A 57350-nucleotide genomic window follows, 5' to 3' on the forward strand; every position below is an offset into this window, starting at 1 on the left:
GGCGCACTAAAACAATGGCCGGACCTGCATGCAGGCCGGCCATTTTTCGTTGAGGTGCGATTGTCCTATGCTGTCGCCCCCCGGTATACAGGTCGGCCTGCTCCGCGCCGATGCATGCCAGTTGGCGCAAGGCCCGCCTCATTTGACTGCCAGGGAGCGGTCTATCGGCTGACATCCCCACCAAAGCCGGGGTGCGTTGGCGCCGGCGCGAAAAAAAATGTTGTTAGATACGTGAGCCGGCCTTGCTTTTTGTAGGACAAGCGGCCGCCGGCCGCTGTCTTATTGTTGCAATAAGATAACTCAGCAATGACGTTTTCCCTCCTAAAAGAGACAGTCAAGGCTAGTTCAGAGATCCAGCCGTCATAAATTGCAAAATTTGCAATGAGTGTGGCAGCGAAATGTTGTCTGGGCAAGATCCTCGTAAGAACAATCCTACTCCAAAGCGCGGCATATTCTGGCAATCATACCTCCCGCACGGTTGAGTTACCGGTCTTGTTGTATTTTTTCTATGTATGTTAGGATAATCCCACGTTGTAAGAAAAATAATTGAATCTCAACTTAGGAGTTAATCCCATGACAATTCGTCACCTCGTTATTGCTGCGCTGATGGTCAGCGCAGGTGCTGCCCAAGCTGATACGATTTCGTCGAGCACTTCCGCGCCACCGACTTTCCTGTCCGGCTGGACAGCCGGCAACGGGGTTGATGTCCTCGGCTCCGGCGTGCTCGAAGGCGGCCTGAAGCTGATCGGCGGCGTTGCCCACTCGGCCGGCGCCTCGTCGGCAGCTTCCCTGGCAGACATCCTGGACGGTAAGGCTTCGGCCTCGATCGCCCAAGACAATGGCCAAACCACCATGTTCTTCAAGCGCGGCATCGAAGGCGACTACCTGCTGGGCTCGAACATGGCCATCATGGCAGCTGCCATGGGTACCGGCGTTTCGCTGGTCGGTTCGGCTGACGGCGCAGTCGTCCAGGAGGCAATTGTCTCGCGCGGTGCAACCGCGGGCGGCGGCGCAGCCAGCGGTCCTAGCGGCTCGACCGGCTCGGGCTCGAACGGCGCGAACAACGGCGGCAATGGTGCTTCGGGTAACAACGGCGGCACCGTCACCGTTCCAGGTAACGGCGTCGGCATCGGTAACGGTAACGGCAACGGCGTGAACGTGATTCCAGGCACGGATGCAGTCGACGTGCCGGAACCGGCAAGCCTGGCGCTGATGCTGGCAGGTATGCTGGGTGTCGGCGCAGCCCGCCGCCGCAACCGTTAATTGTTCTCCCGCAGGGCGGCGCTGCCCGCCCTGCATAAGCGCCATGTTTCCGCTTGGCGCTCCGCTTGATTGCGGTACAATCCTTGTGAACGGTCGTGCTTTTCCGGGCGCCCCAATAACAAGGAGACTACATGGACCTGCATTACTCGGACGAGGACCTGGCCTTTCGCGACCAGGTCCGCGCCTTCCTCGATTCCCATCTTCCTAAAGACCTGCAAGCCAAGGTGCTCAAGCACCTGCGCCTGAACAAGGACGACTTCGTCCGCTGGCACAAGATCCTCGCAGCACAGGGTTGGGTTGCACCCGGCTGGCCGGCCGAATTCGGCGGCCCGGGCTGGACCCCGCTCCAGCGCCATATCTTCGAGGAAGAGTGTGCCCGCGCCGGTACGCCGCGCATCATGCCCTTCGGGATCGACATGGTCGCCCCGGTGATCATGGCCTTCGGCTCCCAGCACCAGAAAGAGTATTTCCTTCCGCGCATCCTGTCCTGCGAAGACTGGTGGTGCCAGGGCTATTCCGAGCCCGGCGCCGGCTCGGACCTGGCCTCACTCAAGACCACCGCCACCCGCCATTCGGATGCGGAGGGCGACTACTACCTCGTTAACGGCCAGAAGACCTGGACCACGCTGGCCCAGCACGCCGACATGATCTTCTGCCTGGTGCGCACCGACAGCTCGGTGCGCAAGCAGGAGGGGATTTCCTTCCTGCTGGTCGACATGCATGCGCCCGGCGTGACCGTGCGCCCGATCATCATGCTCGACGAAGACCACGAAGTGAACGAAGTCTTCTTCGACAATGTGCGCGTGCCTGCCGCCAACCTGGTGGGCCAGGAAAACCGCGGCTGGACCTACGCCAAATACCTGCTCGGCCACGAGCGCACCGGCATCGCCGCGGTCGGGCGCAGCAAGCGCGAGCTGGCTTTCCTCAAGCGCCTGGCCCGGCGCGAGCAGAAGAACGGGCTTCCGCTGCTGGAAGATCCGCTGTTCGCGGCCAAGGTCGGCGCGCTCGAGATCGAGCTGATGGCGCTGGAAATGACCGTGCTGCGGGTGCTTGCGCAAGCGCACAAGGCGCCGGGGCCGGAAGCCTCGGTGCTCAAGGTGCGCGGCACCGACATCCAGCAGATGCTGACGGAATTGATGCTGGAAGCGGCCGGCCCGATGGCGCTGCCTTTCGACGCGGCCTATCTCGACGGCGAGCACGAACACAGTATCGCCGGCGACGACGATGCCGCGCCGCTCGCGCCGTATTACTTCAACTACCGCAAGACCTCGATCTACGGGGGCTCGAACGAAATCCAGCGCGGCATCATCACCCAGATGATCCTGGGACTGTGAGGAGAACCAGATGAACTTCAATCTCAAGGAAGAACAGGTCCAGTTCGCCGACGCGCTCAAGCGCTGGATCGGCCGCGACTACAGCTTCGAGCAGCGCCGCGCCATCATCGCCTCGCCCGAGGGCGTCTCCAGCCAGGCCTGGGCCACCCTGGTGGAACTGGGCATGACGGCGCTGCCGGTGCCGGAACAGCACGGCGGCTTCAGCGGCGGGGCGGCCGACATGTTCGTCGTGATGCGCGAACTCGGCCGCGGCCTGGTGGTGGAACCCTATTTCGCCACCGTGCTGGGAGCACGGTTCCTGGCCCTGGGCGGCGCGCACGGATCCCTGCTGGAAAGGGTCGCCGGCGGCGAGCTGAAACTGGCCTGCGCGCTGGGCGAGCGCCAGTCGCGCCACGAGCTGCGCGACATCCTTACCCGTGCGGAACAGGCCGGCGATGGCTGGCGCCTGAGCGGCGAAAAAAAGGCGGTGATCCATGGCTCAGAAGCCGGGGTCGCGATCGTGTCGGCGCGCAGCAGCGGCGCCCAGCGCGACGAGGCGGGCATCACGCTGTTCGCGGTGCCGCTCGATGTGCCGGGCGTGCAGGTCGCCGGCTACCGCATGCTCGACGGCCTGCGCGGTGCCGACCTGCGCTTCGACGGCGTGACGCTGCCTTGCTCCGCCGTCATCGGCCAGGCGGGGGAGGGCTGGGAGATCCTGGAGCAGGCCGCCGACTACGGCGCCGGCCTGCTGTGCTTCGAGGCGCTGGGTGCGATGGAAGCGCTGTTCGACGCGACGCTCGACTACCTGAAGACGCGCCAGCAGTTCGGCGTGCCGATCGGGAAATTCCAGGCCTTGCAGCACCGCATGGCCGACATGTATATCCACCTGGAGCAGGCGCGCTCGATGGCCTTGCTGGCGGCCGTCAAGCTCGACGGGACCGACGCGGCCGAGCGCCGGCGGACAGTGGCAGCGGCCAAGTACCGGATCGGCGAGGCGGCGCGCTTCATCGGCCAGCAGGCGGTGCAGCTGCACGGCGGCATGGGTGTGACCGACGAGCTGGCGGCGTCCCATTACTTCAAGCGCCTGAGCACCATCGACCTGACCCTGGGCGACCGCGACCATCACCTGGCGCGCTTCATCGCCGAGCCGGGCTTCCAGGAGGCCGCGTGAGCCAGGCAGGCCCGCAGCGCTACTTCGAGGACTTCTACGTCGGCCAGGAGATCGACCTCGGCACGCGCAGCGTGAGCGAAGAGGAAATCATCGCCTTCGCGCGCGATTTCGATCCCCAGCCTTTCCACGTCGATCCGGACGCGGCGGGGGAATCGATCCATGGCGGCGTGATCGCCAGCGGCTGGCATACCTGCAGCCTGATGATGCGGCTGGTGGTCGACGGCATGATGGGCTCGGCCGCGAGCATGGGCTCGCCGGGCCTGGACGGCGTGCGCTGGCGCCGGCCGCTACGCGGCGGCGACACCCTGCGCGTGCGCTATGTGACGACCAGGGTCAAGGCCTCCGCCTCGAAGCCGGACCGCGGCGTGGTCTGGTCGACCTGGACCGCCACCAACCAGCACGGCGAACAAATCTGCACCATCGACGGCATGGGCCTGTTCAGGCGCCGTCCGGTAGCCGGCGCCTAGCGGCATGGGGCTTTAGCCCCCGGGCGCCGCGTACTTGGCCAGCTCCAGCTTGGCCACCGCATTGCGGTGCACTTCGTCCGGGCCGTCGGCCAGGCGCAGCGTGCGGTTTCCGGCCCACTGCCAGGCCAGCGGGAAGTCGTCCGAGACGCCGGCCGCGCCGTGGGCCTGGATCGCCCAGTCCAGCACGTCCTGGGCGACGGTGGGCGCCAGCACCTTGATCATGGCGATCTCGGCGGCCGCCTGCTTATTGCCGACGGTGTCCATCATGTAGGCGGCCTTGAGCGTCAGCAGGCGCGCGGTGTCGATGCGGATGCGCGACTCGGCGATGCGCTCGCGCCACACGCCTTGCTCGGAAATCTTGCGCCCGAAGGCCACGCGCGCGTCCAGCCGGCGGCACATCAGTTCCAGGGCGCGCTCGGCCACCCCGATGGCGCGCATGCAGTGGTGGATGCGACCCGGGCCCAGGCGGCCCTGGGCGATCTCGAAGCCGCGCCCTTCGCCCAGCAGCATGTTGGCGGCAGGGACCCGGACGTTCTCGAACAGGATCTCGCAGTGGCCGTGCGGGGCGTCGTCGTAGCCGAACACCGGCAGCGGGCGCACGATGGTGATGCCGGGCGTGTCCGCTGGCACCACGATCATCGACTGCTGCCGGTGGCGGGGAGCCTGCGGGTCGGTCTTGCCCATCACGATGAAGACCTTGCAGCGCGGATCGCCCGCGCCGGAGATCCACCATTTGTGGCCGTTGATCACATAATCGGTGCCGTCGCGCTCGATGCGGGTGGCGATATTGGTCGCATCCGACGAGGCGACCTCCGGCTCGGTCATGGCGAAGGCCGAGCGCAGTTCGCCGCGCAGCAGGGGCTCGAACCAGCGCGTCTTGATGTCTTCGGAGGCGTAGCGTTCCAGGGTTTCCATGTTGCCGGTGTCCGGGGCCGAGCAGTTGAACACTTCCGGCGCCCAGGGCACCCGGCCCATGATCTCGCACAGCGGGGCATAGTCGAGGTTGGACAGGCCTTCGGGCGCCCGGCTCGACTTCGGCAGGAACAGATTCCACAGGCCGGCGTCGCGCGCCAGCGGTTTCAGGCGCTCGATCAGGTCGAGCGGCAGCCAGCGCGTGCCCTTCTCGCGGGCGTTGGCCGCGATCTCGTCGAGGAAGGCGCGCTCGTTCGGGTAGATGTGCTCGTCCATAAAGGCGAGCAGGCGCGCCTGCAGTTCCTGGCAGCGGGCGGAATAGGCAAAATCCATGTGCGTTTCCTTGTGATCGAAAGTGGGCTCAGGCGCGGCTGCGCGAGGCGAACTGCCAGGCCATCTCGGCCATCGGCCGCGCCGCCTTGCCGTTCTCCAGGGCCTGGGCGCTGGAGGCGGTGCCGTCCACATAGCGCTTCATGATGCCCTGCATGATGCCGGCCAGGCGGAACATGTTGTAGGCCAGGTAGAAGTCGAAGTCCTCGGCGCGGATCGTCTTGCCGGTGCGCTGGCAATAGCGGGCGACATAGTCTTCCAGCGATGGGATGCCCAGTCCGGCCAGGTCCAGGCCCGCGATGCCGCGGAACTTGCCCGGGGGGATATGCCAGCTCATGCAGTGATAGGAGAAATCCGCCAGCGGGTGGCCCAGGGTCGACAGTTCCCAGTCGAGCACGCCGATGATGCGCGGCTCCGTCGGGTGGAAGATCAGGTTGTCCAGCCGGTAGTCGCCATGCACGATGCTGGTGTCCTCGCCCGGCGGGATGTGCTGCGGCAGCCATTCGGTCAAGCGGTCCATGGCCTCGATGGTTTCCGTGGCGGAGGCCTGGTACTGCCTGGTCCAGCGCTCGATCTGGCGCGCAAAATAGTTACCGGGCTTGCCATAGTCGGCCAGGCCGATGGCGGCGTAGTCGATCGTGTGGAGCAGGGCGATCACGCGGTTCTGCTCGTCATAGATGGCGGCGCGCTCGCTCGGACTCATGCCGGGCAGGGACTGGTCCCACAGCACCCGGCCCTCGACGAATTCCATCACGAAGAAAGCGCGGCCGATGATGGATTCGTCCAGGCACAGGGCCAGCTGGCGCGGCGCCGGGAAGCCCGCGCCGTGCAGCGCCCCCATCACGCGGAACTCGCGGTCGATGGCGTGGGCCGAGGGCAGCAGCTTGGCCGCCGGTCCCGGCTTGGTGCGCAGCACATACTGCTTGCCGCCCGCCGACAATTTAAAGGTGGGATTCGACTGGCCGCCCTTGAACTGCTCGACCTTCACGGGCCCGCCGGGGTAACCCTCGACCTGGGCGCGCAAGAAGAAGTCCAGCGCATCGACATCGAATTTCTGGCGTTCGGATACTGGCTTGGTGCCCATCATTTCCTCGAACATCGCGTCTCCGTTGTTGTGGTTGTCCTTCATTCTAGCCCGGCTGGCCGAGAATGTGTACGGGCGTGCTATTTCAGGCGAGGGCTCAGCGGCCCTTGCGGTATTGCTCGAACAATTGTTCCATCGTGGTGGTGCGCGCGCCCGGCTGCAGCGGACCGGGGGGCACGTAGTTCACGAAGCGTACGACCCAGTCGCGCGCGTCCTCGCCCACGTCCAGCGCATTGATGCAGCCGGCCGCCTGCGACAGGCCGCCGAGGAACATGCGCTGCCCGGTGAGGGCCAGCGACAGGATCGCGCAATTCACGCCGCCATGCAGGACCAGCAGCACCGTGTCCCAGTCGGCATGAAGGCGCAGGCGGTCGATCGCCGGATGCACCCGGTCCATCATCTCGCCGACCGATTCGCCGCCGAGGAAGCGCTGGTCCTGGTCCACCACGCCTTCGAAGGCCCCGGTAAAGGCGCGCCGCAGTTCGTCGGTCGGAATGGTCGACAGGCGCCCGCCGCGGATTTCGTGCAGCTCGGGCCAGACCTCGGGTTCGATGTCCTGCTTCGATGCGGCCAGCACCCGCCGCGCCGTCTCATTGGTGCGGGGCAGGTTCGAGGTGATCACCCGGTCGAAGCGCACGCCCGCGTCGAAGAAGGCGTGGCCGGCGGCATCGGCCTGGGCCTGGCCGGTGTCGTTCAGGGCCACGCTCTCGGGCAGGTAGGGTTTGCCGCTGTCGTCGAAATAGGTCACGCTGCCGTGCCGCATCAGGTAGATGCGGCGGCGCCGGGCGCGCTCGCTCGGTTGGGTCATGGAGTCTCCTGTGATGGCCGGCGGCTGGCCGGAAGCCCGCCGTCCTTGTCAGCTTGTCCAGCGATCTTACACGCCATGCCAATTTGACGAGGCAAAACGGCGACACTTTCCAGGCGGAGAACTAATTCCAGCAGTCAATTTATTCTGGTTCTGGCATAAAATGTTCGTTGCAAGATATAAAAAAAGGGATGTTCATGGCAAGGCCGGAAAAAATTCGCCTGGGCGAAGTGCTGATCCAGCAAAAGCTGCTGTCGGAAGAACAGCTGATGCAGGCGCTGGCGGACCAGAAGCGCACCGGGCGCAAACTCGGCCGCGTATTCGTCGAAAGCGGTTTCGTCACCGAAGAGCAGATCTCCGGCGCGCTCGCACGCCAGCTCAACATTCCCTATATCCACCTCAAGTTCTACAACATCAACGCCGAGCTGGTGCGCCTGCTGCCGGAGACGGCCGCGCGGCGCTTCCGCGCGCTGGTGCTGGAAGACCGCCGCGAGACCATGCTGGTGGGCGTGTCCGACCCGACCGATCTGTTCGCCTATGACGAGATCGCGCGCCTGCTGAAGAAAGGCGTCGAGCTGGCCGTGGTCAACGAGACCGAGGTGCTGGCTGCGATCGACCGCATCTACCGCCGCACCGGCGAGATCACCGACTTCGCGCGCGAGGTCGAGGCCGACCTGGGCGACACCTCGATCGACTTCGGCGCGCTGGCCGCCAATCCGGGCCTGGAAGAAGCGCCGATCGTCAAGCTGCTGCAGTCGGTGTTCGACGATGCGGCCCAGGTGCGCGCGTCCGACATCCACATCGAGCCGCAGGACGGACGCCTGCAGATCCGCTTCCGCATCGACGGCGTGCTGCACCTGCAGACCGAAGCCGACATCAAGGTCGCGACGCCCCTGGCGCTGCGCCTGAAGCTCATGGCCGACCTGGACATCTCGGAAAAGCGCCTGCCGCAGGACGGCCGTTTCGCGGTCAAGGTACGCAACCAGCGCATCGACGTGCGTATCTCGACCATGCCCACCCAGTACGGCGAATCGGTGGTCATGCGTCTGCTGAACCAGGGCGGCACCACCTTGCGCCTGGACGCGATCGGCATGCCGCCGCGGATCGTCGAGCGGTTCCGCGCGCTGGTGCAGCGCCCGAACGGCCTGGTGCTGGTTACCGGGCCGACGGGTAGCGGCAAGACCACGACGCTCTATAGCGCGCTGTCCGAACTGAACTCGGTCGAGAAAAAGCTGATCACGGTCGAGGACCCGGTCGAGTACCGCCTGGCCGGCATCAACCAGGTGCAGGTCAACGACAAGATCGAACTCTCGTTCGCGCGCGTGCTGCGTTCGGCGCTGCGCCAGGATCCGGACATCGTGCTGGTGGGCGAGATGCGCGACCAGGAAACCGCCCAGATCGGCCTGCGCGCCGCGATGACCGGTCACCTGGTGCTCTCGACGCTGCACACCAACGATGCCGCTTCCACGCCGCTGCGCCTGATGGACATGGGCGTGCCGCGCTACATGGTGGGCGGCTCGCTCCAGGCCGTGCTGGCCCAGCGCCTGGTGCGCGTGATCTGCGAAAGCTGCACCATGCCTTACCAGCCCAACCCGGGCGAGCTCACCTGGCTGCAGCCGGAACTGGGCCAGCATGCCGCCGCCACCCAGTTCTTCCACGGGAAGGGCTGCTCGCACTGCAACGGCACGGGTTTCCGCGGCCGTACCGGCGTGTACGAGCTGCTCGAGATGACGCGCGCCGTGACCGATGCCGCCAACCACCCGGACCCGGCCCACTTCCTGAAGGTCGCGCATGCGGCGATGGAAGGCGAGACCCTGCGCCGCCATGGCGTGCAGCTGGCCGTGCAGGGGCGCACCACGATCGCCGAAGCCATGCGCATCAGTAACCAGCTCGACGACTGATGGCCTTCTTCGCCTACAAGGCCCGCAATGCGCGCGGCGAACTGCTGCAGGGTGTGCTCGAAGGCGCCGACAGCGGCGCGATCGCCGACCAGCTGTTCGGCAGCGGCGCCACGCCCATCGAGATCAACCCCAGCCGCAAGGGGCCGGCCTCGAAGGATGGCGGCGCCGGCCTGTGGGCGCGCCTGACCGACAAGAAGGTCACGTCGATGGACGTGCAGCTGTTCAGCCGCCAGATCTACACCCTGCTCAAGTCCGGCGTGCCGATCATGCGCGGGCTGGCGGGCCTGCAGGAATCGGCGATCAACAAGTCCTTCGGCCGCGTCATCAAGGACTTGCGCGAATCGCTCGATGCAGGTCGCGAGCTGTCCTCGTCGATGGCGCGCCACCCGAACGTGTTCAACAGCTTCTACCTGTCGATGGTGCGGGTGGGCGAGATGACCGGCCGCCTGGAAGACGTGTTCCTGCGCCTGTTCGACCACCTGGAATTCGACCGCGACATGCGCGAGCGCGTGAAAACCGCGCTGCGCTACCCGAGCTTCGTGATCATTGCCATGATCATCGCCATGGTCATCGTGAACATGTTCGTGATTCCGAGCTTCACCTCGGTGTTCAAGCAGTTCGGGGCCGAGCTGCCCCTGATGACCCGGATCCTGATCGGCACTTCGGACTTCACAGTGCGCTACTGGCCGCTGATGGCCGGCGTCGGCGCCGGCGCGGTGGTGGGCTTCGTGCGTTGGTCGCGCACGGTTCGCGGCCGGCTGGCCTGGGACCGCTACAAGCTGCGCCTGCCGATCGCGGGCAAGATCATCCACAAGGCCACGATGGCGCGCTTTGCCCGCAGCTTCGCGCTGTCGCTGCGCAGCGGCGTGCCGATCGTGCAGGCGCTGACCGTGGTGTCGCAGACCTCCGACAATGCCTACCTGAGTTCGCGTATCGAGCAGATGCGCGACGGCGTCGAGCGTGGCGAAAGCATCCTGCGCACGGCCACCGCCGCCAGCGTGTTCACCCCGATCGTGCTGCAGATGATCGCGGTGGGCGAGGAATCCGGTTCGCTCGACGACCTGATGGACGAGATCGCGCTGATGTACGAGCGCGAGGTCGACTACGAACTGAAAACCCTGTCGAGCCAGATCGAGCCGATCCTGATCACCTTCCTGGGCGTGATGGTGCTGGTGCTGGCGCTGGGCATCTTCCTGCCGATCTGGGACCTGGGCAAGGCTGCCCTGCAACCGAAATGATGCGCACGGCAGCCAGGCGAAAGGGAGCAGGGCTCGGGCGCGGCGTGAGCCGCCTCGAATGCCTGGCGCTGGCCGCGCTGTCGCTGTTGTTGGCGGGCTGGATGCTCGCACGGATGCTCGAATACCACGCGCTGCTGGAACGCACCGCCGCCATGCAGGTAGTGTCGGCAACGCGCACGGCGATGGCGGTGCGGGTGGCGCGCATGGCGGGCAGGGGGCCGGAAGCGCTGGAGGCGCTGGCCCAGGAAAATCCGGTGAGCTGGCTGGCGCATCCGCCCAGGAATTACCAGGGTGAGTACTACCGGCCGGCCGCTGGCACCATCAAGCCCGGTCACTGGTATTTCGACCGTTCTGATAAGAGTTTCAACTTTTTGCAAACTAACGACACTTTTTCTCCAAGGACATCAAAATTGCTTAAGTTCAAGGTAGAATTGTTGCGTGAGCTCGCTCCGGACGGCAAGAATGGACGGAATGTAGCGATTCTCGGACTGGTGCTCAGGTCAGTAGTCGACCGGGTGGCATCCAAACACCACTAAAAAACGCGGGTCGTCCGCACCATTTCTTTAAACGGAGAGCGCTTCATGAACAAGAATTTCCAGGCCGGTAAGCAAGGCGGTTTCACCCTGATCGAACTGATCGTCGTCATCGTCATCCTCGGCATCCTGGCCGCGACCGCGCTGCCGAAGTTTGCCGACCTGGGCGGCGATGCCCGCCTGGCCAGCATGAAGGCAGCCAAGGGCGCAGTGGCTTCGACCTCGGCCATGGTGCATGCCAAGGCGCTGATCAACAACAATGACAATGCTGTCAGCCTCGAAGGCACCAGCGTCAGCGTTCTCAACCGTTATCCAAACGCGAACGACAACTTTGCGACCGCAGCCGGCCTGAGCTCGACCGACTACAATTTCTCGACCGCCAATGGCGTGATGACCGTGACCGTCAAGGGCGCTGTCACTCCTGCGACTTGCGGCTTCACCTACACCAACGCTGCGGCCAATGCGGCACCGGTGATCGCCGACATCGCTTCGCTCGACTGCAAGTAATCCCCGGGCCAGCCCCGCTGGACCACCCGCCACCCTGGACGACATGAGGAACCGATGAAACATCGTTTCGCGCCTGTTAGCCAGGGTGGTTTCACGTTGATCGAACTGGTCGTCGTGATCGTCATCCTCGGCGTGCTGGCAGCCATCGCGCTGCCGAAATACGCCAGCATGGGCGGCGACGCCCGCGCAGCGAGCCTCAAGGCGGCCAGGGGCGCGATCGTCGCCGCCGCGGCCATGGCCCACGCCCAGGCCCTGCTCGACAGCAGCGCCGCCACGGTCACCATGGAAGGCGTGCAGGTCGCGCTGACCAATGGCTATCCGGCCGCGGGCACCGACCTTGAGGCGCGCACCTTCGCCGAACTGGCGGGCTTGAGCCCCGACGACTACGACTTCGAAACCTTCAAGGACGAGCTGATCGTCCGTCCCAAGGGCGTGAGCGCCGCCAACGAGATGCGTTGTTTTGTCAGCTACCAGCCGCCTGCCTCGGCCAACCGCGGTCCGTCGATCACCGAAGGCACGCTGGAAGGCACCCGCAATTTCAGCTGCGGCTGATTTCCTTCCGACTCCTCGCATTGCACCGTGCCTGCCTCGGCGCAGGTCTTTTCGACGGCTGCGCGCCTGCTTCCCCGCCACGCAACCATGGCGTGACCAGAGTGGCGAATTCACAATAGCTGTCGCTTGTTCATCCCTTGGCGGTTCGGATGACATGTCTTGACAACGAAAACGTCCCCGCAGAGCGAAAAACCCGTTTCTTTTACGCCCTTGTACCGCTTTTTTTGATCGGTTGCGGCGCGTCTTGAATATAATCAAGACTTGGATCAATTCATTTCTTCGCCGACAGGACAGTTGCCGCTTGATGCGTTTTTTTAAGAAAGCCAGAAAGAAGGAAGGGTGGTTGGCCATTGCTGTCCAGCGTGACGGCGTGGCCGCGGCCAGCATCAAGCGCGGCGACGGCAAGCCCTTCGTACGCTTTGCACACTTTCTTCCCGGCGAGGCCGATGCGGTGCTGGAAAAGGCTGGCCGCGAAGGGCATGCCGACGCCTACCGCTGCGCGACCTTGCTGGGCGGCGGCGAATACCAGGTCCTGAGCGTCGAGTCGCCCAACGTGCCGAAGGAAGAAATGCGCACGGCCGTCCGCTGGCGCCTGAAGGACATGCTCGACTTCCCGGTGGCCGAGGCCACGGTGGACGTGCTCGACATCCCCGTCGACCAGGGCGGCGCCGCCCGCGCCCAGCAATCGATCTTTGCCATTGCCGCGCGCAACAGCGTGATCGCTCCGCGCCAGAAGCTGTTCCTGGACGCGAAGATCGACCTGGCCGTGATCGACATCCCTGAAATGGCACAGCGCAATATCTCGGCCTTGCTGGAGCCCGAAGGGCGCGGCGTGGCCATGCTCTCGTTCGGCGCCGACGGCGGGCTGCTGACGGTGTCCTTCCGCGGCGAGCTCTACCTGTCGCGCCGCTTCGACGTGACGCTCGACCTGCTGCTCGAGACGGACCACGACCGCAAGCACGCCAGCTTCGACCGCATCACGCTCGAGCTGCAGCGTTCGCTCGACAACTTCGAGCGCCAGTTCTCCTTCATTAGCGTTTCCAAGCTGCTGCTGGCGCCGTCGGCCGTGACCGGCCTCGACGAATACCTGTCGAGCAACATGTACATGCCGGTCGAGACGCTCGACCTGGCAACCGTCTTCGATTTCAGCCGCACCCCCGAGCTGGCCGACGCCGCGCAGCAGGCGCGCTTCTTCCTGGCCCTGGGCGCGGCCCTGCGGGTCGAGGTGGCGGCATGAGCCAGCAGATCAACCTGTTCAACCCGGCCTTCCTGCCGCAGAAGAAGGTCCTGAGCGCGCCGATGATGGGCGCGGCGCTGCTGGTGCTGGTGGCCGGCATCGCGGGCCTGAACGTGGTGCTGCGCGCCCAGACCGCGCGCATGCAGGCCGAGGCCGACGCAGGGGCCACCGAGCTGGCGCGCAAGCAGGCGCGCCTGGCGTCGGTGAATGCCGAATTTGCGCCGCGCAAGAAGACCGCCGAGATCGACGCCGAGATCCAGCAGGCCGACGCCCAGCTGGCCGGCCTGCGCCATGTCTCGGGCGTGCTCCAGCGCGGCGAGCTCGGTTCCACCGCGGGCTTCGCCGGCTATTTTCAGGCCTTTGCGCGCCAGAGCGTGCCCGGCCTGTGGCTGACGGGCGTCACCATCGCCGGCCAGGACATCGGCATCCAGGGTCGCACGCTCGACCCGGCCCTGGTGCCCGGCTATATCAGCCGGCTGACCCAGGAGCCGCTCCTGCAGGGCAAGTCGTTTGCCAGCCTGCAGATTGGCCAGGCCGAGCAGCTCACCACCACCGATGCGCAGGGCAAGCAGAGCAGGGCGCCGGCGCCTTACGTCGAATTCAGCCTGCAATCGGTGCCGGCGAGCACGGAGGCGCCGCGTCCATGAAACAGCGCCTGATCCAGCTGGCCGCGCGCGTGGACGCGCTCACCCTGCGCGAACGCGCCCTGGTCTTCGGCGCGGCGGTGGTGCTGGTCGCCTTTGTCGGCTACCAGCTGGTGCTCTCGCCGATCTACCGCACCCAGGAAGCCTTGCTGGAGCAGATCCTCCAGCAGCGCAACAACATGATGGGCATCGACAGCGAGATCGTGGCCAAGGTCGAGGCCTACCAGGTCGACCCGGACGCCCAGGCCCGCAGCCGCCTCGAGAACCTGAAACAGGAAACCGCGCGCATGGGCGAGTCGCTGCTGGGGATGCAGGACGGCCTGGTGCCGCCGGAGCGCATGGCGCCGCTGGTCGACGCGATCCTGCGATCCAATGGCCGCCTGCAGCTGGTGGCGCTGCGCACGCTGCCGGTCGAAACGATTTCCGCCGGCGCCACGCCGGCCGCGGCGCCTGCCACCGCTCCTGCCGGCACGGGCGCCACGGCCGCGGCGCCTGCGCCGGTCGAGGCCGCTGCCGGCGCGCCAGCCGACCTGCTGTTCCGCCATGGCGTCGAAGTGACGGTGCGCGGCAATTATCTCGACATGATCAACTACATGAGCGCACTCGAAGCCATGCCGACCCGGCTGTTCTGGGGCAAGGCGCAGCTCGACGTGGAGCAATACCCGGCCTCCCGCCTCACGCTCACGCTGTATACCCTGAGTCTCGACCGGAATTGGATGAAGCTGTGAAGACATCGACCGCACTGACCCTGGCCGCATTCGTGCTGGCTTCCCCTTACGCGGCGGCGCAGGCCGGCGCCCAGCTGACCGACCCAACCCGGCCGCCGGCCACGCTCGGCCTGCGCGCCGGCGCGGACGGCGCCAACGATGGCCTGCCGCGCCTGCAGTCGGTCCTGATTTCGCCGCGCCAGGGCGGCCGCCACGTCGCCGTGATCGACGGCGAGACCGTGCGCCTGGGCGAGCGCTTCAAGGGCGCGCGCGTGGCCCGCATGACGCAGACCGAAGTGGAGCTGGTGCGCGGTAGCGAACGCCAGGTGCTGCAGCTGCATCCGGCCGCCACGCTGGCCGGCGCGCCCGCCGCCAAACTGGCCAATTGACGGAGGCCTAGATGCGCACCTTCCTGATTCCCGGCGCCGTCCTTGGCGCGCTGTTGCTGGCCGGTTGCCAGAGCGCGCCGAAGCAGGACGCCTATGACGCGATCGGCCGCGAAATGGCGCGCGCCAACAGCCAGCCTTCGGCCACGCCGGCGGTGGACGACGCCGTCGCCAATGCACTGCTGCCGCCGGCCGCGGCGCTGGCCGGCAGCCTGCCGAAGGCGCGTCCGGCGCTGGAAGAGCGCTTCAACGTCTCGTTCAACAACGTGCCCGCGCAGCAGTTCTTCCGCTCGATCGTGGCCGGCACCCGCTACAACATGCTGGTGCACCCGGACGTGGGCGGCAGCATCAGCGCCAACCTGAAGGACGTCACCCTGCTCGAGACGCTCGAGGCGGTCAAGGAGATGTACGGCTACGACTACAAGATCGACGGCACCCGGATCACCATCCGCCCGCTCACCATGCAGACCCGGATGTTCCACGTGAACTACCTGGTGGCGCAACGCCGCGGCACCTCGAACCTGCGCGTGACCTCGACCTCGGTGGCGAGCGCCGGCACCAGCAACAACGGCGGCAACGGCCAGGGCAACCAGGGCAACCAGGGCAACAACAACGGCAACCAGGGCAACAACAACGGCAACAACGGCAACCCGAACGGCAGCGCCGGCGTGCTGATGGAAAGCACCGACGTCAACACGACTTCGGTCAACGATTTCTGGGCCGACCTGAAGGCGGCGGTCTTGGCCATCGTCGGCTCGAACGAGGGCGGGCGCAGCGTGGTGATCAGCCCGCAGTCGGGCGTGCTGGTGATCCGCGCCATGCCCGACGAGCTGCGCAGCGTCGACATGTACCTGAAGGCGACCCAGCTCTCGGTGGACCGACAGGTGATCCTGGAAGCCAAGATCCTCGAAGTGGAACTCAACGACAGCTTCCAGAGCGGCATCAACTGGGCGTCCTTCGCTTCGTTCCGCGGTTCGCACGCCAACCGCGTGTCCGCCGGCATGATCTCGCCGGGCGCCAACCTGGCGCCGCTGCCGTTCGACGGCGGCCAGCCGGCCCTGATCAACAACGGCGCAGGCCTGGCCGCCAGCACGGGCTTTTCGCTGTCGCAGGCGGCCAATGCGGCCGGCTCGCTGTTCGGCTTCGCTTTCCAGACCAATAATTTCGCGGCCTTGATCTCCTTCCTGGAGTCGCAGGGCACCGTGCACGTGCTCTCCAGCCCGCGCGTGGCGGCGATGAACAACCAGAAGGCCGTGCTCAAGATCGGCACCGACGAGTTCTACGTCACCGGCGTGACCACCACCACCAACTCCACCGCCTCGGGCAACACGACCACGCCGAGCATCACGCTGCAGCCTTTCTTCTCGGGCGTGGTGCTGGACGTGACCCCGCAGATCGACGACAAGGGCAACATCCTGCTGCACGTGCACCCGTCGGTGAGCCAGGTCACCACCGTCAACAAGGGCGTCAACCTCGGCACCGGCGGCACGTTGAACCTGCCGCTGGCGGCATCGTCCACCAGCGAGCTCGACAGCATCGTGCGGGGGCAGAACGGCCGCGTGGTCGCCATCGGCGGCCTGATGCGCCAGGCCTCGACCGGCGACACCGACCAGCTGCCGGGCGCCGGCCGGGTACCGGTGCTGGGCGCGCTGTTCCGCAACAAGAGCCGTGTCAACCAGAAGCGCGAACTGGTCGTGCTGATCAAGCCGACCATCGTCGAAGGCGCCAACGACTGGAGCCAGGATCTGCTCGACACCAGCCGCCGCATCGACAGCCTGGACCCGTCCAGCCAGGACATCACCCGTCCGGCCCAGCCGGGTCGCAAGTAATGTACGCGGCACACTTCGGCCTGCGCGAGCTGCCGTTCGGGATCACCCCGGACACCAGCTTCTTCTTCGGCAGTCCGCGCTCGCAGGAAGCGCTCAACACGCTGCTGGTCGCGGCGCGCAGCGGCGAAGGCTTCATCAAGATCACCGGCGAAGTCGGCACCGGCAAGACCCTCCTGTGCCGCAAGTTCATGGCCACCTTGGGCGACGGTTTCGTCACCGCCTATATCCCGAATCCCTACCTAGAGCCGCGCACCCTGATGCTGGCGCTGGCCGACGAGCTCGAGATCGTGCTTGGGCGCGACGTCGACCAGCACCAGCTGCTCAAGGCCATCAACGAGCGCCTGCTGGCCCTGGCCGGGCACGGCCTGCAGGTGGTGCTGTGCCTGGACGAAGCGCAGGCCATTCCAGTGGAGAGCCTGGAGGCATTGCGGCTCCTGACCAACCTCGAGACCGAAAAGCGCAAGCTGCTGCAGATCGTGCTGTTCGGCCAGCCGGAACTGAACCGCAAGCTCGAACTGGACCAGATCCGCCAGCTGGCCCAGCGCATCACCTTCCACTACCATCTCGGCCCGCTCTCGCGCGACGACCTGGATTACTATGTGGCGCACCGGCTGCGCGTGGCGGGGTTCACGGGCGCGCGCATGTTTTCCCCGGGCGCGATCCGCCGCCTGTACACCTATAGCCGCGGCGTGCCGCGCCTGGTGAACATCCTGGCGCACAAGTCGCTGATGCTGGCCTACGGGCAGGGCAGGCAGCAGGTGGGCGCCGGCCACGTGATGACGGCGGCGATCGACACCGTGGGCGCCAGGCGCCGCTACTGGCCCTGGCTGGCCGCGAGCGGCGTGCTGGCCGGCGCCGCGGCCGGCATTGCATGGGCATTCGTACGATGAGCTTGATTAACAAGATGCTGCAGGACCTCGACGCGCGCGGCGGCCATCCCGGTCCGCTTGCCGCGTCGCCCGAGATCAAGACCGTGCTCGCACCCGAGCGCGGTGTTCCATGGGTGCGCGTGGCGCTGATCGGCGGCCTGGTGGCGGGGCTCGGGATGTCGGCGTATGTGGCGTGGCGCCTGCAGCAGGGCGGGGCGGTGCAGCCTGCCGCGAAGGCGGCGCTCGCACCGGTGGTGTTGCCGGTCGCTGCGCCTGCGCCTGCGCCCGTGGCGGCCGCACCGGTGGTGGAACAGGCCGAGCCGCCTGCACCGGCAGAACCCGAGCCGGTCGTGCAGGCGCCCGCGCCAGCGCCGGAGCCGAAGCAGACGCCCAAGGCGGAACCGGCACCGGTGAAGAAGGAAGCGCCGCCGCGCGAAAAGGCAGTAGCGAAGGCGCCCGTGAACACCGAGGCGCCGCAAGCGCCCGCTGCCCGGCCCGCCGGACCGGCCAAGGCCATCGCCGGCCGCGTCGAGACGACGGCGCAGCGCGCCGAGAATGGCTACCGCCGCGCGCTGGCCAGCCTGGACGAGGGCAGGGTGAGCGAAGCGATCGGCCACCTGCAGTCGGCCCTGCGCGCCGACCCGCGCCACGACGCCTCGCGCCAGACCCTGGTCAGCCTGCTGATCGAAGCCAAGCGGCCGGAGGAGGCCATGCGCCAGCTCGGCGCCGCGCTCGCGCTCGATCCGGCCCAGCCGGCCATGGCGATGCTGATGGCGCGGCTGCAGATGGAGCGCGGCAGCCCCGGCATCGATACCCTGCTGCGCACCTTGCCGCATGCGGCGGGCAATGGCGAATACCATGCCTTCCTGGCCGGCGCGCTGCAGCGCGAAGGCCGCCACCGCGAGGCGGCCGAGCATTACCAGGCGGCGCTGCGCACGGCGCCGCAGAATGGTGTGTGGTGGATGGGGCTGGGGATTTCGCTGCAGGCCGAGAAGCGCAATGCGGAGGCGGGCGAGGCGTATGCGAAGGCGCGCGCGAGCGCAACGCTGTCGCCCGAACTGCAGGCCTTCGTCGAGCGCAAGCTCAAGACCCTGGCGCGTTGACGTTCATTCGCTCGTGACCGCCTGGGCAGGAAACCTGCCCACCCTACGGGATCAAGGCGACGACGGCTTCAGAGCCGGGCGAGGCTTTCCAGCGCCCGGTGCAGCGTCTCATCCTTCTTCGCAAAACAGAAACGCACGATCCCCGATTCGGTCGGCTGGCTGTAGAACGCCGACACGGGAATGGCCGCCACTTTCGCTTCCACTGTCAGCCAGGTGGCGAAGTCCGCTTCCGGCAGGTTCGATATGGCGCCGTAGCGCACGCACTGGAAGTACGTCCCGTCCGAGGGCAGCAATTCGAAGCGCGATCCGGCCAGCCCTGCGCGGAACAGGTCGCGCTTTTGCTGGTAGAAGGCGGGCAGCGCCAGGTAGGGCTGGGGATCGGCCATATAGGCCGCGATCCCGTGCTGCATCGGCGTATTCACCGTGAACACGTTGTATTGGTGGACCTTGCGAAATTCCTTCATGAGGGGAGCCGGCGCCGCCACATAGCCGACCTTCCAGCCGGTGACGTGGTAGGTCTTGCCGAAGCTCGAGATCACGAAGGCCCGTTCGGCCAGCCCTGGGTAGCGCGCAACCGATTCGTGGCGCTCGCCATCGAACACCATGTGCTCGTAGACCTCGTCGGACAGCACCAGGATGTCGGTGCCGGCCACGATGCCGGCCAGCGCCTCGAGGTCGGCGGCGCGCAGGATCGCGCCGGTGGGATTGTGCGGCGAGTTGACGACGACCATGCGCGTGCGCGGCGAGACCGCGGCGGCCACCGCATCCCAGGGCACGCTGTAGCCGTCTTCGCCTAGCCGCATCGCCACCGGTTTCGCCACGCCGCCGGCCAGCGCGATCGCCGGCAGGTAGCAGTCGTAGGCCGGCTCGATCACGATCACTTCGTCGCCCGGGTGCACGCTGCACAGGATCGCGCTCTGGATCGCCTGCGAGGCGCCGCTGGTGACGGTGATCTCGGCGGCGTGGTCGTAGCGGCGCCCGTACAGGGCCTCGACCTTGGCGGCGATCGCCTCGCGCAGGGCCGGCACCCCGGCCATGGGCGGATACTGGTTATGGCCCGCGCGCATGGCCTCGTTCACGTGGTCGACCAGCTTCGGATCGCAGCCGAAATCGGGGAAGCCCTGTCCCAGGTTGACGGCCTTGTGCTCGAGAGCGAGTTGGGACATCCGGGTGAAGACGGTGGTGCCGACCTGGGGCAGGCGGGTGCGCAGTACGGGTGTGGTCATGGCATGAAGAATAAAAAACGATAGGGCTATTCTAGCGCGGCGGCGTGTTGCTCACTGAGCCTGGCCTTGAGCCAGGCCTCGGGCAGCATGATGCGAAACATGCCTTCGCGCGTGGTGCGCCGGTTCAGCTTGAGCAAGGCCTTGTCCTTGGTGATCAGGACGGCGGCGCCGGCGTCGCGCGCCAGTTCCAGGAATTTCTGGTCGTCGTGGTCGGTGCAGACCGGCAGGCGCACGTGTTTCGCGTCCGGCGCCACCACGTGCAGCAGGGAATCGAAGCGGCTTGCCGCCTCGGCGCGCGAAGCTTCGTCCAGCGGCAGGTGCGGATAGCGCAGCACCGCCAGGTATTCGTCGCGGCAGTCGGCGCGCGTCACGGCCAGGATCTCGCCCGATTCCAGCGCGCCGAGCAGCTCGGCCCAGCGCGGATCGCGGAACACGAACAGGTCGAGGCAGACATTGGTGTCGATGACGATGGCTTGGCGTGGAACGGGTATCATGGCGGAAATATTTTCTTGAATTAACTTAAGCAAAGCTGTCTGAAACGATGCTGATTGTCCTGTCGCCCGCCAAATCCCTCGATCTCGAATCCCCCAGCACCACCAGGAAACACACGACACCGGAATTCATCCCGCAGGCCCACGAGCTGATCGAGGTGCTGCGCGCCTATTCACCTGGCCAGGTCGCCGAGCTGATGGACCTGTCCGACAACCTGGCGATACTCAACGTCTCGCGCTATGCCCACTGGGACGCGGACCATGCGACCGCGCGCCAGGCGATCATGTCCTTCGACGGGGACGTGTATGGCGGCCTGGACGCCCGTACGCTGGGCAGCAAGGAACTCGACTACGCCCAGCGCCATGTGCGTATCCTGTCGGGCCTGTATGGCCTGCTGCGCCCGCTGGACCGCATGCATCCTTACCGGCTCGAGATGGGCACGCGCCTGCCGAATGCCCGCGGCAGCAACCTGTACGCGTTCTGGGGCGACAGTGTGACCGCCGCGCTGAACCGGCAGGCCGTGGACACCAGGGCAAAGGCGCTGGTCAACCTGGCCTCGGAAGAATACTTCAAGTCGGTCAAGCCCAGGCTGCTCGAGGTACCCGTCATCACGCCGGTATTCGAGGACTGGAAGAACGGCAAGTACAAGATCATCTCGTTCTTCGCCAAGCGCGCACGCGGCCTGATGGCGCGCTATGCGGCCCAGCACGGAATCAAGAAGCCAGAACAGCTCAAGGACTTCGACCTCGATGGCTATGCCTTCGACGCCGCCGTTTCAAGCGAACGCAGCTGGGTGTTCCGCCGCCGCGCCGAATGAAAAGCGGCGCGGCCGGTTCGAGACCGGCCGCGCAGGCGGGTACATAGCTTAGAGCGCGTCTTTCGGCGAGGGCTTCGGGCCGGACTTGGCCCAGAACTTCCACCATGGCGCGTCGCCCGTCGCGTTCGGGTTCAGGAAGCGGCTGTTCGGGTAGTTGGCCACGAACACGCGCTGGGCGTCGTCGCGCAGCACCGGCATGCCGAGCTTGTCGTAGGCGCGGATCATGATGAACATGGCTTCCTCGCGCGCCGGCGCGTCGCTGTAGTCCTTGACCGCAGCCTGGGCGCGGTTGAGGGAGGCCAGGAAGGCGCCGCGGCGGTAGTAGTAATTCGCCACGTGCACTTCGTACTGGGCCATCGCGTTGACCAGGTAGTTCATGCGCGAGATCGCGTCCGGCGCATATTTACTGTTCGGGAATTTATCGACCAGCACCTTGAAGGCGGCGAAGGCTTCGCGCGTGGCCTTCGGGTCGCGCTCGGTCGGATCCTGCGAATAGATGAAGCTCAGGAAGCCCAGCTGGTCGTTGAAATTGATCAGGCCGCGCAGGTAGTACATGTAGTCCACCTGCGGGTGGTTCGGGTGGAGCTTGATGAAGCGCTCGACCGCGGCCAGGGCCTCGGCCTGGTCCTGGGCCTTGTAATGGGCGTAGGCGATTTCCATCTGCGCCTGCGCGGCATAGGTGCCGAACGGATAGTTCGATTCAAGGCGCTCGAACAGCTTGATTGCCGCTTCATAGTGGCCGCCATTCATCTCATCGCGCGCCTCAGCGTATAATTTCTCCGCTGACCAGTTTTTGGTGTCATCGGAGCGTTCCGGCAGCATACTGCACGCGGACAGGCCGACAAAGGCGCAAGCGGCAACCAACACAGACAATTTTTTTTGCATAGCTCTTTGCAAGAAATGTTTTACCTAGATTCAACGAACGGCTGATTATAGCCGATGGGACTCACGTGATATTAACTCCTGCGCCGAATTCGGCGGAAATGCCTTTTGACCCCGATCTCGAGACCAATCTCGACGATGACCTGGAGGGCGGCTTCGAGCTCGCTTCCCCAGGCATCGACGCGTCGCCGATCACCCTGCACCTCACGCCCGAGGTCTGCGGACAGCGCCTCGACAAGGTGATTGCCGGCCTGGTGCCGCAATTCTCGCGCGCGCGCCTGCAGCTCTGGTTCGAGGCCGGCTTCGTCAAGGTCGACGGCAAGACCGCGCGCGGCAAGGACACCGCCTACGGCGACGAGACCGTCGTCATCGAACCGCAGGCCGCGCCCGAAGACACGGCTTTCACGCCGGAAGCCATGGAGCTGGACATCGTCTACGAAGACGATGACATCCTGGTGGTGAACAAGCCGGCCGGCCTGGTCGTGCACCCGGGCGCGGGCAACTGGTCGGGCACGCTGCTCAACGGCCTGCTGCACCACGCGCCGCAACTGGTGGGCGTGCCGCGCGCCGGCATCGTGCACCGCCTCGACAAGGACACCAGCGGCCTGATGGTGGTGGGCAAGACGCTGGCTGCGCAGACCGACCTGGTGCGCCAGCTGCAGGCGCGCACCGTCAAGCGCGAATACTTCGCGCTGGTCTGGGGCACGCCGCGCCTGCGCGGCACCATCGACGCCGGCATGGGCCGCCACCCGAAGGACCGCGTCAAGATGGCGGTCTCGTCCAGCCCCTTCTCCAAGCCGGCGATCACGCACTACAAGCTGGTCTCGACCGGCACCCTGGACCGCCGTCCGGTATCGCTGGTGCGCTGTAACCTGGAGACCGGCCGCACCCACCAGATCCGCGTGCACATGCAGCACCTGGGCTTCGCGCTGATCGGCGACTCGGTCTACGGCAAGCAGCACCTGACCCCTGTCTTCCACCGCCAGGCGCTGCAGGCACGCCGCCTCGGCCTGGTGCACCCGGCTACCGGCGAGCCATGCGAGTGGACCGTGCCGCTGGCCGCCGATTTCGCCGAACTGATCGCGCGCGCCGGCATGCCGGAGCCGGGCGACGCCAACGCCGAAGACTGATGCAGCACGCCGATCTCGTCTGGCCGGACTGGCCCGACCTGCCGGCCTCGGTGGGTGCGCTGGCGACCGGCCGTCGTGGCGGGGTCAGTACCGGGCCCTACGATGACGGCAAGGGCGGCGGAGGCCTGAACCTGGGCCTGCACTGCGGCGACGATCCCGACGCCGTGCGCGTCAACCGCGAGCGCCTGCAGGCTTTCCTGCCGGGGCGTCCTGCCTGGATCGCGCAGGTGCATGGCGCCGACGTGGTCGACGCGGCGACCGTCGGGCCGGACCAGCCGGTGCGCACGGGCGACGCCAGCATCGCGTCGCGCGCCGGCCTGGTGTGCGCCGTGATGACGGCCGATTGCCTGCCGGTGCTGTTCGCCGATCTGGAGGGCAAGGTGGTGGGCGCGGCCCATGCCGGCTGGCGCGGATTGGCGGCCGGGGTGCTGGGCGAAACGGTGCGCGCCATGCGGCTTGCCGGCGCCGGCGAGATCACTGCCTGGCTCGGACCGGCGATCGGCCCGACCGCCTTCGAGGTGGGTGAAGATGTGCTCGAGGCTTTCATGACGGCGTTGCCGGGCGAGGCGACGCGCGCGGCGTTTGCGCCAAAATTTGACCAACCGTCAAAATATCTGGCCGACATGGGTGCGCTGGCGCACCTGATGCTGGCGCGCGATGGAATCACGCGCATCCACGGGGGCGGCCTGTGCACGGCCACGGCGCCAGAACGTTTCTATTCCTACCGGCGCGACCACGTCACCGGCCGCCAGGCCAGTTTGATCTGGATCAAATAATCCAAGCTGGTCTCGGCGACAATATTCAGTCGCCACCGCCGCCATCGCCGCCGCCGTCATCCCCACCGTGATCGTCAGCGTGCGGCCTGCCCCCCGCTTTTGCCGGCATCGGGGCAGGCAGTCCTCCGTCTCCCGCGCCCGCCTGGACGGCGGCTTCGCGCCCGGCCCGGGCCGCGCGCCGCGCACGCCGCCGTTTCGACCCGGTGAGATAAAAAAGGATGGATAATGGCAGCACGCAATAGCAGAGGAAGGTCATGAGACCGTGCACGATACTCGGTTCGGTTGCAGCCATGAGCGCGACGACGTATATCCAGGCAACGGCTACGATCCACATGATGTTCCCTTGAATTCAAGAATGTAATCGCTGATTCTACCAACGGATGCCTACATGAACATGCCTGACCCGCAAGCTTTCGCCGCCACCTGGATGTCCCAGTTCGCCGACCCGACGCTCTGGCAGGGCTGGATGACCGCGCCACAGGCGATGCCGCCCGTGGCGCCGCCGATGGGCGCCAATCCCTTGGCCGCCATCCTGAAAGATGCCGGCGCCGGCATCCCGCCGGCCAGGCTGGAAAGCCTGCGCGACGACTACCTCAAGAAAGCCGGCCAGCTGTGGCAGGACTTCGTGGTCGGCAAGAAGCCCGAGCTGCACGACAAGCGCTTCTCGGCCTCCGAATGGCAGGAGAACCCGCTGTCGGCCTTCTCGGCCGCGTCCTACCTGCTCAATTCGCAGTTCATGCTGGCCCTTGCCGATGCGGTGGAGGCCGGCCCGCGCGAGCGCCAGAAGATCCGCTTCGCGGTGCAGCAGCTGGTCGACGCGATGTCGCCGGCCAATTTCTTCGCCACGAATCCGGAAGCGCAGAAGAAGCTGCTCGAAACCAAGGGCGAAAGCCTGGCCAAGGGCTTGAGCAATATGCTGTCGGACATGCAGAAAGGCCGTATCTCGCAGACCGACGAATCGGCCTTCGAAGTGGGCCGCAATGTCGGTACCTCGGCCGGACAGGTGGTGTTCGAGAACGAATTGTTCCAGCTGATCCAGTACACGCCGACTACGCCGACCGTCAAGGCCGTGCCGCTGCTGATGGTCCCGCCCTGCATCAACAAGTTCTACATCCTCGATCTGCAGCCCGAGAATTCGCTGGTGCGCTACGTGGTGGAGCAGGGCAATACCGTGTTCATGGTCTCGTGGCGCAACCCTGACCGCGAGCTCGGCAACACCACCTGGGACGATTACGTCGAGACCGGCGCCATCAAGGCGATCGAGGTCGTGCGCGAGATCACGGGCCAGGAAAAAACCCATGTGTTCGGCTTCTGCGTGGGCGGCACCATCGCCGCCACCGCCTTGTCCGTGCTGGCTGCGCGCGGCCAGCAGCCGGCGGCCAGCATGTCGCTCCTGACCACGCTGCTCGATTTTTCCGACACCGGCGTGCTCGAAGTCTTCGTCGACGAGACCCAGGTGGCCCAGCGCGAGCAAAAGCTGGCCAAGGGCGGCCTGATGCCGGGCCGCGACCTGGCCACTACCTTCTCGGCCCTGCGCCCGAACGACCTGGTGTGGAACTATGTGCAGCAGAACTACCTCAAGGGGAAGGAGCCGCCGGCCTTCGACCTGCTGTACTGGAATGCCGACAGCACCAACTTGCCGGGGCCGATGTTCTGCTGGTACCTGCGCAATACCTACCTGGAAAACAAGCTGAAGGTGCCCGGTGCGCTCAGCGTGTGCGGGGTGCCGGTCGACCTGGGCCGGATCGAGGCGCCGGTCTTCCTGTACGGCTCGAAGGAAGACCATATCGTGCCCTGGGAAGCGGCGTTTGCGTCGATGGAGCTGCTCAACCCGAAGAACCCGAAAGCCAACCGCTACGTGCTGGGCGCCTCGGGGCATATCGCTGGCGTGATCAATCCCGCCTCGAAGAACAAGCGCAGCTACTGGGTGAACGACAAGGGCGGCAAGCAGCGTCCGAAGACGGCCGGGGCCTGGATGGCAGGCGCGGTCGAGAACAAGGGCAGCTGGTGGCCGGAGTGGGCGAAGTTCCTGTCGGAAAATGGCGGGGCGGATGTGCCTGCGCCTGCCGTTGCGGGCAACGGGCGTTACCAGCCGACCGAACCGGCCCCTGGCCGTTACGTCAAGGCCCGGGCAGACTGAACCTGCGGCGTGGGGAATGCGCGGCAAATCGGGATCGCGATCGCCGCCGCACTACGCGTTTGCATTGCCAAAACATCCACGAACGTGAGCAGTCTAATAATTGCTGCACCTGCGTGCGGGTCGTGGTATGGTTAGATCCTGTTCGTCCCGCAGGGCAATATCCGGCTCGGCGGTGCAGGACAAGCGCCGGTTTTTTGGACCTAACTAAAAAAAATAGCGCGCGGCATACCCTGCCGCAGCGCACAACGACGAGACACGAGATGAGCAGTACGAAAAAAAGTGCAGAACGCCTGATCAAGAAGTATCCGAACCGCCGTTTGTACGATACGCAGACCAGTTCCTATATCACCCTGACCGACGTGAAGCAGTTGGTGCTCGACGCCGACGAGTTTACCGTGGTCGATGCCAAGAGCAACGAAGACCTGACCCGTGCGATCCTGCTCCAGATCATCCTGGAAGAGGAAGCCAATGGCGCCCCGATGTTCTCGAGCGCCGTGCTGTCGCAGATCATCCGCTACTACGGCCATGCCATGCAGGGCATGATGGGGTCCTACCTGGAAAAGAACGTGCAGGCCTTCACCGACATCCAGAACAAGTTCACCAGCAGCGCTGCCGGCGCCGTCGAGGGCAAGCCCTTCAGCCCGGAAATGTGGACCCAGTTCATGAACGTCCAGGGCCCGATGATGCAGGGCATGATGAACAGTTATATCGACCAGTCGAAAAACCTGTTCCTCCAGATGCAGGAACAGATGCAAAGCCAGAGCAAGGCCATGTTCGGCGCTTTCCCTTTCCCGGGCATCGTTCCGCCGCCGACGGACAAGAAGTAATAGTGTAGCAATGACCGGCCCGCACACCCTGTTGCGGCCGCCGGCAAAACCTCCCGGGTGGTTCGACTGGGCCATCCGCTTCCTGTACAATCGCGGATTGCCCAGAATCTTTGCATCCGCCCATGACTGAACTCCGCCGCAATCCGATCCTCGACTCCGCCACCGCCAACGCGGCTGCCAGGGTTGCCCCCGCCGTCGCTCCCGCGCTCGTCATTCCGAGCCCGGCGGCAGGCGTGGCGGCGCCGAAGGTCGGCTTCGTCTCGCTCGGCTGCCCGAAGGCGCTGGTCGATTCCGAGCAGATCCTCACCCAGCTGCGCGCCGAAGGCTACCAGACCGCCAACTCCTACGACGGCGCCGACCTCGTGATCGTCAACACCTGCGGCTTCATCGACGCCGCGGTGCAGGAGTCGCTCGACGCGATCGGCGAGGCCCTGGCCGAGAACGGCAAGGTGATCGTCACCGGCTGCCTGGGAGCGAAGAAGGACGCCGCTGGCGACGACATCATCACCAAGGTGCACCCGAAGGTGCTGGCCGTGACCGGCCCGCATGCGGTGACCGAGGTGATGGAATCGGTCCACCTGCACCTGCCCAAGCCCCAGCACAACCCGTTCCTGGACCTGGTGCCGGATACGGGCGTCAAGCTCACGCCCAAGCACTACGCCTACCTGAAGATTTCCGAGGGCTGCAACCACCGCTGCAGCTTCTGCATCATCCCCTCGATGCGCGGCGACCTGGTGTCGCGCCCGATCCACGAGGTGCTGCAGGAAGCCGAGAACCTGTTCAAGGCCGGCGTCAAGGAACTGCTGGTGATCTCGCAGGACACCAGCGCCTACGGCGTGGACGTCAAGTTCAAGCTTGGGTTCTGGAAGGGCCGCCCGGTCAAGACCCACATGACCCAGCTGGCCGAAGCCCTGCGCGAGATGGCGCGCGAGCACGGCGCCTGGGTGCGCATGCACTATGTCTATCCTTACCCGCACGTCGACCAGGTGATTCCCCTGATGAGCGACGGCCACCTGCTGCCTTACCTGGACATCCCGATGCAGCATGCGCACCCGGATGTGTTGAAGCGCATGAAGCGCCCGGCCAGCGGCGAGAAGAACCTCGACCGCATCCTGGCATGGCGCAAGATGAATCCGGACCTGACGATCCGCTCGACCTTCATCGCCGGCTTCCCGGGCGAGACCGAAGAGGAATTCGACTACCTGCTGGACTTCCTGCGCGAAGCCCAGATCGACCGCCTCGGCTGCTTTGCCTACTCGCCGGTGGAAGGCGCGACCGCCAACGAGCTGGCCAATCCGGTGCCGGAAGCGGTGCGCGAAGAGCGCCGCGCGCGCGTGATGCTGCTGCAGGAAGAGATTTCGCTCAAGCGCATGCAGGCCAAGGTCGGCCGCACCATGCGCGTGCTGGTGGACGAAGTCGGCGCGCGCGAAGCGATCGGCCGTTCCAGCGCCGATGCGCCGGAAATCGACGGCGTGGTCCACATCAAGCGCTCGCTCACCCCGGGCAAGGCCAAGCCGACTGTTGGCCAGTTCATCGACGTGGTCATTACCAAGGCCGACGCCCACGACCTGTGGGCCAGCGTCGCCTGAGCTGTTGACAACCCGAAGCCGCGAGGGCGCAATCGCATGAAGAAGACGTCGGTCCAGACCTCCCTGATCCACAGCGATTACCTGCCGCCCGCCGGCTTCGACGCCTTTCCGCCCGGGATCCACCACGCCTCGACCGTCCTGTTCGAGAACGTGGCCGCGATGCGCTCGAGCCAGTGGAAGGACAAGAGCGGCTATACCTACGGCCTGCACGGCACCCCCACCACCTTCACGCTGGAAGCGCGCCTGGCCGCCATCGAAGGCGGGCAGCATTGCCTGCTCGCGCCCTCGGGCCTGGCTGCGATCGCGATGATCGACTTCGCGCTGCTCAAGAGCGGCGACGACGTGCTCCTGCCCGATAATGTCTATAACCCGAACCGCGAGCTGGGACGCTGGCTGGCGCAGGATTTCGGCGTCACCGCGCGCTTTTACGACCCGATGGCCGGCGCCGGGATTGCGCAGCTGATCCAGCCGAATACGAAGCTGCTCTGGGCCGAGGCGCCCGGGTCGGTGTCGATGGAAGTGCCCGACCTCCCGGCCCTGTGCCAGGCGGCAAAGGAGCGGGGCGTGCTGGTCGCACTGGACAATACCTGGGCCGCGGGGCTGGCCCTGCGCGGCTTCGACGTCGGCGCCGACATCGTCATGCACGCCCTGACCAAATACCAGTCGGGCGGCGCGGACCTCTTGATGGGTGCGGTGATCACGCGCGAGCGTGAACTCAACGACCGGCTGGCGCAGGCCCACATGCGCCTCGGTTATGGGGTCGGCGCGGACGACGCCTACCTGGTGATGCGGGGCTTGCCGACCATGAAGCTGCGCTTCGATGCGCACGATGCCGGTGCGCGCATGGTCGCGGCCTGGCTCAAGGCCCGGCCCGAGATTGCCAGGGTGCTGCACCCGGCCTTCGAGGACTGTCCAGGCCACGCCAACTGGAAGCGCGACTTTTCCGGGGCCGGCGGTTTGTTCTCGGTCCTGTTCGATGCGCGCTACAGCGAAGAGCAGGTCGACCGTTTCGTGGACGCCCTTGCGCTGTTCGGCATCGGCTACAGCTGGGGTGGTCCGAACAGCCTGGTGATGCCATACCGGATCCGCGCGATGCGGTCCAGCTGGGAAGACAAGGGCGTACTGGTGCGCCTGAATATCGGCCTGGAAGATACTGCCGACCTGATCGGCGACCTCGAGCGGGCGCTCGGCGTGCTCGGATAGCGTTGGCCAGTTGGCGAAAGAAGAGACCACCTCCGGGTGGTTTTTTTACGCCCATACTCGAGCATCTGTTGCTGTGAGACAATATTAGTCTGTGGAAAGGCATTTCCATGCGGAAACTTCCATGTTAGACTTGCCCAATAGTAAGTTAACTTGCGTTTAGGGAAAGCCTGCCTGAAGGCTCACAAGGAAAACACGATGACCACCACTACCTCGTCCGTCACCACCACGCTGAACTCGACCACCGATGATTTGACCCTGACGGGCACGGCCGACATCAACGGCACAGGCAATTCGCGTAATAACGTGATCACCGGTAACTCGGGCGCCAACGTCCTGAATGGCCTGGCCGGTGCGGATACGCTGATTGGCGGCGCGGGCGACGACACCTATGTGGTCGACAACGGCGCCGACGTGGTGGTCGAGCAGGCGGGCGAGGGCAACGACACGGTGCAGGCGGGGGTAAGCTACACGCTGTCCGACAATGTCGAACACCTGGTCCTGACGGGCAGCGGCAGCACCGCCGGTACCGGCAATGCGCAAGACAACACCGTCACCGGCAACAACGGCAGCAATGCCTTGAACGGCGGCAGCGGCAACGACACCCTGGTGGGCAACGCCGGCAACGACAGCCTGGACGGCGGCAGCGGCGCCGACAGCCTGCAGGGCGGCGCGGGCGACGACAGCTATGTGGTCGACGACGCCGGCGACATCGTCAGCGAATCGGCGGGCCTGGGCAACGACATCGTGCGCTCGAGCATCAGCTACACCCTCACCGACAACGTCGAGCAACTGACACTGACGGGCGACGCCGCCATCGACGCCACCGGCAACAGCCTGGACAACGTCCTGATCGGCAATATCGGCAACAACAGCTTGAGCGGCGGCGCCGGTAACGACAGCCTGATCGGCGGCCTCGGCGCCGACCTGATGACCGGCGGCGCCGGCAACGACAGCTATGTGGTCGACAATGCCGGCGACCTGGTGGTCGAGGCAGCCGCTTCCGGCACCGACACCACCCAGTCCAGCATCAGCTACACCCTGACCGACAACGTCGAGAACCTGGTGCTGACCGGCCTGCTCGGCGTGGACGGCACCGGCAACGAACTGGACAACAATGTCAGCGGCAACAGCGCCGCCAACAGCCTGTTCGGCCTGGCCGGCAACGACACCCTCGACGGCGGCGCTGGCGCGGACAGCCTGCACGGCGGCATCGGCGACGACACCTACGTGGTCGACAACGCGGGCGACGTGACGGTCGAGAGCGACGGCGAAGGCGTCGACCGGGTACTGGCGAGCGTGAGCCACACCCTCGGCGCGTTCGTGGAAAACCTGACCCTGACCGGCAACGGCGCCACCAACGCCACCGGCAACGAACTGGACAACACGATCACCGGCAATGGCGGCAGCAACGTGCTGTCCGGCGGCGCCGGCAAGGATACGCTGGTCGACAACGGCGGCAACGATACCCTGGACGGCGGCCTCGGCGCCGATACGATGCAGGGCGGCGCCGGCAACGATATCTACGTGGTCGACGATGCGGGCGACCTGGTCATCGAAGGCGTCAACGCCGGCCTGGACACGGCCCAGTCGAGCATCGACTACGTCCTGACCGACGGCGTCGACAACCTGGTCTTGACCGGCGCGCAAGACCTGAAGGGCGGCGGCAACGCGCTCAACAACCTCATCACCGGCAACGGCGGCGCCAACACCATCGACGCCGGCGCGGGCCTGGATACCGTGCATGCGGGCGAGGGCGACGACACCGTCAACGGCGGCGACGGCAACGACCTGCTCAATGGCGACGGCGGCAGCGATACCCTCTACGGCGACGCCGGCAACGACCGCCTCGACGGCGGCGCGGGCGCCGACCGCATGGCCGGCGGCATCGGCGACGACACCTATGTCGTCAACGACGGCGGCGACCTGGTGGGCGAAGACGACGGCGCGGGCATCGACCTGGTCGAGTCCAGCATCACCTACACGCTCACGACCAACACCGACAACCTGACCCTGACCGGCACCGCGGACCTGAACGGCACCGGCAACGTCCTGAACAACGTCATCAACGGCAACGCGGCCAACAACAGCCTGGACGGCCTGGCCGGCAACGATACGCTCAACGGCAATGCCGGCAACGACAGCCTGGTCGGTGGCGAAGGCAACGACGTCCTCAACGGCGGCGTGGGCGCCGACAGCATGGCCGGCAATACCGGCGACGACACCTATGTGGTCGACAATGCGGGCGACGCGGTCAACGAGGTGGCGGGCGAAGGCAGCGACACCGTGCAGGCGAGCATCGACTACAGCCTGACCGCCGACGTCGAGCACCTGACCCTGACCGGCAACGCCCTCATCAGCGGCACCGGCAACGAGCTCGACAACACGATCACCGGCAACGGCAACAGCAATGCGCTCAATGGCGGCCTCGGCAACGATACCCTGGTCGACAACAACGGCAACGACCGCCTCGACGGCGGCCTGGGCGCCGACAACATGTCCGGCGGCGCCGGCAACGACACCTATGTGGTCGACAATGCGGGCGACCTGGTCAACGAAGGCGTGAACCTGGGCGTGGACACGGTCGAGTCGAGCATCGACTACACCTTGACCGCCAACGCCGACAACCTGGTCCTGACCGGCACCAGCGACCTGGTCGGCCACGGCAACGTCCTGAACAACGTCATCACCGGCAACAGCGGCAACAACATCACCAGCGCCGGCGCCGGCATCGATACCGTCAACGCCGGCGATGGCAACGACGTCATCAGCGGCGGCGACGGCAACGATACCCTCAATGGCGAAGCAGGCGACGACCAGCTCGACGGCGACGCCGGCAACGACCGCCTCGATGGCGGCCAGGGCGCGGACCGCCTGGCGGGCGGCCTCGGCGACGACACCTATGTGATCGACAACGACGGCGACATCGTGACCGAGGCAGGCGGCGCGGGCACCGACGTCGCCCAGTCGAGCATCACCTACACCCTGACCGGCAACGTCGAGAACCTGGTCCTGACGGGCGCGGCAGACATCAACGGCAGCGGTAACGAGCTCAACAACAACATCATCGGCAACACCGGGGCCAACGTCCTGGACGGCAAGGCCGGCGACGACACCATCAGCGGCAATACCGGCGCCGACACCCTGATCGGCGGCGACGGCAACGATAGCTTGGCCGGCGAGGCGGGCGACGACACCCTGCGCGGCGACGCCGGCAACGACACCCTCAATGGCGGCCTGGGCGCCGACAGCATGCTCGGCGGGGGCGGCAACGACACCTATATCGTGGACAGCGCCGCCGACGTCACGGTCGAGCTGGAAGGCGAAGGCGTCGACCTGGTGCAGGCGGGCGTGAGCTACACCCTGCTCGACAACGTCGAGAACCTGACGCTGACCGGCACCGGCAACATCAACGGCGCCGGCAATGCGCTGGACAACGTCATCAACGGCAACGCCGGCAGCAATGTCCTCAGCGGCGGCGCCGGCAACGACACCCTGCTGGCGGGCGTGGGCAACGATACCCTGGACGGCGGCACGGGCGCGGACAACCTGCAGGGCGGCGCGGGCAACGATGCCTATGTCGTCGACGACGCCGGCGACCAGGTGACCGAAGCGCTCAACGCGGGCACCGACACCGTCACCGCCAGCATCGACTACGCGCTGGGCGCGAACCTGGAGAACCTGGTCCTGGCCGGCGCTGAGAACCTGCAAGGCCTGGGCAACGCCGTGGCCAACGCGATCACCGGCAATGGGGGCGACAACCTGATCGACGGCGGCGCGGGCGCCGACACCATGAGCGGCGGCGCGGGCAACGACACCTACATCGTCGACACCACGACCGACGTGGCCAGCGAGGCGGCCGGCGGCGGCATCGACACCGTGCGCGCCAGCGCTACCTTTACGCTCGGCGCCAACGTCGAGAACCTGTACCTGACCGGCAGCGCCGCCATCAACGGCACCGGCAACACGCTGGACAACACGATCGCCGGCAACGAAGCCGCGAACGTGCTGGCAGGCGGCGCGGGCAGCGACACCATGAGCGCGGGCGGCGGCAATGACACGGTCGACGGCGGCCTCGGCGCCGACGCCATGAGTGGCGGCACCGGCAACGACAGCTATGTCGTCGACGACGCGGGCGACAGCGTCGTCGAACTGGCCGGCGAGGGCACCGACGCCGTGCTGGCCAGCGTCACCCACACCCTGGCGGCGCATGTCGAGAACCTGACCCTGGGCGGCACCGCCGCCATCGACGGCGCCGGCAACGAACTGGATAACCTCGTCACCGGCAATGCCGGGGCCAACGCGCTGCTGGGCGGCGCCGGCAACGACACCCTGGCCGGCGCCGCCGGCAACGACGTCCTCTCGGGCGGCACGGGCGACGATACCTACCGCTTCAACCGTGGCGACGGCGCTGACCGCATCAATGACACCCAGGGCGCCGACATGCTGCGCTTCGGCGCCAACATCGTCCAGGGCGACCTGGTGGCGACCCAGTCCGGCAACGACCTGGTACTGGCCATCAAGGGCACGTCCGACAGCGTGGTCCTGACCGGCTGGCTGGCCCAGACCGAGGGCGTGAACCGCGTCGTGTTCGACAACGGGACCTCGCTCGACCGCGCCGGCATGGTCGGCCTGCTCGGCGGCGTGCCGGTGGCGCTTGCCGACAGCATCAGTGCCCGCGAAGACGGCGGCATGGTGCAGGTCGCGGTGGCCGACCTGCTGGCCAACGATACCAATCCGTCCGCGCGCATCGTCTCGGTCGGCGGCTCGACACTGGGCGCCACCGTGGTGTTGAGCGGCGACACCGTGCAATACGACATCGGCGCGCGCTTCCAGGACCTGGCGCAGGGCGACACTCTCAAGGACAGCTTCACCTACACAGTGCGCGACAACCTGGGCCGCACCTCGACCGCCGTGGTCAACGTCACGGTCGCCGGCAGCAACGACGGCCCGGTGGCCACCTTCGACAACGCACTGCTGGCCGAAGGCCAGGCTGCAAACGTCACCGGCAACGTGCTGGCCAACGACACCGATATCGACAAGGGTACCGTGCTGCAGGTCGCCAATGCCGGCAGCTTCAACGGCGCCTACGGCACCCTGGTGCTGGCCCAGGACGGCAGCTACACCTATACGCTGGACGCGAAACTGGGCACTGCGCCTCCCGGCGCCGTCATCACCGAACGTTTCGACTACACCGCCACCGACGGCATCGCGACCTCGGCTTCGACCCTCGAAGTGAAGGTCACCCGCGCCAACCAGGCGCCGAGCGCCGGTGGCGACGCCGCCCAGGTCGCGGAAGACGGCGCGGCCGCCAGCGGCAACCTGCTGTCCAACGACAGCGACCTGGACGTCGGCACCGTCTTGACAGTTGCCGCACCGGGCAGCTATGCGGGCGCGTATGGCACCCTGGTGGTCGCAGCCGACGGCAGCTACACCTACACCCTGAACAACGGCGACGCCGCCGTCCAGTCGCTGGCCCAGGGTCAATCGCTGGCCGACAGCTTCAGCTACGCTGTTACCGACGGCATCGCCACGACCGGCTCGAGCCTGGTCGTCACCATCGCCGGCAGCAACGATGCCCCGGTTGTCACGGCCGACGTGGCGCAGGCAGGCGAGGGCGTGGCCACCAGCGGCAACGTGCTGGCAAACGACAGCGATGTCGACGCCGGCACGGTGTTGCGCATCGCCGCACCGGGCAGCTTCGCCGGCGTCTACGGCACCCTGGTCATCGCGGCCGACGGCAGCTATGCCTATACCGTCAACAGCGGCGACGCCCGCGTCCAGGCGCTGGGCCAGGGCGAGCAGGTGGAAGAGAGCTTCGGCTTTGGCGTCACCGACGGTGTCGCAAGCACCGCTTCCTCGCTGAAGTTCACCATCGCCGGCAGCAACGACGCTCCGGTGGTGAGCGCGGACGCCGTCTCGGTGGCCGAAGACGGCGCCGTGCAGGCAAGCGGCAACGTGCTGGCCAACGACCGCGATGCGGACGCCGGCGCCAAGCTGGCCGTCGCCGCCCCGGGCACCTTCGAAGGCGCCTACGGCACGCTGGTGCTGGCCCAGGATGGCAGCTACACCTACCGCCTGAACAACGGCGACGCCAAAGTACAGTCGCTGGCGCAGGGCCAGGTCGTGGTCGACAGCTTCACCTACGCCGCCACCGATGGCAGCGTCGCGAAAGAAGCGGTCCTGCAAGTGACCATCACCGGCGCCGACGACGCGCCGACTGCGACGGTCGATACCGCCGCTGTGGCCGAAGACGGCGCCGTGGCAGCCAGCGGCAACGTGCTGGCCAACGACCAGGATGCGGACGCCGGATCGCAGCTCGTCGTGGGCGCGCCGGGCAGCTACGAGGGCGCCTACGGCACCCTGGTACTGGCCAGCGACGGCAGCTATACCTACACCTTGCGCAACGCCGACGCCGCAGTGCAGTCGCTGGCGCAGGGCCAGAGCGTGGTCGACAGCTTCAGCTACGCCGCCACCGACGGCGTCGCCTCGACGAATGCCGGCCTGCACTTCACGATTACCGGCGCCAACGACGCGCCGAGCGTGACTGCCGACCTGACCCAGGTCGCGGCCAGCGGCGCGTTCACGGCCACCGGCAACGTGCTGGACAACGACGCCGACCGCGACACCGGCGCCAGCCTGAGCGTGGCGGAAGCGGGCAGCTTCACCGGCACCTACGGCACCCTGGTGCTGGCCAAGGACGGCAGCTATACCTACACCCTGGCCCATGACAGCGCAGCCGTGCGCGCGCTCGCTGCCGGCCAGTCGGCGGTCGACAACTTCAGCTACGCGGCAACCGACGGCATCGCATCGATCGTCTCGAACCTGGCGGTGACCGTGAATGGCGCCAACGAAGCGCCGGTGGTGACGCTCGACACGGCAGCCGTGGCCGCAGGCGGCGGCAGCGCCAGCGGCAACGTGCTGGCCAACGACAAGGATACGGACGCGGGCACCCAGCTGCAGGTCGCCACCGCCGGCACCTTCGCCGGCAAGTACGGCAGCCTGGTGCTGGCCGCCGACGGCAACTACAGCTACCAGCTCGACGCGTCGTCGGCCAAGGTGCAGGCGCTGGCCCAGGGCGAATCGGTTCTCGAATCGTTCAGCTACACGGCAACCGACGGCAGCGTGCAGGTGGTCTCCAGCCTCGACATCACCGTCACCGGCACCAACGACGCGCCGGTGGTCACGGCCGACGCGGTCCAGGTAGGCGCGGGCGGCAAGGCCGCGGCCACCGGCAACGTGCTGGCCAACGACCGCGACGTCGATGCCGGCACCGTGCTCACGGTCTCCACCGCAGGCTCGTACGCCGGCAGCTACGGCACGCTCGAGCTGGCGCAGGACGGCAGCTACAGCTATGTGGTCAACAGCGAAAACGCGGTAGTCAAGGCGCTGGAGCTGGGCCAGACCCTGGCCGAGACCTTCGTCTACAAGGCCAGCGACGGCATCACCAGCAAGGCCTCGGACCTGAACATCACGATCCAGGGCGAAGCGCAGAAGCCGGTGCTGCAGGCCGATAGCGTGACCATCACCGAAGACCAGTTCATCGCCATGGGCAACGTGCTGTCGAACGACAGCGGCAAGTTCCTCAGCGTGGTGACCGACGTCGATTTCGGCAACTACGGCGTGTTCACGGTGCTGCCGAACGGCAGCTTCGTCTACGCCCTGGCCAGCGCCACCGACAAGGTGCAGTCGCTGGGCCGCAACGCCTCGGTCGTCGACCACTTCGAGTACACCGTGAAGGACGGCCGTACCGCCATCACCTCGACCATGGACGTGACGATCCAGGGCCGCAACGATGCCCCGGAACTGGCCAGGGCCCTTGCCGACAAGTACATCAACTTCAACAAGGCCTTCTCGTTCCAGCTGCCGGCCAACAGCTTCACCGACATCGACAAGGGCGATACGCTGACCTACTCGGCCAAGCTGGCCAATGGCGCGGCGCTGCCGTCGTGGCTGAAGTTCGACGCCGCCACCGGCACCTTCTCGGGCACGGCGCCCAAGACGGTCAGCTCGATCGAGGTGCGCGTCACCGCCACCGACAAGGTCGCGGCAACGGGCAGCACGACCGGCAGCCTGTCGGTATCGGATGTGTTCAAGCTGTCGGTCGGCCACGGCAACAACGGCTGGGGCAACGGTGAAGATGCACCGCCGCCAGGCCAGGACACCGACAAGGACGTGTTCGGCGGCATGGGCGACTTCTGGGTCAACCTGCTGGGCGGATCGAGCAGGCTCGAGGCGACGCTGCCGGCCGATACGACCGGCGTCGACGCCGGCACGGCTGCCGTGCTGGTGGGCGTGCAGGCCCAGGACGGCTTCGGCTTCCCGGTCTACTAAGCACCGGGCCGGCGCACCGCGCGCCGGCCGTTTCAAGGAAAAACGGGCGCGTCACCCAGGTTCACAGCCTGGATGACGCGCCCGTTTGTTTGCCTGCGCGGCGGCTTACACCGGCATCGGCTTGTTGCTGTTGAGGTCGAGGAAGCCGCGGATGATGCGGTAGGCCATCCACAGCCAGGCCAGGGCCCAGATCACCATCGCCACCGGGATCCCGATCAGGGTGATCCACAGGGCGCCGCCGGCGACCATCCAGACCAGGTACCACCAGAACGAGCGGATCATCCAGGTATGGTGCGAGTACACGATGGTGCCCTGGGTGTCGGGGCGCTTGACGTAGTTGACGATCAGGACCAGGATCGACAGGGTGCCGACCGAGAAGAAGAAGGTGAGGGCATGCGCGATGTACAGGATGCGTGCGAACTGCTTGGCATCCTCGACATTGCGGTCCAGGACGAGTTGCTGTGACATGGCATTCTCCAGTTGAGGGGACGATAAAAACCGGTGTCGGACGCCGGCAGTTGCTGGAATGATAACCTATCGGCGTCCGGCGTGGGACAGCTGCGATTGCACCCACGCCGCGATGCCGCGCGCATCCATGGCGCCGGCCTGGCGCGCGACTTCGCTGCCGCCGCGGAACAGGGCAAGGGTCGGGATGCTGCGGATCGCGAAGCGCGCCGACAGGTCCTGGTTGCGCTCGGTGTCCACCTTGAGCAGGCGCACCGCGGGCTCCAGCTGCGCGGCAGCCTCGGCAAAGTGCGGCGCCATCATCTTGCATGGCCCGCACCACTCGGCCCAGAAGTCCACCAGCACCGGCAGGTCGTTGCGCGCGATGTGCTTGGCGAAGCGGGCGCCGTCGACCTCCAGCGGCTTGCCGGAGAACAGCTGTTGTGCGCACTTGCCGCATACCGGGGCGTCGCGCAGGCGTTCCTGGGCGAGGCGGTTGACGGCGTCGCATTCGGGGCAGACGACATGGATCGGGTCGCTCATCGGGTGCTTCTCCGTTCTGTGGGGATGCGATTATTCTAAGCGTTTTTGCCGCTTCCTCGCAGGCAGCCGCGGCCAGCCATGCGCCGTTCGGCCCCGGCATTTCGTAGAATCGCCCCATTGCCACTTTGCTTACTCCCATGGCGGACCACCTCGATTCCCCCGGGCGCCTGCTGGTCGGCACCGCAGGCTGGAGCCTGCCCAAGGCCTCGGCCGCCGCGTTTCCCGACACCGGCAGCCATCTCGGGCGCTACGCCTCCGTCTTCCCGGCGGTCGAGATCAATTCGTCCTTCTACCGGCCGCACCGTCCGGCCACCTATGCCAAATGGGCTGATTGCGTGCCGGAGGATTTCCGCTTCGCGGTCAAGGTGCCGCGCGCGATCACGCACGATGCGCGCCTGGAGAAGGTCGAGCAGCAGCTGGTGCAGTTCGCATCCGAAGCCGGGGAACTGGGCGACAAGCTCGGCTGCCTCCTGGTGCAGCTGCCGCCCAAGTTCGGCTTCGTCGACGAGACCGCGCGCGAATTCTTCCGCCAGCTGCACGGGATCTTCGGCACCACGGTCGCCTTCGAGGCGCGCCATCCAAGCTGGTTTTCGGAAGCGGCCACCGACTTGCTCACCGAAAGCCGGGTGGCGCGGGTGATCGCCGATCCCGCCGCCGGCCAACCGGGCCCGCACGTGCCGACCAGCAGCGATGCGACCTATGTGCGCCTGCACGGCAGCCCGCGCATCTACTATTCGCGCTACACGCCCGAATATGTCGAGTCGGCGCGGCGCCTGCTGGCGGCGCGCGCCGCGGCCGGGCAGACCTGCTGGTGTATCTTCGACAATACCGCTTCCGGGGAAGCCACGGCCAATGCGCTGGAAATGCTGCACGGCCTGGAGGGGCAACCGCTGGACGAGGAAGCCATCCTGGCCGCGCCATGGTAAGCGCCACCTTTCGCTTCTACGACGCGCTGAACGATTTCCTGCCGCGCGAGCAACGCGGGCGCGACATCACGACTGCCTGCGCGCGCGAGGCCACCACCAAGCACATGATCGAAGCGCTGGGCGTGCCGCACACCGAGGTCGAGCTGCTATCGGTAAATGGGGAGCCGAGCAGCTTCGCGCGCATCCTGTGCGAAGGCGACCGCGTTGCCGCCTATCCGGCTTTCTCGCGGCTCGACATCGCGCCGTTGCAGGCGCTGCGCGCCCGGCCGGGCGGGCGTCCCCGTTTCGTGGCCGATGCCCACCTGGGTGGGCTGGCGAGGCTGCTGCGCATGGCCGGCTACGACACGCTCTACGACAACGGCTATCACGACGACGAGATCGAGCGCATCGCGCGCGAGGAGGTCCGGGTGCTGCTCACGCGCGACCGCGAGCTGCTCAAGCGCCGCACGGTCGAGCTGGGCTGTTACCTGCACGCGATCGACCCGCCGGGACAGCTGCGCGAACTGTTCGCCCGCCTGCGCCTGGCCGCGGACATGCGCCCCTTTGCGCTGTGCCTGCATTGCAACCTGCCGCTATGCGCCGTCGCAAAGGAGGAGGTCGCGGATCGCCTGCCGCCGCGGGTGGCTGAGTCCCGGACTGAGTTCACCACCTGCGACGCCTGCGGGCGCGTCTACTGGAAAGGCTCGCACTACGAGCGCATGCGCGGCCTGCTCGCCGGCCTGGCTGATGTAGAATTGGCCGCGACCCTCCATCCCCACCCTTGACAGCGTGAGCGAACCCCTTCCGCCACCGGCTTTTCCCATCCGCACCGAGTGCCCGCCGGGCGCCTGCGTGTGCGACCGCAAGCGCGTACTGGCCGACCCGGCTGCCGACCAGCGCCCGCTGGCCCTGACGCGCCTGCAGGAACAGAAACTCATCGAACGCATCGAGCGCATCACGAGCTACGAGGACCTGCGCCACGTGCAGGCCCTGATCCACAAGAACCTCGGCGCCGAACTGCGCATCGAGCCGGGACCGAACGAGGTGCGCACGGTGCGCGGCATCATCGTGGTGCTGGAAGACAAGCCGGGACTGTGCAAGAAGACGCGCCAGAACGTCCCGGCGGCCGTCAGGCGCTGCCTGAACGAACGGCCCGAGATCGCCTATGCGCTGCTCGACGCGCACGACCTGTTCGGCTCGCCCGGACCCGCGTGAACGCCGGCCCAAAAAAAAGCCGGCTGCTGCCGGCTGTTGCGCCTTAGCGGCGGTAATGGAAAGGGAAGCGCGTCCCGATACTGCCGCCCCAGCCGCGGTGGTGTCCCCAGCCACGGCCGAAATTGAAACCCAGTCCGATCGACACCGGCGGGTAGTAGTAGCGCGGCTGGTACACCGGTTCCGGCACATATACCGGCTGCGGCACGTACACCGGGTAGCCCCCGTATACCGGTTGCGCGCCGTACACGGGTGCGCGCTGGGTGTACACGGGCGCGCTGCTGTAGGTGGTGCCGGTCTCGCCGGACGCGGCGGCGCGGGCGCCCGTGCCGAGCGGCACCGGCGTCACCGACACGACTTGCCACTGGCTGGGGTCGCCGCCCTGGCCATAGGCACGGCTGCCGTACTGGTTCGGGCCGGGCGCGGCGCAACCGGCAAGCACGGCCAGCGAAGCGGTAATAACGATGAGTTTTTTCATGGCGGTCCTCCTGATTCCTCCATGATAAAAAATTTCTCCCTCGCGCGCCGCCCGCTATTACAGAGTGTTACACACCCTGTTCGACCGGAAACATGGCGAGCACTGCCGTCACTCAGGTGACCAGGTTCGCCAGCACGCCCAGCGGCACGGCGCCGGCCATGGCCTGGTAGCCTGCGTCGTTCGGGTGCAGCCAATCGCGGCTGTTGTATGCGGCACGCAGGCGGTCCGGCGCATCGGGATCGCGCAGCGTCGCGTCCCAGTCGATCACCGCATCGAATTCGCTGGACGAGCGCAGCCAGTTGTTGGCGCCGATCCGCACCGCTTCGCGCGCCGCGTTGTAGTAGACGAAGCCGTTCATCGGCGGCATGGTGGCCCCGAGGATGGCGACGCCGCGCGCGTGGGCGCGGGCGACCAGCTGGCGGTAGCCGCCGACCAGGTCTTCCACCTTCACCAGTGTCGAGCCCGAGCTGTAGACGATGTCGTTGATCCCGATGAGCATGATCACCGCGCGGACCCCGGCGGTGGCCAGCACGTCGCGGTCGAAGCGCTCCAGCACTTCGCGCCCGGGCAGCAGGAAATTCGGGTCGTCCGCCAGCAAACGGTTGCCGGCGATCCCGCGGTTGACCACGCCGATCCGGCCCAGGCTGCCCAGCTCGGCCTGCATGCGCCGGGCGAGGTAGTCGGGCCAGCGCCGGTTCAGGTTGGTCGAGCTGCCCTGGCCGTCGGTCATCGAGTCGCCGACGGCCACGATGGCCGGCGCGCCGCCGTCGACGTCGACCTCGGTCAGGAAGGGCCAGGACGCCATGGTGCGTTCGACCGTAAACGCGGTACTGGCGGCAAAGTTGCCGGCGCTGGACACGTAATTGGCCTGCCAGGCATCGCGGTGGATCGTGGTGCCGCTGGCCGTGCCGGGGAAATACAGGCTGACGGCCAGGTCGGCATAGGGCGCCACCTGCATGGTCACCGGGTCGGACAGCACGGGCGAGCCGGCGGGAATCGTGACCGAGCTGCGGCCTCCGAAGGTGAGCGGGTGGTTGGTTCCCGCGACCACCGCCACGCCGCTGTTGCGGCGCCCGATCTGGGCCGCGCCGATCGTCAATGGGGTGCTGCCCATCTCGTTTGACAGGCGCACGCGCACGCGGTTGCCGCCGATGCTGGCGCGCACGATCAGGCGCACGGTCTGGCCGCTGAAGCTCATGGCGCTGCTCGACGACGGCGGGCCGGCCGGCGCGCAGCCCCAGGTCGCGCACCAGCCCTCCGACCGCCAGTTCTGGGCCAGCACGCCCGCGGGCGCAAGCGACAAGGCGCCGGCCAGGGCCGGCATGCCCAGCAGCAGGCGCCGCCGGCTGCGGTCCGGCGGCGCATCGTCGCGCGGCGTGGCGCCGGTGTTGTCAAGGGGTGGGAAGGACGCGCGCAAAACCGGGGTAGTCATGGCAGGCTCCTGTCGAGTGATGGGGCCGCGACGCGGCCGCACCGTCAACATAGCCCAGCCGGGCTCGCCATCCAATCGTGCGCGGCACGAGGTTTGTTCTGCGTCTGAGCTCTTTCTGCGCGCCTAGATTGCCAAATCCTGCAAGCGTTTCCGGCCGGTCATGCCTTCGTGTGAAAGCCCATGCGCGAAGCGGTGCAGCGGAGGTGTCAGGCCAGGATGGCCAGCAAGCCGTCCAGGCCGGAAAAATTCAGCGCCACATGGGCCTGGCCGCGCACCACCGGCTTGGCGCGGAAGGCCACCGACAAGCCGCCGACACCCATCATCCGCAAGTCGTTGGCGCCGTCGCCCATGACGATGGCCCGGCGCGGTTCGATTCCCAGGTCCGCGCACACGCGCTGCACGGTGCGCATTTTCTCTTCCGCATCGACGATGCCGCCCAGCACGCGGCCAGTGAGCTTGCCGTCCACCACCTCCAGCACGTTCGCGTGGCTATGGTCGAGCCCCAGGCGGTCCTTGAGGCGGTCGGTGAAGAAGGTGAAGCCGCCCGAGACCAGCAGCGTCTTCAGGCCCGCGGCCTGCACCGCTTGCAGCATCGCTTCGCCGCCGGGCGAGATCTGCAGGCGCTCGTCGTAGACGCGCTGCAGCGCCGAGGCATCGAGCCCTTCGAGCAGGGCCACGCGGCGCGCCAGGCTGGCCGCGAAATCGAGCTCGCCGCGCATGGCCGCCTCGGTGATCGCGGATACCTGGGGCTTGAGGCCCTGCATGTCGGCGATCTCGTCGATGCATTCAATGGTGATCAGGGTCGAGTCCATGTCCATCGCCACCAGGCCGAAGTCGGCCAGCTTGCGCCCGGCCTCGATGAAGCAGGCATCCACGCCGGCGGCGAAGGCGGCTGCCTCGACCTCCTGCTTGACCTGCGCGGAAAACGGAACGTCTTCGCAGCGCAGCGCGTGCGCATGCAGCTGCACGACACGCGCGGGCCTGGTCAGTTGCGCAAGGTTTTCCAGCGTAGCGAGAGGGGCTTGCGGCCCCTGGAGCACCAGATTCATCGTCATCGGGATCAAGCCAGCAGTTGTTTGATGGTGGTCTTCAGTTGCGTCACGCGCGCCGCCAGGTCGGGCATGCTGGCGGTGATGCGCAGCTTGTCCTGGCCGGCCAGCTTGATGTGGCGGTTCTTCTGGATCAGGGTAATGATCCTGATCGGGTCGATCGGCGGCTTTTCCATGAACTGCAGGTTGGCCGCTTCGCCGTGCGCGTCGATCTTGACGATGCCGACCGACTTGGCTGCAATGCGCAGGCGGTGGGTTTCGATCAGCGCCTTGACCGGCTCGGGCAGCTTGCCGAACCGGTCGATCAGTTCTTCCTGCATGCCGTCGATCTTGTCCTGGCTTTCGCAATTGGCCAGGCGCTTGTAGATCGACAGGCGCTCGTGCACGTCGCCGCAATAGTCGGACGGCAGCAGGGCCGGCACGTGCAGGTTGATCTCGGTGGTCGAGGATAGCGGCGCGGCCAGGTCCGGCTCCTTGCCGGCCTTGAGCGAGCGCACCGCCTCGCTCAGCATGTCGGAATACAGCTGGAAGCCGATCTCCAGCATCTCGCCGGACTGGTTTTCGCCCAGCACTTCGCCCGCGCCACGGATCTCGAGGTCGTGCATGGCCAGGTAGAAGCCGCTGCCCAGTTCTTCCATCGCCTGGATCGCATCGAGCCGGCGCTGCGCCTGCTTGGTCAGGGTCATCACGTCGCTCACCAGCAGGTAGGCATAGGCCTGGTGGTGCGAACGGCCGACCCGGCCGCGCAGCTGGTGCAGCTGCGCCAGGCCGAAGCGGTCGGCGCGGTGCATGATGATGGTGTTTGCGGTCGGCACGTCGATGCCGGTCTCGATGATGGTCGTGCACAGCAGGATGTTGAAGCGCTGCGCCACGAAGTCGCGCATGACCTTTTCCAGGTCGCGCTCGTGCATCTGGCCATGGGCCACGCCGATGCGCGCTTCCGGCAGCAGGCTTTCCAGCATCGCGCGGCGGTTCTCGATGGTTTCGACCTCGTTGTGCAGGAAGTAGATCTGGCCGCCGCGCTTGAGTTCGCGCAGGCAGGCTTCGCGGATGATCGAGCCGTCTTCGCTGCGGACAAACGTCTTGATCGCCAGGCGCTTTTGCGGTGCGGTGGCGATGATGGAAAAGTCGCGCAGGCCTTCCAGCGCCATGCCCAGCGTGCGCGGGATCGGCGTGGCGGTGAGCGTGAGCACATCCACTTCCGCGCGCAGGGCTTTCAGGGCTTCCTTCTGGCGCACGCCGAAGCGGTGTTCCTCGTCGATGATGACCAAGCCCAGGCGCGTGAACTGCACGTCCGGCGAGAGCAGCTTGTGCGTGCCGATCACGATGTCGAGGGTGCCGTCGGCCATGCCCTTGATCGCATTGTTGATCTCCTTGCCGGTGCGAAAGCGCGACAGCTCGGCGATCTTCACCGGCCAGTCGGCGAAGCGGTCGGCAAAGGTCTGCGCATGCTGTTCGGCCAGCAGCGTGGTCGGCGCCAGGATCGCCACCTGCTTGCCGCCCATGACGGCAATGAAGGCTGCGCGCAGCGCGACTTCGGTCTTGCCGAAACCGACGTCGCCGCAGACCAGGCGGTCCATCGGGCGGCCCGAGGTCATGTCCTTGATCACGTTGTGGATGGCCTCGGCCTGGTCCGGCGTCTCGTCGAAGCCGAAGCTGCCGGCGAAGTTCTCGTAGTCGGTGCTCGAGTATTCAAACGCGTGGCCCTGGCGCGCCGCGCGGCGCGCGTACAGGTTGAGCAGCTCGGCGGCGGTGTCGCGCACCTGCTCGGCGGCTTTTCTCTTGGCCTTGTCCCACTGGCCCGAGCCGAGCGAGTGCAGGGGCGCGTCTTCGGGCGAGGTGCCCGAATAGCGCGAGATCACGTGCAGCTGCGAGACCGGCACGTACAGCTTGGTGTCCTTGGCGTATTCCAGGTGCAGGAACTCGGTTTCGCCTTCGCCCAGGTCCATGCTGGTCAGGCCCATGTAGCGCCCGATGCCGTGGTTGATGTGCACTACCGGGTCGCCGATCTTCAGCTCCGACAGGTCGCGCACCATCGATTCGACCTGGCTCGTCGCTTCCTGCTTCTTCTTGCCGGCGCGGCGGCCCGAGCCCGCATACAGCTCGGTCTCGGTGATGAACACCAGGCGCCCGGCGTCGGCCTCGGTCAGCTCGAAACCGGCCTGCAGTGGCGCCACGCCCAGCGTCAGCCGGCTGCCGGCGGCGCGCAGGCCCTCGATGCCTTCGACCGGCGTGAGCTCCAGCCCGTACTCGTGGAAATACTGCTGCAGGGTCTCGCGGCGTCCGGCCGAATCGGCGCAGATCATCACGCGCGCGTCGCTGCGGTCGATGAAGGCGCGCAGGCTGGCCAGCGGATCGTCCAGGCGGCGGTTGACCGAGACGTCGGGAATCGGCGCCGACAGCTCGGACGCCGGCAGGGCAGGATCGCGCGCGATCGTCCAGCGCCCGTGCGGCTTGGCGCAGGTGAAGAACTGCTCGGCGCTGAGGAACAGTTCGCGCGGCTCGAGCAGCGGACGCTCGCGGGAGCTCTTGAGGAATTTGTAGCGCGATTCGGTATCGACCCAGAAGCGCTGGATGGCCGCCTCGATGTCGCCCACCAGGGCCAGCAGGGTGTCCTTGGGCAGGTAGTCGAACAGGCTGGCCGTCTCGTCGAAGAACAGAGGCAGGTAGTATTCGATGCCGGCCGAGGCGATGCCGCTGCCGATGTCCTTGTAGATCGGCGAGCGCGAAGGATCGCCCTCGAAGCGCTCGCGCCAGCGGCCGCGAAAAGCGGTCCTCGCGGCCTCGTCCATCGGGAATTCGCGGCCCGGCAGCAGGCGCACCTCCTTGACCGGGTAGAGCGAGCGCTGGGTATCGGCGTCGAAGGTGCGGATGGTGTCGATCTCGTCGCCGAACAAATCGAGGCGGTAGGGCAGCACGGAGCCCATCGGGAACAGGTCGATCAGGCCGCCGCGCACCGAGTATTCGCCCGGCGACATCACCTGCGACACATGCGAATAGCCCGCCAGCGTCAGCTGGGCCTTGAGCCTGGCTTCGTCGAGCCGTTCGCCCTGGCGGAAGAAGAAGGTATAGGCCGCCAGGAAGGAGGGTGGGGCAAGGCGCTGCAAGGCGGTGGTGGCCGGCACCAGCAGCACGTCGCACTGGCCGTTGCGGATCTCGTGCAGGGTGGCCAGGCGCTCCGAGACCAGGTCCTGGTGCGGCGAGAAGGCGTCGTAGGGCAGGGTTTCCCAATCGGGCAGCAGGTGGCAGGCCAGGGCCCCGTCGGCGAACCAGGGGATCTCGTCGAGCAGGCGCTGGCCGTCAGACGCATTGGCCACGATCACGGTCAGGTTCTGCCCCTTGGCCTTCAGGGCCAGCGCGGCGGTGGCCAGCGCATAGGCGTCGCTCGAGCCGTGCAGGTTCGGCAGCGCAAAACGGGTGCCTGGTTTGGGAAGGTTTTTCTGGAGATCGAAGGGCATTGAGCGCGCGTGGATGTTTGCAAGAACGTTTGCAAAAAGGTTCGCAAAAGGGGCTGTCCATTATAGACGAAGGCGCTTGCGGCCGCCGTGCGCGACGCACCTGGCGCGGCGTGCCGTCGGCTCGGCTGCCCGACGGTGGGGCTAGGAAGGCTCGGCAAGGCGCCGGTTGGCGATCCCGAAGGGCACGTGCACCATCGGGATCGTCCCGCCCGGTCCGGACTGCAGGTGGGTCAGCTGGTCGTCGAAGAAGATGTGCGGCCGGAACACCGACAGCACGCGCGCCTTGTTCATCCCGCCCAGGAAGAAAGTCTCGTCGGCCGACACGCCCCAGCTCCTGAGCGTGTTCACCATCCGCTCGTGCGAGGGCGCGCTGCGCGCGGTGATGATCGCGATGCGCACCACCTTGCGGTAGGCCGGGTCGCGACGCTGGGCCTCGTCCTCCAGGCGCTGCATCATGGCCAGCTTCTGGAACATGTCGGCCAGCGGCCCGGGCTGGTGCGGGCGCGCCATGTGCAGCCGCTCGTGGGCGTGGAATTCGTCCAGGCCGCTGCGCTTGAAGACGGTCTCCGATTCGTCGTCGGCCAGCACGCCGTCGAAGTCGAAGGCCACGCGCAGCTCGGCATCGTCCTCGTCGTCGGCGATGCGGGAAGGCAGCACCAGGCCGGCCGGATAATCCATCGCGATCGCGGACTTGACGTCTTCCTCGTGCGCGCTCAGGAACAGCGAGGCGTTGAAGGCTCCCAGGTAGGAATAGGGCGTGCCGCCATTCATGAAGGCCGCGCGCGAGATGTCGAGGCCATTGTGGGCGATCGAGCGCATCACGCGCAGGCCGGTCTCGGGCGAATTGCGCGACAGGAGCACGACCTCCACCGGCGCCTCCTGGGGGAAGCAGCGGTTGATGTCCAGGAAGCGTCGGATGAAGGAAAAAGCCACGCCCTTGCCCAGGATGACGTCGAGGTGGCGTTCCTGGTAGCCGCGGTAGGCGTCCGGCCCCTCGTCGACATACACCTGGTGCGACGCCGACAGGTCGAACAGCGCGCTCGAGGCCACCGCAATGACCAGTTTCTGCTCGATCTGGAAACCCATCAATCCTCCCCCTTGCGAAGCTTGTCGAAGATGCGCCGTTCCTCGCCCGCGAGTCCGGCGGCGGCTTCTTGCGCACCTTCCGCGCCGGCCTCGGCCAGCATGCGCAGCCTGGCCAGGCGCTCGCCCAGGTGCAGCGCCTGCGCCAGCGGCGGGGCGTCCGGCTGGCCGGCCTGGAGGATCGCCATGCTCACCGGCGGCGGCAGTTGCCACCAGGCCGCGATCCGCGCCGACAGCACGCGTGCGCTGTCCTGCAAGCCCAGTGCGAACGCGTCGGAGCGCGGCAGGCCTTGCGCGCCGGCGACCTGGTCGGCCAGGCGGAAGGCCACGATCAGGCCCACGTTGCGGCTCAAGCCCGCCAGGTAGGCCTCGAACGGATCGGCGCCGCGCGCGGGCGCGGCCATACTGGCGGCCTGGGCGCAGTATTCGGACAGGCTCCAGACCTGCGGCGCGGCCTGGCGCGCCAGGCGTCCGGTCTGGGCGCCGATCACGGGACGGAAGGCGACCCGCGCCAGCAGCATGCGCAGGCCATTCTGGCCCAGCAGCAGGAGGGCGCCCTCGATATTGGCGACCTTTGCCGTGGGCCCGTAGAAGGGGCTGTTGACTTCGCGGATGACTTCGGCCACCAGGGTCACGTCCTGCGACAGCTGGCGCGCCAGGTCGGCCGGCGACATGCAGTCGTCGCGCAGGCTGCGCAGCAGTTGGGGAATCACGGCCGGCACGCGCGGCACCAGGCCGGCGGCGGCATCGGGCTGGCGTAGCAGCCGTGCCAGCTCGTCCAGAATCAATTGCTCGGGCGCCTCGCCAGCATGCGCGACCGTCCCCAACAGCCAGCGGTAAAAATGCAGGTCCAGGTCGAGCGATGGTGGCGGATTAACAACGCCTGCGGCCACGTTCGGTGCCTCAGGCGTCGATGTCGTTCCTGCCACAGGAGCCGGCAGGGCCTCGGGCGCAGCCTCCCCAGGACGGGGGGAAGCCCCGAGCCAGCGCGCAAACCAGTTTTTCATAAGGGTAGAAGCTCAGGCCAGTGGACTTGAGGATTCTACCTGAGCAGGCAGGAAGCAAGGGAAGCGGATGGCAGTCGCCAGGCGACGCCATCCGAGGGGACTGCGTGACAGACTGCCGACCTGTCGCGAACCGATCAGCTACCCGTGCCCGAGCTTGGCGTCGTGGTGGCCGGTGGCGGGGTGGTCGGGGTGGTGCCGATCGCGCTGTTGGTGGTGCCGGTGTTGGTGCCGCTCGCGCCGGAGGTACCCGTGCCGGTGCCGGTGCCGCTCGTTCCCATGGTGCCGGTGGCGCCCGAGCTGCTCGAGGTGCCGCTGGCTGTTCCGGTGGCCGAATCGGTGGTGGAAGGCGTCGTGCAGGCTGCCAGCGCCAGGACCATCAGGCCGCCCAGCAGGGTGCCTTGGAAGCTGTTCTTCATGCGGTTTCTCCTTGTTGTGGATGGGTATCCCATCATGCGAGCAGGCGCGGGCGCATGAAATAGGAACACAGCGTTAGCGAATGTAGGACAGGACGTACGATCTGATAAGCCCCTCACCTACAGACGAGCTTGCTTGGCGGGGAATGGCCACACGGTCATGGACAGCATGCACGAGCGACGACCCCCACCGCGTGCTTACGGCTTGGTCTGCGGCGCGGGCGTGCTGGTGGTCGTGGCCGGCGTCGTGGTGCCGGTGGTGGTGGTGCCGCTCGTGGAGCCGACCGGGGTGTCGGTCATGGTGCCGGTGCTGCCGGCCGAGCCCGAGGTGCCCATCGTCGAACCGGAATCGGTGGTGGTGCCGGTCGAGCTGCAGGCGGTGAGGGCCAGTGCCATGATGCTGCCGAGCAGGGCGCCGTGGAGGGTGCGCTTCATGTGCTTCTCCTAGAGTTGGGTTGAACCACCATCATGCGAAGGCGAGTTCAAGCATGAAAGCGGCGCACCGCTCCAGCGGCTGTAGGAGTAGACGTACGGCCTGTTATACCGCGACCTGCTGGTGGCTCGCCAGCCAGTCCAGCAGTTCGGGCGCAGGCAGCGGGCGGCTGTAGAAATAGCCCTGGCCCTTGGCGCAGCACTGGGCCCGCACCACGTCGGCCTGCGACTGGGTCTCGATTCCCTCGGCCACGGTCTTCATGCCCAGGCTCTGCGCCACTTTCACGGTGGCCTCGATCAGCACGCGGTGGTGCTGGCTGGTGTCGGCCTGGCTCACGAATGAGCGGTCGATCTTGACAGTATCGACCGGCAGCAGGTGCAGGCTGGAGAGCGAGGAATAGCCGGTGCCGAAGTCGTCGAGCGCGAGCTGGATGCCCATCGCCTTGAGTTCGTGCAGGCGCTGCTGGATGCCCTGGTCCTGCGCGGCCAGGCTTTCGGTCACTTCCAGCTGCAGCTGCTCGGGCGGCATGCCGGTGAGCTCCAGGATGCGGCGCACGCTGTCGATCCAGCCGGGCTGGCCCAGCTGCGCGCGCGACAGGTTCACCGCGATCAGGCGTGGGGCGGCCTCGCCCAGGCGGGCCTGCCAGTCCATGAAGTCGCGGCAGGAACGCTCCAGCACGAAGTCGCCCACCGCGCCGATCAAGCCGCATTCTTCGGCCACCGTGATGAATTCGATCGGCGGCACCACGCCGCGCTGCGGATGCCGCCAGCGCACCAGCGCCTCGACGCCGGCCGCGTGGTCGGTGCCGCCGTCCGCCAGCAGGCCGACGACCGGCTGGTAGACCACGAACAGCTGTTCTTCGGCGACTGCCTGGCGCAGCTCGGCCTCGATGCCGGCGCGGCGCGCGGCGCGTTCGCGCATCGTGGCTTCGAACACCAGGTGGCGCGCGCCGCCGGCGCGCTTGGCCTCGGCCATGGCGATGCTGGCGTCGCGCAGGACTTCGTCGGCGTCGTGCCCGCAGGCGGCGCCCCAGGCCAGCCCCAGGCTGGTGCCGCAGACGACTTCGTGGCCCTGCACCCGGTAAGGCAGCGCCAGGGTGTCGAGCAGGCGGCCGGCGACACGCTCGGCGTCTTCGCGCGAGCGCATGCCGTCGAGGACGACGACGAATTCGTCGCCGCCCACGCGCGCGGCCAGCTGGCCGGTGCCGCCGCGGGTATCCATGCGGTCGCTCGGCGGCCGCAGCGCGCCGCGGATCCGCTCGCCGATCTGCACCAGGAGGGCGTCGCCCGCGGCCTGGCCGAGGGTGTCGTTGATGCGGCGGAAGCGGTCGCAATTCATGAACAGCACCGCGAAGCTGGCCGCCGGTTCCCCGGCCTCCGGGGCGGGGCGGGCCAGCATGCGCTGCAGCTGCTCGCGCACCGCTTCGCGGTTGGGCATGCGGGTGAGCAGGTCGGTGCGGGCGGCGTTGCGCAGGCGCCGCGACAGGGTCTCCTGCTCGCGCTGCACCTCCAGCGTGGCGTCGGCCACCACCGCCATCAGGCGGTCGGCGTCGAGCTTCATCAGGCTGATTGCCAGCACCTGCGGCGCGCCCGGCACGGTATTCGCCGGCGGCATGACGGCGCGCAGGCCTTCGCAGATCACGCCCGTGGTCCCGGCGAAGTCGCGCGCCAGCTGCGGTAGCTGGGGTGCGATCGGCGCCAGGACCGCGAACAGGTTGTCCAGGCCTTCCTCGCCCGCCAGCGGCATCAGGAGGTTCGAGGCCATCGGGTTGAGCATGTCGACGGCGCCAGCCAGGTTCATCTGCGCCAGCCCGATCGGGGCGCGGTACAGGAACTGGACCAGGGTTTCGTAGGCGTCGCTCGGGTCATTCAGCATTGCTGGTCCCTTCCGTCCTGGGCTGGGCCTGGTGCGCGGGCGCGGCGGCGAGCTCCGGACGCCAGCGTTCGACGCGGTTGCGGCCGGCGCGCTTGGCGGCGTACAAGGCCTGGTCGGCGCGCTTGAGCAGCAGGTCGATGCCGCCTTCGGCGTCGTGCACGCAGGCCACGCCGGCGCTGACGGTGTAGCGGATGCGGTTGCCGTCGAAATGCACCACCTGCGAGGCGATCACGGAGCGCAGGCGCTCGGCCACCACCGCCGCCCGCGGCAGGTCGGTCGACGGCAGCAGCACGGCGAATTCCTCGCCGCCGATGCGCGCCACGACGTCGACTTCGCGGAAGGTCTCGGCCAGGATGCCGGCCAGGTGCTGCAGGACGGTATCGCCGCCCGGGTGGCCGTAGCGGTCGTTGATGGCCTTGAAGTTGTCGGCATCGAAGGTGATCACGGAGGTCGAGCGCGGCACCACCCGGCTGCGCGCCAGTTCCTGCTCGGCCGCCTCGAAGAAGGCGCGGCGGTTGGCCAGGCCCGTCAGGTAGTCGCCGAAGGCTTCGCGCCGGCGCCGTTCGCTCGCTTCGCGCTTGTCGGTGATGTCGCGCAGAATCAGGCAGTACGCCGGTCCCTCGGGCTCGCGGTCGGGCAGGGGCGCGATCAGGGCGCTGCCCCAGAAGCTGCTGCCGTCGGCGCGCATGCGCTTGCCTTCGTCCAGGCTCCAGCCGTCGTTGTCGGCCTCGCGCAGGCGGTCGAGCACGCGCTCGGGCGTCATCGCGTCGGGCGGGCAGAAGATCGAATACGGCTGGCCGACGGCGTCCGTGCCGAAGCCGGTGACGCGGCCGATGCTCGGGTTCCAGTCGGTGATGGCGCCGTGGGCGTCGATCGCCACCAGTGCGTAGTCGGTGATGCCGGTCAGGATGGCGTTGAGCCAGGCATCGTTCTGGCGCAGCTGGCGCTCGCGCCGCACCTGCAGGGTGACGTCGTCGATGACGGCCATCAGGCGCTGGGCGTCGAGCTTGAGCAGGGTGATCGCCAGGATCTGCGGGATCTTGCTGCCGGTCTTGCTCGCCGAACCAGCGTTCAGGTGCACGTGCAGGCCGTCGCAGATCTTGCCGCTCGGGCGGTCGAAGACCCGGCACAGGTGGCGCAGGTCGGGCGCCACGCCTTCCAGGGCGGCGAACAGGTTATCGAGCCCGCCGTCGCGCGACAGGGGCATCAGGAGCTGGGCCGAGATCGGGTTCATCATGGAGATGGCGCCGTCGATATCGGCCTGCACCAGGCCGACCGGCGCCAGGTACAGGAACTGGATCAGCGCCTCGTGCTCGGCGCGCAGCTGTTCAATGTCGTCCACCTGGTCGTTCATGCCGGTGTACGCACCTGGCGCTGCACAAGGACGTAGCGGTGCGCGCCGCCCGGGCTGGCCAGCAGGCGCAGGGCCACCTTCACCGGGCGCATGCGCAGGGTCAGCACGTAGTCGATGGTGTCGTCCAGCACCGTCCCCTCGTCGAGGGCGTCGTCGAAGCGCTGGGCAACCATGAAGTTGTTCAGGCAGGGCGCAACGGTGGTGAACAGCGGCTGGCCCAGCACGCGCTGCGGCGACAGGCCGGCGGCCTGGGATTCGAAGGCGTTATACAGGCGCACATTGGTGTCGGCATCGAAGCCGATCACCCCGAAGTCGAGTTCGTCGAGCTGTTCAGGCGTGCAGTTGTCGAGCTGTGATGCCAGGTCGGCGGACGAGAACGACAGGGGGGCTGCATGCATGGAGTTGCTCCGGATGGAATTGGTTGATTTGAGGAAATTGATGTTGACATGCCATCAGCCGCCTTGTCAATTGACTGTGACCAGGTTCTGACACTTTTCCTTGTCGGATGTGACTTTTGGGAAACGCCGTGCGTAAAGATTGACAACATCCTGCCGAATGTGTGCACGCGGCGCTGGACGCGCCGGATCAGGCCCCGCCTGCTGTGGCGCGCGGGGGGCTAAAGGCCGTCAGTTTACGCAATGTCGGAGAGGGCTAGAGGTCGACCAGCATCTCGAAGCCGCCGTAGACCATGCGCTTGCCATCGAAAGGCATGGCTTCCGGCTTCATGAGCTCGGCCATGCGCGGGTCTTTCATGACCTTGTCGTTGACTTCGTCGCGCTGTTCGCGCGATGCATAGACGATCCAGGAGAAGACCACGGTCTCGCCGTCTTCCAGGTTGACCGCTTGCGGGAAGGAGGTCAGCTTGCCCGGCTTGACGTCTTCGGCGATGCACTCGCGGAACTGCAACGCCCCATGCTCGCGCCAGATGGCGCCCGCGTTCGCGGCGACTTCGCGGTAACGCTCGATGTTCGATGTGGGAAGGGGAAGGATGAAGCCGTCGACGTAAGCCATGCTGATCTCCTCAGGTTGGTTGCGCGATGCGGACCGCCAAGGGACAGACCGGGGAACGGCCCGCGGGTTCCCGCAACGCGCAGCAGGCCTGCGGGAACCCGGCCAGGATAGCCTAGAACAGCGGCGACGCCGCAGGCGGTTGCGGCGACGCAACAGGTGCGACGGGCGCCGCGGGCGTTGCCTCTTCGCCCGGCTCGGGTTCCTCGGGCTGCACCGCTTCGTCCGGCGCCTGCTCGATGTCGATGCTGCGCAAGTCCGGCCGCTCGGCGAACTCCGCATAGACCCAGTCGTCGTTCTCGCGCACCACGCCTTCCGGCTCGACCTGCTCCGGCTGCGGCGCCAGCTTGGCTAAAGCCACGCGCATGTAGTCGATCCAGATCGGCAGCGCCAAGGTGGCGCCGAATTCGCGCCCGCCCAGCGAGCGCGGCTCGTCATAGCCCATCCAGGCCACCGCGACCACCTTGCCGCCATAGCCCGCGAACCAGCCGTCGATCGCGTCGCTGGTGGTGCCGGTCTTGCCGGCGATGTCGTTACGGCCGAGTTTTTGCACCGACGCGGCGCCGGTGCCGTAGCGGGTGACGTCGCGCAGCATCGAGTCGGCGATAAAGACGTTGCGGGCATCGAGCACGCGGTCGCTGTCCTGCCTTGCCGCCGGCTTGTTTTCCAGGATGATGCTGCCGTTGCCGTCCCGGATCTGGGAGATCAGGTAGGGCTTGACCCGGTAGCCGCCGTTGGCGAAGACCGCATAGGCGCCCGCCATCTGCAGCGGCGTGACGGCCCCCGTGCCCAGCGCCAGCGTCATGTTCCTGGCGTGGCGCGGCAGGTCGAAGCCGAAGCGGCCCAGGTAGTCGTGGGCGTAGTCCACGCCCACGGCGCGCAGCAGGCGCACGGTCGTGACGTTCTTGGAGTGCGCCAGCGAATAGCGCATCGTGACCGGGCCGCTGAAGACGCCGTCGTCGTTCTGCGGCGACCAGGTCGCGCCCGCGTTCTCGCCCGGCATGTCGAGCGCTTCGTCGAGGATGCGGGTGCCCGGCGAATAGCCCTTGTCGAGCGCCGCCGCGTAGACGAAGGGCTTGATGGCGGAACCCGGCTGGCGCCAGGCTTGCGTGACGTGGTTGAACTTCTGCAGGTTGTAGTCGAAGCCGCCGACCAGGGCGTGGTAGGCGCCGGTGTCGGCGTCGATGGCGACAAAGGCGGCGGCCACCTGCGGCACCTGGGTGATCCCCCAGCCGTCCTTGCCGTCCTTGCCGCGGCGGCTGATGCGGATGACCGCGCCGGGCGTGATGGCGAGCGCCTCCCGTGCAGTCGGCAACAGCGCCTTCGCGGCGAATTTCAAGCCTGCGCCCTCGATGACGAGCTCGTCGCCGGCCAGGGTTTCCACCCGTACCGCCTGGCTGGACGCGGCCAGCACCACCGCAGGCAGCAGGCCGTCGCTCGACGGGCGCTGCTGCAGCGCCTCGACGATGGCTTCCTCGCGCTGCGCCGGGTCGGGCGGCAGCGCGATGCGCGCTTCCGGACCGCGGTAGCCGTGGCGCTGGTCGTAGTCCAGCACGTTGCGGCGCACCGATTCGTAGGCCGCATCCTGCTCGGCCTTGAGAATGGTGGTGGTGACCACGATGCCGCGCTCGTAGGCGGCTTCGCCGAACTGCGCGAATACGGCCTGGCGCGCCAGCTCGGCCACGTAGTCGGCCTTGGTGTCGAAGGCCTGGGGCCCGCGCTTGATGCGCAGCGGTTCGGCCAGGGCCTGGCGGTAGTCCGCTTCATCGATGTCGCCCAGTTCACGCAGGCGCTTGAGCACCGCGTGCTGGCGCAGCTGCGCGCGCTTCGGGTTGACCACCGGGTTGTGGCGCGACGGGTTCTGCGGCAGGCCGGCCAGCATCGCCGTCTCCGCCAGCGTGAGCTCTTGCAGCGACTTGCCGAAATAGCCGTGCGCCGCGCTGGCAAAGCCGTAGGAACGGTTGCCGAGGTAGATCTGGTTCATGTACAGCTCGAGGATCTGGTCCTTGGTGAGCGCGTCCTCGATGCGGTAGGCCAGCGCGATCTCCGTGAGCTTGCGCGACACCAGCTTCTCGCGCGACAGGAAGAAGTTGCGCGCCACCTGCATGGTGATGGTCGAGGCGCCCTGGCGGAAGCCGCCGCGCAGGTTCGAGCGCGCCGCGCCGGCCGCGCGGATCCAGTCGATGCCGCCATGCTCGTAGAAACGGGTGTCCTCGATGGCCAGCAGCGCGGACTTCATCAGCGGCGGGACCTGCGCGATCGGCAGGAAGTCGCGGCGCTCGACGCCGAATTCGCCGATCAGGACATTGTCTGCCGTGTAAACACGCAGCGGGATCTTGGGGCGGTAATCCAGTACCGCGTCGATCCTGGGCACGTTCGGCAGGATGGCCGA

49 protein-coding genes (1 of these 49 running past the window's edge) are annotated in these 57350 nt (G+C 67.0%); 27 read left to right on the plus strand and 22 right to left on the minus strand.

Annotation, left to right across the window (positions count from 1 at the left end):
* The first annotated feature begins 573 nt into the window (after positions 1–573).
* The 4 genes from AC3XQU_RS08650 (at position 574) to AC3XQU_RS08665 (ending at position 4214) form a co-directional block, all read left to right on the plus strand.
* Entirely contained in the window at positions 574–1263 is a 690-nt protein-coding gene (locus tag AC3XQU_RS08650; RefSeq protein ID WP_489873749.1) for a PEP-CTERM sorting domain-containing protein, read from the plus strand.
* A gap of 131 nt (positions 1264–1394) precedes the next feature.
* A complete protein-coding gene (locus AC3XQU_RS08655; RefSeq protein WP_489873750.1) occupies positions 1395–2597 on the plus strand; it encodes an acyl-CoA dehydrogenase family protein in 1203 nt (400 codons plus the stop codon).
* Between the two features lie 10 nt (positions 2598–2607).
* A complete protein-coding gene (locus tag AC3XQU_RS08660; protein WP_489873751.1) occupies positions 2608–3747 on the plus strand; it encodes an acyl-CoA dehydrogenase family protein in 1140 nt (379 codons plus the stop codon).
* Positions 3744–4214: a MaoC family dehydratase gene (locus tag AC3XQU_RS08665; protein ID WP_489873752.1), complete on the plus strand. Its 471-nt coding sequence runs from the start codon at positions 3744–3746 to the stop codon at positions 4212–4214. Before AC3XQU_RS08660 ends, AC3XQU_RS08665 begins: the two co-directional genes overlap by 4 nt.
* 12 nt (positions 4215–4226) lie before the next feature.
* Here AC3XQU_RS08665 and AC3XQU_RS08670 read toward each other — a convergent pair whose 3' ends face one another.
* The 3 genes from AC3XQU_RS08670 to AC3XQU_RS08680 form a co-directional block, all read right to left on the minus strand.
* Entirely contained in the window at positions 4227–5459 is a 1233-nt protein-coding gene (locus tag AC3XQU_RS08670; protein ID WP_489873753.1) for an acyl-CoA dehydrogenase family protein, read from the minus strand.
* Between the two features lie 28 nt (positions 5460–5487).
* Positions 5488–6555, minus strand: coding sequence for a phosphotransferase (locus AC3XQU_RS08675; protein WP_489873911.1), 1068 nt, complete (start codon positions 6553–6555; stop codon positions 5488–5490).
* Positions 6556–6637: 82 nt separating this feature from the next.
* The gene (locus AC3XQU_RS08680; RefSeq protein ID WP_489873754.1) at positions 6638–7348 is read right to left on the minus strand and encodes a histidine phosphatase family protein; all 711 of its coding nucleotides are present in this window, start codon (positions 7346–7348) and stop codon (positions 6638–6640) included.
* Positions 7349–7542: 194 nt separating this feature from the next.
* Between AC3XQU_RS08680 and AC3XQU_RS08685 the strand changes: the two genes are divergently transcribed.
* From AC3XQU_RS08685 to AC3XQU_RS08740, 12 genes are all read left to right on the plus strand, one after another.
* Positions 7543–9246, plus strand: a complete 1704-nt coding sequence (locus tag AC3XQU_RS08685; RefSeq protein WP_489873755.1) for a GspE/PulE family protein — start codon at positions 7543–7545, stop codon at positions 9244–9246.
* Positions 9246–10484, plus strand: coding sequence for a type II secretion system F family protein (locus AC3XQU_RS08690; protein WP_489873756.1), 1239 nt, complete (start codon positions 9246–9248; stop codon positions 10482–10484). Before AC3XQU_RS08685 ends, AC3XQU_RS08690 begins: the two co-directional genes overlap by 1 nt.
* Before the next feature lie 44 nt (positions 10485–10528).
* Positions 10529–11020 carry a hypothetical protein gene (locus AC3XQU_RS08695; protein ID WP_489873757.1) on the plus strand — a complete coding sequence of 164 codons (492 nt, stop codon included), beginning with the start codon at positions 10529–10531 and terminating at the stop codon, positions 11018–11020.
* A 45-nt stretch (positions 11021–11065) separates the two neighbouring features.
* On the plus strand, positions 11066–11524 hold the full coding sequence (locus AC3XQU_RS08700) for a prepilin-type N-terminal cleavage/methylation domain-containing protein (protein WP_489873758.1): 459 nt from the start codon (positions 11066–11068) through the stop codon (positions 11522–11524).
* Positions 11525–11578: 54 nt separating this feature from the next.
* Entirely contained in the window at positions 11579–12076 is a 498-nt protein-coding gene (locus AC3XQU_RS08705; protein WP_489873759.1) for a prepilin-type N-terminal cleavage/methylation domain-containing protein, read from the plus strand.
* A gap of 304 nt (positions 12077–12380) precedes the next feature.
* Positions 12381–13313, plus strand: a complete 933-nt coding sequence (locus AC3XQU_RS08710) for an agglutinin biogenesis protein MshI (RefSeq protein WP_489873912.1) — start codon at positions 12381–12383, stop codon at positions 13311–13313.
* The gene (locus AC3XQU_RS08715; protein ID WP_489873760.1) at positions 13310–13960 is read left to right on the plus strand and encodes a PilN domain-containing protein; all 651 of its coding nucleotides are present in this window, start codon (positions 13310–13312) and stop codon (positions 13958–13960) included. Before AC3XQU_RS08710 ends, AC3XQU_RS08715 begins: the two co-directional genes overlap by 4 nt.
* A complete protein-coding gene (locus tag AC3XQU_RS08720) occupies positions 13957–14685 on the plus strand; it encodes a type II secretion system protein M (protein WP_489873761.1) in 729 nt (242 codons plus the stop codon). The genes AC3XQU_RS08715 and AC3XQU_RS08720 overlap by 4 nt, the downstream gene beginning before the upstream one ends.
* Entirely contained in the window at positions 14682–15053 is a 372-nt protein-coding gene (locus AC3XQU_RS08725) for a hypothetical protein (RefSeq protein WP_489873762.1), read from the plus strand. Before AC3XQU_RS08720 ends, AC3XQU_RS08725 begins: the two co-directional genes overlap by 4 nt.
* Positions 15054–15064: 11 nt before the next feature.
* Positions 15065–16879, plus strand: coding sequence for a pilus (MSHA type) biogenesis protein MshL (gene mshL, locus AC3XQU_RS08730; RefSeq protein WP_489873763.1), 1815 nt, complete (start codon positions 15065–15067; stop codon positions 16877–16879).
* Positions 16879–17769, plus strand: coding sequence for an ExeA family protein (locus AC3XQU_RS08735; RefSeq protein WP_489873764.1), 891 nt, complete (start codon positions 16879–16881; stop codon positions 17767–17769). Before mshL ends, AC3XQU_RS08735 begins: the two co-directional genes overlap by 1 nt.
* The gene (locus AC3XQU_RS08740; RefSeq protein ID WP_489873765.1) at positions 17766–18851 is read left to right on the plus strand and encodes a tetratricopeptide repeat protein; all 1086 of its coding nucleotides are present in this window, start codon (positions 17766–17768) and stop codon (positions 18849–18851) included. The genes AC3XQU_RS08735 and AC3XQU_RS08740 overlap by 4 nt, the downstream gene beginning before the upstream one ends.
* A gap of 68 nt (positions 18852–18919) precedes the next feature.
* On the opposite strand, the gene AC3XQU_RS08745 is transcribed toward AC3XQU_RS08740, so the two are convergent.
* Together AC3XQU_RS08745 and AC3XQU_RS08750 are read right to left on the minus strand one after the other, a co-directional pair.
* The gene (locus tag AC3XQU_RS08745; RefSeq protein WP_489873766.1) at positions 18920–20077 is read right to left on the minus strand and encodes a pyridoxal phosphate-dependent aminotransferase; all 1158 of its coding nucleotides are present in this window, start codon (positions 20075–20077) and stop codon (positions 18920–18922) included.
* Between the two features lie 26 nt (positions 20078–20103).
* Entirely contained in the window at positions 20104–20571 is a 468-nt protein-coding gene (locus AC3XQU_RS08750) for a putative toxin-antitoxin system toxin component, PIN family (RefSeq protein WP_489873767.1), read from the minus strand.
* Between the two features lie 47 nt (positions 20572–20618).
* Here AC3XQU_RS08750 and yaaA point away from each other — a divergent pair, with 47 nt between their 5' ends.
* Positions 20619–21386, plus strand: a complete 768-nt coding sequence (gene yaaA, locus AC3XQU_RS08755) for a peroxide stress protein YaaA (RefSeq protein ID WP_489873768.1) — start codon at positions 20619–20621, stop codon at positions 21384–21386.
* Between the two features lie 48 nt (positions 21387–21434).
* Here the strand turns inward: yaaA and AC3XQU_RS08760 are convergent, their stop codons facing one another.
* Positions 21435–22271, minus strand: coding sequence for an outer membrane protein assembly factor BamD (locus tag AC3XQU_RS08760; protein WP_489873769.1), 837 nt, complete (start codon positions 22269–22271; stop codon positions 21435–21437).
* A gap of 98 nt (positions 22272–22369) precedes the next feature.
* Here AC3XQU_RS08760 and AC3XQU_RS08765 point away from each other — a divergent pair, with 98 nt between their 5' ends.
* Positions 22370–23398, plus strand: a complete 1029-nt coding sequence (locus AC3XQU_RS08765) for an RluA family pseudouridine synthase (RefSeq protein WP_489873770.1) — start codon at positions 22370–22372, stop codon at positions 23396–23398.
* Positions 23398–24174, plus strand: coding sequence for a peptidoglycan editing factor PgeF (gene pgeF, locus AC3XQU_RS08770; RefSeq protein ID WP_489873771.1), 777 nt, complete (start codon positions 23398–23400; stop codon positions 24172–24174). The genes AC3XQU_RS08765 and pgeF overlap by 1 nt, the downstream gene beginning before the upstream one ends.
* A 25-nt stretch (positions 24175–24199) precedes the next feature.
* Here pgeF and AC3XQU_RS08775 read toward each other — a convergent pair whose 3' ends face one another.
* A complete protein-coding gene (locus AC3XQU_RS08775) occupies positions 24200–24508 on the minus strand; it encodes a hypothetical protein (RefSeq protein ID WP_489873772.1) in 309 nt (102 codons plus the stop codon).
* A 54-nt stretch (positions 24509–24562) separates the two neighbouring features.
* Here AC3XQU_RS08775 and phaC point away from each other — a divergent pair, with 54 nt between their 5' ends.
* The 5 genes from phaC (at position 24563) to AC3XQU_RS08800 (ending at position 38264) form a co-directional block, all read left to right on the plus strand.
* Positions 24563–26314 carry a class I poly(R)-hydroxyalkanoic acid synthase gene (gene phaC, locus AC3XQU_RS08780; protein WP_489873773.1) on the plus strand — a complete coding sequence of 584 codons (1752 nt, stop codon included), beginning with the start codon at positions 24563–24565 and terminating at the stop codon, positions 26312–26314.
* A gap of 260 nt (positions 26315–26574) precedes the next feature.
* Complete coding sequence (gene phaR / locus AC3XQU_RS08785; protein ID WP_489873774.1) at positions 26575–27141, plus strand: polyhydroxyalkanoate synthesis repressor PhaR; 567 nt, start codon at positions 26575–26577, stop codon at positions 27139–27141.
* Between the two features lie 122 nt (positions 27142–27263).
* Complete coding sequence (gene rimO / locus AC3XQU_RS08790) at positions 27264–28730, plus strand: 30S ribosomal protein S12 methylthiotransferase RimO (RefSeq protein ID WP_489873775.1); 1467 nt, start codon at positions 27264–27266, stop codon at positions 28728–28730.
* Positions 28731–28766: 36 nt separating this feature from the next.
* Positions 28767–29933 (plus strand): cystathionine beta-lyase, encoded by a 1167-nt coding sequence (locus AC3XQU_RS08795; protein ID WP_489873776.1) that lies wholly within the window; start codon positions 28767–28769, stop codon positions 29931–29933.
* A gap of 195 nt (positions 29934–30128) precedes the next feature.
* Positions 30129–38264 (plus strand): beta strand repeat-containing protein, encoded by an 8136-nt coding sequence (locus tag AC3XQU_RS08800; RefSeq protein ID WP_489873777.1) that lies wholly within the window; start codon positions 30129–30131, stop codon positions 38262–38264.
* Positions 38265–38369: 105 nt separating this feature from the next.
* Here AC3XQU_RS08800 and AC3XQU_RS08805 read toward each other — a convergent pair whose 3' ends face one another.
* Together AC3XQU_RS08805 and trxC are read right to left on the minus strand one after the other, a co-directional pair.
* A complete protein-coding gene (locus AC3XQU_RS08805; RefSeq protein ID WP_489873778.1) occupies positions 38370–38732 on the minus strand; it encodes a DUF4870 family protein in 363 nt (120 codons plus the stop codon).
* A gap of 66 nt (positions 38733–38798) precedes the next feature.
* Positions 38799–39251 carry a thioredoxin TrxC gene (gene trxC, locus AC3XQU_RS08810; RefSeq protein ID WP_489873779.1) on the minus strand — a complete coding sequence of 151 codons (453 nt, stop codon included), beginning with the start codon at positions 39249–39251 and terminating at the stop codon, positions 38799–38801.
* A gap of 137 nt (positions 39252–39388) precedes the next feature.
* Between trxC and AC3XQU_RS08815 the strand changes: the two genes are divergently transcribed.
* Genes AC3XQU_RS08815 through AC3XQU_RS08825 form a run of 3 tightly spaced genes read left to right on the plus strand, consistent with a single transcriptional unit; the run spans position 39389 to position 41371 of the window.
* On the plus strand, positions 39389–40177 hold the full coding sequence (locus AC3XQU_RS08815) for a DUF72 domain-containing protein (RefSeq protein WP_489873780.1): 789 nt from the start codon (positions 39389–39391) through the stop codon (positions 40175–40177).
* Positions 40171–40941, plus strand: coding sequence for a Mut7-C RNAse domain-containing protein (locus tag AC3XQU_RS08820; protein ID WP_489873781.1), 771 nt, complete (start codon positions 40171–40173; stop codon positions 40939–40941). Before AC3XQU_RS08815 ends, AC3XQU_RS08820 begins: the two co-directional genes overlap by 7 nt.
* Before the next feature lie 4 nt (positions 40942–40945).
* A complete protein-coding gene (locus AC3XQU_RS08825) occupies positions 40946–41371 on the plus strand; it encodes a hypothetical protein (RefSeq protein ID WP_489873782.1) in 426 nt (141 codons plus the stop codon).
* A gap of 43 nt (positions 41372–41414) precedes the next feature.
* On the opposite strand, the gene AC3XQU_RS08830 is transcribed toward AC3XQU_RS08825, so the two are convergent.
* The 13 genes from AC3XQU_RS08830 to AC3XQU_RS08890 form a co-directional block, all read right to left on the minus strand.
* Positions 41415–41846 carry a hypothetical protein gene (locus tag AC3XQU_RS08830; RefSeq protein WP_489873783.1) on the minus strand — a complete coding sequence of 144 codons (432 nt, stop codon included), beginning with the start codon at positions 41844–41846 and terminating at the stop codon, positions 41415–41417.
* A 112-nt stretch (positions 41847–41958) separates the two neighbouring features.
* Positions 41959–43278, minus strand: a complete 1320-nt coding sequence (locus AC3XQU_RS08835; protein ID WP_489873784.1) for an SGNH/GDSL hydrolase family protein — start codon at positions 43276–43278, stop codon at positions 41959–41961.
* A 206-nt stretch (positions 43279–43484) separates the two neighbouring features.
* The gene (gene serB, locus AC3XQU_RS08840) at positions 43485–44333 is read right to left on the minus strand and encodes a phosphoserine phosphatase SerB (protein ID WP_489873785.1); all 849 of its coding nucleotides are present in this window, start codon (positions 44331–44333) and stop codon (positions 43485–43487) included.
* Between the two features lie 5 nt (positions 44334–44338).
* Positions 44339–47785 carry a transcription-repair coupling factor gene (mfd, locus tag AC3XQU_RS08845; RefSeq protein WP_489873786.1) on the minus strand — a complete coding sequence of 1149 codons (3447 nt, stop codon included), beginning with the start codon at positions 47783–47785 and terminating at the stop codon, positions 44339–44341.
* 141 nt (positions 47786–47926) lie between these two features.
* Positions 47927–48871 (minus strand): 5'-nucleotidase, encoded by a 945-nt coding sequence (locus tag AC3XQU_RS08850; RefSeq protein WP_489873787.1) that lies wholly within the window; start codon positions 48869–48871, stop codon positions 47927–47929.
* Complete coding sequence (locus AC3XQU_RS08855; protein ID WP_489873788.1) at positions 48871–49761, minus strand: HDOD domain-containing protein; 891 nt, start codon at positions 49759–49761, stop codon at positions 48871–48873. The genes AC3XQU_RS08850 and AC3XQU_RS08855 overlap by 1 nt, the downstream gene beginning before the upstream one ends.
* Before the next feature lie 248 nt (positions 49762–50009).
* Entirely contained in the window at positions 50010–50291 is a 282-nt protein-coding gene (locus AC3XQU_RS08860; RefSeq protein WP_489873789.1) for a hypothetical protein, read from the minus strand.
* A 195-nt stretch (positions 50292–50486) separates the two neighbouring features.
* A complete protein-coding gene (locus AC3XQU_RS08865) occupies positions 50487–50723 on the minus strand; it encodes a hypothetical protein (protein WP_489873790.1) in 237 nt (78 codons plus the stop codon).
* A 103-nt stretch (positions 50724–50826) separates the two neighbouring features.
* On the minus strand, positions 50827–52596 hold the full coding sequence (locus AC3XQU_RS08870) for a putative bifunctional diguanylate cyclase/phosphodiesterase (protein WP_489873791.1): 1770 nt from the start codon (positions 52594–52596) through the stop codon (positions 50827–50829).
* Positions 52586–53950: a GGDEF domain-containing protein gene (locus AC3XQU_RS08875; protein ID WP_489873792.1), complete on the minus strand. Its 1365-nt coding sequence runs from the start codon at positions 53948–53950 to the stop codon at positions 52586–52588. The genes AC3XQU_RS08870 and AC3XQU_RS08875 overlap by 11 nt, the downstream gene beginning before the upstream one ends.
* A complete protein-coding gene (locus AC3XQU_RS08880; protein WP_489873793.1) occupies positions 53947–54348 on the minus strand; it encodes a PAS domain-containing protein in 402 nt (133 codons plus the stop codon). The genes AC3XQU_RS08875 and AC3XQU_RS08880 overlap by 4 nt, the downstream gene beginning before the upstream one ends.
* Positions 54349–54601: 253 nt before the next feature.
* Positions 54602–54961 (minus strand): DUF1428 domain-containing protein, encoded by a 360-nt coding sequence (locus tag AC3XQU_RS08885; protein WP_489873794.1) that lies wholly within the window; start codon positions 54959–54961, stop codon positions 54602–54604.
* Positions 54962–55073: 112 nt separating this feature from the next.
* Positions 55074–57350: the 3' portion of a penicillin-binding protein 1A gene (locus AC3XQU_RS08890; protein ID WP_489873795.1), read on the minus strand. It continues 126 nt past the right edge of the window; only the last 2277 of its 2403 coding nucleotides appear in the window; the start codon falls outside the window, past its right edge; its stop codon occupies positions 55074–55076.

Source organism: Telluria sp. AZSoR62 (assembly GCF_058111565.1).

Excerpts from the sequence above, each read along its gene's own strand:
- AC3XQU_RS08650 (WP_489873749.1), top strand. The coding sequence starts at position 574 with ATGACAATTCGTCACCTCGTTATTGCTGCGCTGATGGTCAGCGCAGGT.
- AC3XQU_RS08655 (WP_489873750.1), top strand. The coding sequence starts at position 1,395 with ATGGACCTGCATTACTCGGACGAGGACCTGGCCTTTCGCGACCAGGTC.
- AC3XQU_RS08660 (WP_489873751.1), top strand. The coding sequence starts at position 2,608 with ATGAACTTCAATCTCAAGGAAGAACAGGTCCAGTTCGCCGACGCGCTC.
- AC3XQU_RS08670 (WP_489873753.1), bottom strand. The coding sequence starts at position 5,459 with ATGGATTTTGCCTATTCCGCCCGCTGCCAGGAACTGCAGGCGCGCCTG.
- AC3XQU_RS08675 (WP_489873911.1), bottom strand. The coding sequence starts at position 6,555 with ATGTTCGAGGAAATGATGGGCACCAAGCCAGTATCCGAACGCCAGAAA.
- AC3XQU_RS08680 (WP_489873754.1), bottom strand. The coding sequence starts at position 7,348 with ATGACCCAACCGAGCGAGCGCGCCCGGCGCCGCCGCATCTACCTGATG.
- AC3XQU_RS08685 (WP_489873755.1), top strand. The coding sequence starts at position 7,543 with ATGGCAAGGCCGGAAAAAATTCGCCTGGGCGAAGTGCTGATCCAGCAA.
- AC3XQU_RS08690 (WP_489873756.1), top strand. The coding sequence starts at position 9,246 with ATGGCCTTCTTCGCCTACAAGGCCCGCAATGCGCGCGGCGAACTGCTG.
- AC3XQU_RS08700 (WP_489873758.1), top strand. The coding sequence starts at position 11,066 with ATGAACAAGAATTTCCAGGCCGGTAAGCAAGGCGGTTTCACCCTGATC.
- AC3XQU_RS08705 (WP_489873759.1), top strand. The coding sequence starts at position 11,579 with ATGAAACATCGTTTCGCGCCTGTTAGCCAGGGTGGTTTCACGTTGATC.
- AC3XQU_RS08710 (WP_489873912.1), top strand. The coding sequence starts at position 12,381 with ATGCGTTTTTTTAAGAAAGCCAGAAAGAAGGAAGGGTGGTTGGCCATT.
- AC3XQU_RS08715 (WP_489873760.1), top strand. The coding sequence starts at position 13,310 with ATGAGCCAGCAGATCAACCTGTTCAACCCGGCCTTCCTGCCGCAGAAG.
- AC3XQU_RS08720 (WP_489873761.1), top strand. The coding sequence starts at position 13,957 with ATGAAACAGCGCCTGATCCAGCTGGCCGCGCGCGTGGACGCGCTCACC.
- mshL (WP_489873763.1), top strand. The coding sequence starts at position 15,065 with ATGCGCACCTTCCTGATTCCCGGCGCCGTCCTTGGCGCGCTGTTGCTG.
- AC3XQU_RS08735 (WP_489873764.1), top strand. The coding sequence starts at position 16,879 with ATGTACGCGGCACACTTCGGCCTGCGCGAGCTGCCGTTCGGGATCACC.
- AC3XQU_RS08740 (WP_489873765.1), top strand. The coding sequence starts at position 17,766 with ATGAGCTTGATTAACAAGATGCTGCAGGACCTCGACGCGCGCGGCGGC.
- AC3XQU_RS08745 (WP_489873766.1), bottom strand. The coding sequence starts at position 20,077 with ATGACCACACCCGTACTGCGCACCCGCCTGCCCCAGGTCGGCACCACC.
- AC3XQU_RS08750 (WP_489873767.1), bottom strand. The coding sequence starts at position 20,571 with ATGATACCCGTTCCACGCCAAGCCATCGTCATCGACACCAATGTCTGC.
- yaaA (WP_489873768.1), top strand. The coding sequence starts at position 20,619 with ATGCTGATTGTCCTGTCGCCCGCCAAATCCCTCGATCTCGAATCCCCC.
- AC3XQU_RS08760 (WP_489873769.1), bottom strand. The coding sequence starts at position 22,271 with ATGCAAAAAAAATTGTCTGTGTTGGTTGCCGCTTGCGCCTTTGTCGGC.
- AC3XQU_RS08765 (WP_489873770.1), top strand. The coding sequence starts at position 22,370 with ATGCCTTTTGACCCCGATCTCGAGACCAATCTCGACGATGACCTGGAG.
- pgeF (WP_489873771.1), top strand. The coding sequence starts at position 23,398 with ATGCAGCACGCCGATCTCGTCTGGCCGGACTGGCCCGACCTGCCGGCC.
- AC3XQU_RS08775 (WP_489873772.1), bottom strand. The coding sequence starts at position 24,508 with ATGTGGATCGTAGCCGTTGCCTGGATATACGTCGTCGCGCTCATGGCT.
- phaC (WP_489873773.1), top strand. The coding sequence starts at position 24,563 with ATGAACATGCCTGACCCGCAAGCTTTCGCCGCCACCTGGATGTCCCAG.
- phaR (WP_489873774.1), top strand. The coding sequence starts at position 26,575 with ATGAGCAGTACGAAAAAAAGTGCAGAACGCCTGATCAAGAAGTATCCG.
- rimO (WP_489873775.1), top strand. The coding sequence starts at position 27,264 with ATGACTGAACTCCGCCGCAATCCGATCCTCGACTCCGCCACCGCCAAC.
- AC3XQU_RS08795 (WP_489873776.1), top strand. The coding sequence starts at position 28,767 with ATGAAGAAGACGTCGGTCCAGACCTCCCTGATCCACAGCGATTACCTG.
- AC3XQU_RS08800 (WP_489873777.1), top strand. The coding sequence starts at position 30,129 with ATGACCACCACTACCTCGTCCGTCACCACCACGCTGAACTCGACCACC.
- AC3XQU_RS08805 (WP_489873778.1), bottom strand. The coding sequence starts at position 38,732 with ATGTCACAGCAACTCGTCCTGGACCGCAATGTCGAGGATGCCAAGCAG.
- trxC (WP_489873779.1), bottom strand. The coding sequence starts at position 39,251 with ATGAGCGACCCGATCCATGTCGTCTGCCCCGAATGCGACGCCGTCAAC.
- AC3XQU_RS08815 (WP_489873780.1), top strand. The coding sequence starts at position 39,389 with ATGGCGGACCACCTCGATTCCCCCGGGCGCCTGCTGGTCGGCACCGCA.
- AC3XQU_RS08820 (WP_489873781.1), top strand. The coding sequence starts at position 40,171 with ATGGTAAGCGCCACCTTTCGCTTCTACGACGCGCTGAACGATTTCCTG.
- AC3XQU_RS08830 (WP_489873783.1), bottom strand. The coding sequence starts at position 41,846 with ATGAAAAAACTCATCGTTATTACCGCTTCGCTGGCCGTGCTTGCCGGT.
- AC3XQU_RS08835 (WP_489873784.1), bottom strand. The coding sequence starts at position 43,278 with ATGACTACCCCGGTTTTGCGCGCGTCCTTCCCACCCCTTGACAACACC.
- serB (WP_489873785.1), bottom strand. The coding sequence starts at position 44,333 with ATGACGATGAATCTGGTGCTCCAGGGGCCGCAAGCCCCTCTCGCTACG.
- mfd (WP_489873786.1), bottom strand. The coding sequence starts at position 47,785 with ATGCCCTTCGATCTCCAGAAAAACCTTCCCAAACCAGGCACCCGTTTT.
- AC3XQU_RS08850 (WP_489873787.1), bottom strand. The coding sequence starts at position 48,871 with ATGGGTTTCCAGATCGAGCAGAAACTGGTCATTGCGGTGGCCTCGAGC.
- AC3XQU_RS08860 (WP_489873789.1), bottom strand. The coding sequence starts at position 50,291 with ATGAAGAACAGCTTCCAAGGCACCCTGCTGGGCGGCCTGATGGTCCTG.
- AC3XQU_RS08865 (WP_489873790.1), bottom strand. The coding sequence starts at position 50,723 with ATGAAGCGCACCCTCCACGGCGCCCTGCTCGGCAGCATCATGGCACTG.
- AC3XQU_RS08870 (WP_489873791.1), bottom strand. The coding sequence starts at position 52,596 with ATGCTGAATGACCCGAGCGACGCCTACGAAACCCTGGTCCAGTTCCTG.
- AC3XQU_RS08875 (WP_489873792.1), bottom strand. The coding sequence starts at position 53,950 with ATGAACGACCAGGTGGACGACATTGAACAGCTGCGCGCCGAGCACGAG.
- AC3XQU_RS08880 (WP_489873793.1), bottom strand. The coding sequence starts at position 54,348 with ATGCATGCAGCCCCCCTGTCGTTCTCGTCCGCCGACCTGGCATCACAG.
- AC3XQU_RS08885 (WP_489873794.1), bottom strand. The coding sequence starts at position 54,961 with ATGGCTTACGTCGACGGCTTCATCCTTCCCCTTCCCACATCGAACATC.